Below are 42,629 nucleotides of genomic sequence, written 5' to 3'. Positions count from 1 at the left end.
GGGGGAGGGTACCGGCCTCGTCAGGGGGCCACAACCCGCGCGGGCGGCCCTGCGGCCGGTCGCAAGCGCAAGCCCTTGCGAAGGGCGGTGCGCCATGCGACGTCGCACGCATGCGATTCACCCTGCACCGCGGCGTCAGCCTGGCCGTCCTCGCCTCCGCCCGCACGGAGGCCGACCACCACGAGGACCTGGGGTGCAGCATCCAGGGGCCCACCGCGCGCCCGGTGCGCCGCGCGCAGGTGCCGCTGAAGCGCCACATCGCCGCGCTGGGCCGCGAGGGCGCGCTGCGCGAGGCGGACGCGCTCATCCGCTGGCTGGAGGACACGCCTCGCTACGCCGCGCTCTGCCAGGGCACGAAGCGGCGCATGGGCCGGCGCGTGCTGCGCGACGACGTGCTCTTCCCGGATCCGCTGCGCCACCGCCCGCGCGTGCTGCACCTGCGCCAGGACTCGCTGGGGCTGGACGTGCCGGTGCGCGCGAAGGACTGGCCGGTGGTGGCGGACCTGTTCGCGTCGCTCGCCCGGGGCGCGACGCGCGAGGAGCTGCGCGCGCTGGCCACCACGCCCATCGTGGGCGAGCTGCTGGGCGACCTGTCGCAGGCCGGCTGGCTCGTGCGCCACGCGGGGCCGGTGGACGTGCCCGGCCCGGGCGCCCTCTTCGTGGGGCACAACACGGTGCTGGTGTCGGGCAGGGAAGGGCGCGTGCTGGTGGACCCGTACTTCCGCCCCACGGGCGAGGTGGACCTGCCCGGCTATCCATCCTTGCAGGCAGGGGACCTGGGGCGGGTGGACGCGGTGGTCATCACCCATTCCCACGGCGACCACTTCCACCTGGGCTCGCTGCTGCCCCTTCCGCGCGACACGCGCATCTTCGTGCCCACGGTGGCGCGCGAGAGCCTCTTCTCCACGGACTGCGCGCTGCGGCTGAAGCAGCTGGGCTTCACGCGCGTGGAGCCCCTGCGCTGGGGGGAGACGCGGCAGGTGGGCGACGTGACGGTGCACGCGCTGCCCTTCCACGGCGAGCAGCCCACCGACGGAGCCGGGCCGCACCCGGACCTCTACAACGAGGGCAACACGTGGCTGGTGCGCTCGCCGGACTTCTCCGCCGCCTTCTTCGCGGACGCGGGCCATGACGTGCGCGGGGACATGGACGCGGTGTGCCGCCGCGTGCGCAAGCAGGGGGGCCCGGTGGACGTGCTCTTCTGCGGCGTGCGCGGCTTCCGGCTGCCGCCCATCTTCTTCGGCTTCACCACGCTGGATGCGTTCCTGGTCAACGTGCCGCGCGACGCGCTCACCACGCCACAACGCCTGATGGCCGGACCGGAAGAGGCGCTGCGCTACGGCGCGCTCCTGGGCGCGCGCTACGTGGTGCCCTGCGCGGACGGCGGCGCCCCCTGGTACTGGCGGGAGGGCATGGGGCCTCGCTACGCCGGCTATCCGGGGGAGCCCGTCGCGGGCGCGAGCAACATGGACGAGAACCCGGACGCGGATCCGTATCCGGAGCGGCTGGCGCAGGTGCGCAAGGAGCAGGGCGAAGGACCGCAAGCGCTGCTGCTGCGGCCCGGCGAGGCCCTGCGCTGGCGGGGCGCGCGGAAGCCGGAGGTGCTGAGTACGCCGGGCTTCGAGTGGCCGTTCGGCAACTGGCGCGAGGCCGCGCCTCAGCCGCGCAGCACGTCGCGGGCACGCCAGAGGGAGAAGAGGTAGAGCGCGGCCAGGACGGCGAGGCACGCGAGGCCCACGTTCACGTTCCAGCGGATGACGCGGCTGACGTTCCAGCCGTACACGTCCACCAGGGCGCTGGGGTCGCTGAGGCCCGCGCCCTCGATGCGGCCGAAGGGGATGCGGTCCACGTGGGTGCGGGCCGACCACCACATCTCGAAGCTGTCCATGAGCGCCGCCGCGCCGATGACGACGAAGCCCCAGCGCAGTTGATGCCGGTGGAGGTAGTGGCCCGGCGGCACGAAGAACGTGGCCATCAGCAGGGTGCCCAGCACCATCCGGCCCGCGTCGCCGCCGAAGTAGATGAGGGCGCGGGCCTGGGCATGGGTGAGGCCGAACCTGCCCGCCCCGAGCGCCGCGAGCAGCACCACGCCCACGCCCAGCCACGCCCACCGGCGGCGCTTCCAGCCCTGCCACACGAGCGCGCCCAGCAGGCCCGATAGCAGGAGGACCATGGACGTCGAGCGTTCCTGCGACACGTGGGTCACCCAGAACGTGGGCGTGGCGTTGTAGCCGCAGAACCAGGCGGTGACGGCGTGCCCCAGCTCATGCACCGGCATGGTGAGGAAGGTGCGAATCAGGAGGTGGAAGAGGGGCGACTGGACCGCGAACCAGGCGCCCACGAGCAGCAGGGGCAGCACCGCCAGCCGCAGCCGCGCCTCCAGGGCGCCCTCGCCGCCCGTCTCCTCGCCGTGAAAGGTGAGGCCCTCCATGGCGGGATCCGGCTCGGGCCGTGATGCGACTCCGGGCGGCGCGAACGTGGGCACGGCGTGGGCCTGCAGGGCCTCACGCATCGCCAGCCGCTGGTCCTCGGTCTCGCGCTGGGCGGCTTCTCGGGCCTCGCGGTCGCGGGTCTCGGCCTGCCGGGTGGCGGCTCGCACCTCCGCGCGCAGGTAGATGACGCCGCAGGCCGGGCACTCGGGCCCGTCCACACGGGGGGCGCCACAGCGGGGACAGGAGGCGGATGCAGGGCTCACGGGCCCCCGACTCTAGGGGCGCCGTGGGCGGGACGAAAATCGCACCGCCGGGGCCCCGGGGCTTCCGGCGGCGGAACGCGGGACTAGAAGCCGTAGTAGCTGCTGTAGTCCGTGCCGAACAGGTCGATGACCGTGACGCCCCACGAGTGGACGATGATGACGATGATGGTCTTGCGGAAGCGCGTGAGGTTCCAGTCGTTGACGGTGTGCTGCTGGATGCCCACGCTCATCGGCGAGCCGTAGCGCGCCGCCTTCACCGCCGAGGGGAAGGTCTCGATGACCGTCGCGCGCTGCGCGACCTCCTTGCCGTCCTTGTCGATGAGGCTGGCGATGGCCTTGTACTTGCCCACCTTGATGTCTTCCGGGTTGGCGCGGACGTTCACGCGGTAGTGGCCCGCCGGGATGCCCGACTCCGGGGAGTCGATGTAGACGAAGGCCGCGTCCACGCCCTTCTCGTACTCCGAGGCGGGGACCTTCTCGTAGCCCGCGATGTTCGTCGCCACGACGGCGCCCTGGTCCGACGTGAGGGTGCCGATCTGCTCCTCGTTGATCGCGAGGCCCTGCTCCTTCGCGCCCTGCACCAGCTCCGTCTTGAGCTCGGAGCAGGCGGCCGCGGCGGCGGCCGCGTACCGGGACTCACCCGCGAGGGCGGGGGCGGACAGGAGGAGGGCGGCAACGAGGGAGGAACGCATGAAGCTGGAAGTGATCATGGGGACGGGGAACCAATCTCAAAGAGGGGACTTCGATCACTGACACCGCGGAACTTCGACACCGGCGGGCCCCCCGTGCAGTGAAGATGCCAACCCCTCCCACGGCCCTGCTCCCCTCGGACGTTTCAAGGCGTGCGGCACCCGCTGTGACACGCCTGGTTACGGCCCACGCCTCGAAATGACATCCCGCGCTACAACGGGCCGGTCCTCCCGGACGGAGCGCTTGACGCCCCGGGGCCCGAGCGCCGATGTCGGGGGCATGACTGGTGAGCTGGATACCCGCACCCGGGGGCGGACCGCGCGGGGGCGCCTGCGCGCACTGGACGCGTACCTGGGCCAGTTCGAGTCCGCGCTCCTCACGCGGGAGGACGGCCCCTGGGCCCGCGCCGTCTTCGTGGACGTGGGCTTCGGTGAACACCCGTGGACCACGCTGGAGAGCGCCGCCGCGTTCCGCACGCTGAACCCGGGGCTTTCCATCGTGGGCGTGGAACTGGAGGCTGAACGCGCCCTGGCCGCCGCGCGGGACCACGCGGACGCGCGCACGCACTTCCGCGAGGGCGGCTTCGCGCTGCCGCTGTCAGCGGAGGAGCCCGCCCGCCTGGTGCGCGCCATGAACCTGCTGCGCCAGGGGCCGCTGGAGCGCATCCCGGAGGCCCACCGCGCGATGTCGCGGCACCTGCTGCCTGGCGGGCTGCTCGTCGAGGGGTCGACCGACTTGGACGGCGCGGTGGGGGTGGCCCACCTGCTGCGCCGGAGGCCGGACACCGAAACCCCCGCGCGCGAGGGCCTCCTCTTCCACACCGACTTCTCCCGGGGCTTCGCGCCGCTGATGCTGCGCGACTGGCTGCCCCGCGACCTGCGCCGCCGCGTCCGCCCCGGTGAACCCATGCACACCTTCTTCGGGGCGTGGGAGGCGGCATGGAAGGCCGCGCGCGAGGCGGGCCACACCGCGCCCCCGGAGGCCTTCGCTGAGTCCGCCCTGCGCCTCGCGCGGATGACCCCCGGCGTCGCCACGGACGCGTGGCTGCTGACCCGAGGCTTCTTGCGCTGGAGCCCACCCGGTGGCACTCCGGCCTGAGGCCCGCGCTGAACCCGGCCACTCCTTGGGGGTGCAATCGTGTGGGGGCCCGTCCCAAGCGGCGCCGGAAAAGGTATTCTGTCGCGAATTGGGCTTCCGGCGACCCCCCGAACCGCCGGAGGCAGACGGCTCGACATGAACAGGCACCTTCTGACGCTTCTCGCCGCGGGGCTGATGTCCAGCACCGCTGTCGCCGGCCCGTCAACCCCTGACCTCGGGGGCGCTCGCCCCGCGACGCGTCCTCAACGCCAAGCCCGTCGTTCCTCCGCGCGCCAGCGCCGCGAGGCCGACGCCGTGAACCTGGAGCATGAGATGCAAGAGGCCGCCTACTCCGGTGAGGCCCCCGCGGCCGTCATCGCGGCCCGCCCCCCCGCGTTGCTGTTCTCCGCCAACTTCTACGGCACCCTGGCCGCCGCCCGCTGTCTGGGCCGCCACGGCGTGGACGTGACGGTGGCGGACACCGGCCGGTTGGGGCCGGCCAGCTACTCGCGCTTCGTCAGCCGCCGCGTGCAATGTCCGCCGGAGTCGCAGCCGGAGGCCTTCCTCCAGTGGCTGGTGGACTTCGGCCTGCGCGAGCCCGTCAAGCACGTGCTCTACCCGACGAGCGACGAGCTGGCGTGGCTCATCTCCGCGCACCGCTCCAAGCTGGAGGATCTGTTCCACCTCTACGACCCGGGCGTGGACGCGGTGTACGGGCTGCTCAACAAGCGCCGCCTCTACGAGCTGGGCACGGAGGCGGGCCTGCACCTGCCGCGCACCTGGTTCCCCCAGTCCGAAGAGGACCTGGAGCAGGTGCGCCGCGAGGCGAAGTTCCCGGTGCTGCTCAAGCCCACCACGCAGATCCTCCACGCCACGCACCGCAAGGGGCAGCCGGTGTCGTCGCCGGACGACCTGGCGCGCGAGTACCGCGAGTTCGCGCGCGACACGTACGCGCCCATGCTCGTGAAGTTCGACCCGGCCGTGGTGAACCCCATGGTGCAGGAGTTCCACCCGGAGGCCGCCGAGGGCATCTACAGCCTCTCTGGCTTCGTGGATGAATCCGGTGAGCTCTTCGAGGCTCGCGCCGCGATGAAGGTCCTCCAGCGTCCGCGCCGCCTGGGCGTGGGCGTCTGCTTCGAGTCCGCGCCGCTGCGCCCGGACCTCGTCGCGGGGCTCACCCGGCTGTGCAAGAAGCTGGGCTACCACGGCGTCTTCGAGGTGGAGTTCATCCAGACGAAGGACTCGTACCTCCTCATCGACTTCAACCCGCGCTTCTACGGGCAGATGGGCTTCGACATCGCGCGGGGGCTGCCCCTGCCGCTGCTCGCGTACCACGCGGCCATCGGGGACCAGGACGCGCTCTCGCGCGCGGTGGAGGATGCGCGCGACGCCGCGGCGGCGCACGAGGACGCGGTGTTCTGCAACCGCATCGCGCTGGAGATGCTGCTCAACCTCCAGCGGCTGTCCGGCGCGCTGCCGGCCGACGAGGCCCGGCAGTGGCGGCAGTGGTTCAACACCCACAAGGAGACGGCGGTGGATCCGCTCATCGACCGGGACGACATGATGCCCGCGGCGGTGGAGCTGGCCACCATCTCCTACGGTGCCGCGCGCCATCCCCGCGCCTTCCTCCGGATGATGGTCTTCAACCGCTAGCAGGCAGGTTCCATGAAACGACGCACGGGGGGCGCGCGCACAGGCGCGCTGGCGGGGCTTTGCGCCCTGGGGCTGGTGGCGTTTTCACTCGAGGCGCCCGCGCAGGGCGTGGCGAAGGTGAAGGACTTCTCCACCAGGACCGTGAAGACGGACACGGCCCCGTCCGGGTTCGCGAAGGTGAACGGCTCCGTCCTCTTCTTCTCCAAGCAAGGCAAGGGGCTCTTTCGCACGGATGGAACGCAAGCCGGGACCCGGCTCGTGCGGGACATCGCTCCGGCGCTGGCCAGCTGGGAGACCCCGCCTCACCTGGTCACGTTGCGCGGACGGGCCTACTGGCTCCAGGCGCACGACCTCTGGACGTCGGACGGGACGCCCGAGGGCACGCGGCCCGTGCTGGACACGCCCTTCGTGGAAAGCCCCACGCCGCCGGTCGTCTTCAAGGGCGCGCTCTACTTCAGCGTGGGCACGTCGCTCTACCGCTCGGACGGCACGGCGCGGGGCACGCAGCCGTTCGTCACGGCGCGGATGCACGTGACGGAGGAGCAGTTCGCCTCCTCCTGGCGGGTGATGGGAGGCCGGCTGTACTTCTCCTGCCTCCTGGGCTCGGGGAGCGCGGGCATCGAGCTGTGCTCCACGGACGGCACGGCGAAGGGCACGGTCCAGGTCGCGGACCTGGGGCCGGGCAGCGAGCACGGCCGGCCCCAGCTGTTGGGGGAGCTCGGCGGCAAGCTGCTCTTCGTGGCTGCGTCCGCGCCCACCGGCAGCGCCCTCTACGCGACGGACGGCACCGCGAAGGGCACCACCGCGCTGCTCACCGTCGCCAACGGCTGGGTCGTGGACACGAGCGTGAACGGCTTCGCGACCCTCAAGGGGCGCGCGTACCTGCCATGCCGTACGGCGGACACCGGCGTGGAGCTCTGCCGGACGGATGGCACCGTGACGGGCACCCAGGTCCTCGACCTGGTGAAGGGCAGCGCCTCCTCCGACCCCCGTGACGTGACGGTCCTGGGCCACCGCCTCTACTTCTTCGCATCCACCGCCCAGACAGGGTTCGAGCTCTGGTCCTCGGACGGAACTTCCGCCGGCAGTGGGATGCTCACGGACCTCTACCCAGGCAGCGGGAGCAGCGGCCTCCGTCGGGGGCTCGTCCCCGTCGACGGCGGGCTGCTCTTCGGCGCGGTGACCCCCAATGGGGATGGGCTGCTCTGGAAGACGGACGGCACCGCGAAGGGCACCGTCCTGGTGAAGAACCTCGCCTCGCCTGAAGCGCCGGGGTTCCGGCACGAGCTGGACCTGAGCGGCGCCATGGGCTTCGGCGGCGGGGTCCTCTTTCCCGCGGATGACGGAGCCCACGGCCTGGAGCTGTGGCGGAGCGACGGCACCGGGGCCGGGACCCGGATGGTGAAGGACGTCACCCCCGCCCAACGCCAGGCGGATGCCATCGGGATGTGGACCGTCAACGACAGGCTCCTGCTCGGCGTCTACGACGAGACGGGAAAGTCGGAGGTCTGGCGCTCGGACGGCACCGCCGAGGGCACCCAGGTGCTCTCGCCCGCGATGGGCGCCTCCCCCGGGTACCCCACCCTGCTCCCTTTCGGCGAGCGCCTGCTCATCGCGCACGGGACGCGGTTGTGGATGACCGATGGGACCGCCGAGGGCACGGTGCCCTTCAAGAACCTGCCGGAATCCGGAGTCCGTGGGGACGTCATCCCGCTGAGTGCCACGGTCGCCGTGTTCATGGCGCCCACCCCGGACAAGACCGTGGCGCTGTGGCGCACGGACGGCACCGGCGCGGGCACGCGGATGATCAGCCCCACGGAGGTGAAGGGTCGCGACCTGGGCGTCTCCAACGGCAGGGTCTTCTTCGAGGGAGCCTCCAAGACCCTGGGCGAGGAGCTCTACACGAGCGACGGCACGCCGGAGGGCACGCGACTCTTGAAGGACATCCAGGTGGGCCCGAAGGGCTCCCAACCCGCGGGCTTCACGCCCCTGGGGACAAAAATCCTCTTCGCCGCCGATGACGGCGTCGTGGGCCGGGAGCTGTGGACGACGGATGGGACCCCCGCTGGGACGGTCCTCCTGGCCGACCTGAATCCCGGTGAGCGCGGCTCGGGGCTCTCGAACCTCCAGGTCGTGGGCCGCCGGGGGGTCTTCTGGGCCGAGACCCCCACGTCACGCCTGTGGACAACGGACGGAACGGTCCAGGGCACGCGGCCCGTGGGCTCGGACGTCGCCTCCGGCCACGTCGGCGGCTTCATCACGTGGGGCGACTTCGCGTACTTCGCTGGAAGGGAGACGGGGACAGGGACGGAGCTGTGGCGCACGGATGGCACGCCGGAGGGCACCGTGCGGGTGGCGGACCTCCATCCGGGACGCGGCTCGTCGCTGCCGGATCAGCTCACGCTCGTCTCGCCGTCAGGCCCGCTGCTCTTCGCGGCGGAGGAGCCCACGAAGGGGCGCGAGCTGTGGCGGCTGGACTCTCCCACCGGTGTCCCCAGGCTCGCTATGGACGTCGCAGCGGGTCCGGCGTCCTCGCGGCCCGAGCACCTCACCGTGAACGGCCCGGACCTCTACTTCTCCGCGAGCGACGGGGTGGGACGGGCGCTGTTCCGGCTGCCGGGACCCGGCGCCGCCACCCGCCCGCCCGGCGCGGAAGTCCCGCGCCCCTAGCTCGCGGCGCGCGAAGGGGAGGGGACCGGGTCGTCGAACGTCACCAGGTCCTCGTGCGTCTCCGCGCGGCGCAGCAGCCGCACCTTCCCGCCCTCCACGCCCACGATGGCCGGCTGCGGGAAGGAGAAGGACGTGCCAAAGGGCACGAAGTACGCGCCCGCGTCCATGATGGCCAGCGTGTCGCCCACCTTCAGCTCCGGCAGCCGCACCGCGTGGTACAGCGTGTCGCCCGGGGTGCAGATGGGGCCCACCACCGTGTACGCCCGGTGCGCGGGCGCGGCCGGCTGCTCCACGTGGAAGAGCTGGTGGTACTCGTTGCGCACGCATTCCGCGTGGTTGATGCCCATGTCGAGCACCGCCCACGTCCGCTCGCCGCCGTCCTTGAGCGCGTGCACGCGGCCCAGCAGCAGCTGCGTGTTGCCCGTCATCGCGCGGCCCGGCTCCAGGAAGATGCGCGGGCGCTTGCGGCCCTGCTTCGCGTAGTGCGCCTCCACCTGGGCCACCACCTTCGCCACGTACCGCTCGATGGAGAGCGCCGCCGCGTGGTCCGGCGCGGGCAGGTCGCGCTGGAAGGTGAGGTTGAGCCGCCAGTCCTTCTGCTCGATGTGCTCCACCGTCGGCGTGCAGAGGCTGCCGCCCAGGTCCAGCACCTCCAGGTCCAGCCCCAGCTCGCGGTGCAGCTCGTCCGCGAAGTCCAGCACCGAGCCGACGAAGCCCTCCAGCTCCGCCTCCGTGCGGATCAGCTCGCCCCGGTGCGCGTGCAGTCCCACGACGTCCAGGTTGCCCGCCGCCAGCGCCTGCCGGTACGCCGCCAGCGCCTGGCCTCCCGCGATGGGCGTGCCGAACTGCGACGTCCAGCCCGACGTTGTCGTCACGCGCACGGCCACGCGCGGGCGCTTGCCCAGCTCCGCCGCGTGGCGTGAGAAGACGTCCAGCTCCTCGCGGTGGTTCGCGGCCAGCAGGCCGATGCCCCGGGTGATGGACTCGCGGATGGACGCGTCCGACTTCACCGGGCCGTTGTAGACGATGCGCTCCGGCGCCACGCCCAGCTTGAGCGCGAGCCACAGCTCGTAGGCGGAAATCACTTCCGCGCCGATGCCGCGCGCATGCAGCGCGGACAGCACGCCCGGCACGGGGTTGGTCTTGTACGAGTAGTACACCTCGCAGCCGCCCGCCGCGCCCGGAGGCACCGCCTGGAACGCGTCCGCGTTGCGGTGCAGCGCTGGCATGTGCACCACGTGCAGCGGCGAGCCGTACTCGCTGGCGAGCTTCGACAGCGACAGGCCCTCCAGGAAAAGGCCCTGGCCGGCGCGCGACTCCAGGCCCCACGTCTCCGGGGGGAGGAAGGCGCGCGCGGGGGCCATCGCGCGCTGCACGACGGGCCCCAGGGTCTGCTTCAACTGCCGCTTGGCGGTTCCAACGAGACGACGACGCAGGCTCACGGTGTGGGGCCCTTTCAGGAAACGCCAGGCAGCTTGAGGGGGAGGAAGCGCGTCAGGCCGAAGCGGCTCTTCAGCGCGCGCGTGGCCAGTTGCAGCAGCCGGTACTCCAGCTCGCCGTGCTCGCGCCGGTACTTGTTGTGGATGATGGCGTTGGACTCCGCCACGGACTTCTCCACCTTCGCACCCGTCTTGCCCAGGTCGTTCATCAGCGACGGCTTGCCCACCCGGTAGTTGAGGATGGGCCGGTTCACGTAGACGTGGCCGTAGCGGCGGATGCCGCGCATGTAGAAGTCCACGTCCTCGTAGACGGGGATGTTCGGATCAAACCCGCCCAGGGGCTGGAAGTATTCGCGGCGCACCATGCACGCGGAGTTCACGTACAGCGTGCCCAGGAACAGGATGTGCGCCACCGTCCAGGCGCTGTTGGGCGTGGTGGCGCCCACCTTCGCGACCCGCTCGAAGTAGCTGCTCTTGTCCTCCAGCCACTCGGGGTCCTCGCTGAAGGGCACCACCCAGCCCACCGCGACGCCCGCGTCCGGCCGTGCGTCCAGCGCCGTCACCATGGACTTCAGGGCCCCTTCGGCGAGCGTGTCGTCGTCGTCCAGGAAGTGCAGGTAGCGGCCCCGGGCCAGCGTGGCGCCATGGTTGCGCACCAGCGCGGGGCGCCCCTTGGAGGGCACCTCCTGCTTGAAGTAGCGCACGCGCGAATCGCCAATGCCCTGCACCGCGTCGCGGGCCGTGCCCTCCGGCGAGTCGTCCAGGACGAGCACCTCCACCTGGATGCCCTCTTGACGCAGCGCGGAGTGGATGGCCTCCACCACTTCCTTCTCGCGCTTGTACGTGGGCATCACGACCGAGACGTCGATTGATGACATAGGCCCCGGTTTATACCGGTGGCGCCCCACGACTGAGAAGCGAGCCGGGCCCTCCGGACACGGGGCATTCCGCGACTCCGGGGCAGCGTGCCCCTGGAGGCCTGTGTCCGGGGCTACCCGCCCGCTGTCCGGGGAAGCGAACGCGGCACCCGTGTTCGCGGTTTCTTGGAAGTTTCTACGGCCCCTTCCGGGGGCGGACCGGAAAAATTCACGGTCGGATCGCGACAGGATTGCCACACCGTGGCCGCCTGCCCACGGGTTTCAGAAGCTGGCGATGGCGAAGTCGAACGCGTCCAGGTCGTCCACGTCGTCGGCCCCGGCGGCATGGGGCAGGGCGTCATCCTCCTCGACGAACGCGTCGCCTGAGAGGAAGCCCTCGGCCTCCTCCGGGTCCAGCGACAACCATCCGGGATGCAGTTCCTCGCGGGCCATGTGCGTTCGTCCTCTTCCGCAAGCGGTACGGCTTCAACCGGTGACTTGCAGTCGTTGTGCCACTTACTGATACGGAACGACCCTCGCGGACGGGTCGTTTCCGACGGAGGGTGGGTCGCCGGGCGGGCAGGCATGGCTTGACGCGGGAGCCCGGGGCCGACAGGAAGGGAACACCGATGGCCGTCCTGCTGGCACACGAAATCGAAACTCCGCGCCCGTGCAGCTACCTGCCGGACCGGGAGGCGTCCCTGGAGACGCTGCTGATGCGCAACGTCACGGCGCAGGAGTACGAGCACCTGCTCGTGCGCGGCTGGCGCCGGTTCGGCCCGCAGTACTTCCGGCCCGTGTGCGCGTCCTGCCAGGAGTGCGTGTCCCTGCGCGTGCCGGTGGCGGGCTTCACGCCCAACCGCAGCCAGCGCCGGGCCCGCGCCGCGTGCGCGCACCTGCGCGTGGAGGTGGGGCCGCCGCGCGTGGACGAGGAGCGCCTGGCGCTGTACCGCGCGTGGCACGCGGAGCGGGAGACGTCGCGCGAATGGGAGGCGTCCGAACTGGGGGTGCGGGAGTACTCGCTCCAGTTCGCCTTCCCGCACCCGTCCGCGCGCGAGGTGGCCTGGTACGATGACAGCGACCCGGCGGGCCCGAAACTGGTGGGCCTGGGCCTGTGTGACGAGACGCCGCACGCGTGGAGCGCGGTGTACTTCTTCTATGACCCGGCCTACGCGCGGCTGTCCCTGGGCAAGGCCAGCGTGCTGTTCCAGGTGGAGCTGGCGCGCGAGCGGGGCATCCCCTACGTGTATCTGGGCTACCGCGTGCTCGCGTGCGATTCGCTGCGCTACAAGGCCGGCTTCCGTCCGCACGAGCTGCTGGAGGGCCGCCCCGAACTGGATGCGCCGGCCGTGTGGAGCGTCGCGACTGACGCGCCAGCGCCCGAGGCTGACGCGCCAGCGCCAGCGCCCGCCGATCCGCGGGCCGTCAGGAGCCGCTGAGCAGCGCCGCGTCGAAGAAGTCGCGCAGGTGGTGCGCGTACTCCTCCGGGGCCTTCTTCGCGTACTCGCCGTGGTGCGCGCCGGGCACCACCCAGTACGACTTGGGTTCGCACGCGGCCTGGAACAGTGCGTCCTGGAGGAACGCGGGTGCGTACTCGTCGACGTCGCCGTTGATCAACAGGAGCGGCCGGCCCTTCAAGTCACACAGGCGCTTCATGGGGTCCACCGCGTCCACGTCCACGCCGGACAGGCGCATCGTCCAGAGCACCGGCTGGACGCTCAGCGGTCCCCACTTGCCGTAGCTGTAGCGCGTGTCCGCCTCCAGCGACGGGTACGCGCCCGCGGCGGCCACGGCCTTCAGGCGTTCATCCTCCAGCGCCTCCAGCATCGCGGTGGTGCCGCCCATGGAGAAGCCCAGCACGCCCAGCCGTGAGGGGTCCACGTCGTCGCGGTGCGAGACGAAGTCCACCGCCGCGCGCAGGTCCTCGCGCTCGCGGTCGCCCCACGTCACCAGGTCGCCCTCGCTCTCTCCATGCCCGCGCGAGTCGAAGAGCAGCACGCCGTAGCCCGCGCGGAAGAGCACCTCCGCCTCGAAGAGCATCTGCGTGCGGTTCTCCGCGAAGCCGTGCATCACCACCACCGCCGCGTGGTTGTGCGAAGGCAGGTACCAGCCGCGCAGCGTCAGCCCGTCGCGCGTGCGCAGCACCACGTCCGTGCGCTCCGCGAGCGCTCCCGGCGCCACCGGCTGCAACGGCTGGCGCGCGGGGTGCAAGACAGCCCGCGCGGTGCGGACGTTGCGGTACGCGATGACGGCCAGCACCGCGAGCACGCCCACGAGGGCGAGCGCGATGAGACGGAGGGGACGGAGATGGATGGGCTTCTTCACGAGGATGGATTGTGAGTCTATACCCGGAATCCAGTGACCCGCACGAAGCGCCCCCTGCCGTGCTGGAGCTCGCGCCCACGTGGGCGGCGTTCCATGCGGGCCCGGCGCTTCTTCGCGGACCCGCGCCAGGAACTCGCCTGTCAGGACACCCTCCGGGTGTTTCAACGGTGTATCGCGGGGCGGTGGCCGCCACCCGCGTGGGCTTCGTGGGCCTCCGGGGGATCCACCGGCATGACGCCGTTCAACTGTCTCCTGAGTGGCGGGGCCGCGTGTCCTTCGCTACCTATCGCATGGTGCGTGAGCTATTGATCAACGAGCAAACCCAGGGGTGGGCCCGTCGGACGCTCGCGCGCCGGGCAGTAGATTGAAAACCGTTTCTTACCGGGAATCCCAGACATTGGAACTGCAGGCGCACCGAGAGATGGCGGTCCCGGCCCCCGGGCGGCGGCGCGTCCTGTTCACGCTCGTCTTCATGGGGACGGGCGGCATCGAGCGCTCCGTGTGCAACGTGCTGGCGGGGCTGGACCGGGAGCGGTTTGATCCCTCGTTGTTCTTCCACCACGGGCCGCCGCCGCCGGACACGCGCGGGCGCATCCCCGCGGACGTGCCCATTTCCTGGGGCGTGGGCGTGGAGGCCTACCGGCGCTGGGAGCTGCCGCGGATGCTCTGGCGGCTGTTCCACGAGGCGCGCAAGGCGGACATCATCGTCTCCGGGCAGGAGGGGAGGGCGGCCCTGCTGGCGCGGATGGCGGGGGCCCTTCTGGGCAAGCCGGTGTTGGGGATGGTGCACTTCGACTGGGGGGCCTTCCACCACGAGCAGCCGAAGCGTCAGCTGTGGGGCCTGAAGGTGCTCTACCCGGGCATGGACCGCATCGTGGCGTGCGGCTACGACTCCGCGAAGGCGTTCGCGGAGCTGGTGAACGTGGACCGGGAGCGCCTGGAGGTCATCCCCAACTTCGTGGACGCGGACCGGATCCGCGCCGCGGCGGACGCCCCCCTGCCGGCGTGGGCGGAGCCGGTGTTCCAGAAGCCCGTGGTCATCGCGGTGGGCCGGCTGGAGCCGCAGAAGTCCTTCGACATGCTCATCCGCGCGCACGCCCGGATGCGAGCGGCGGGGACGGACACCCACCTGCTCATCCTGGGAGTGGGCTCGCTGGAGGCGGAGCTGAAGGCGCTGGTGACGGAACTGGGCGTGGAGGGTTCCGTGTTCATGCCGGGCTACGCGGACAATCCGCACGCGCTGATGCGGCGGGCCGCCGCGTTCGCGCTGTCCTCTCGCTTCGAGGGGCTGCCCATGGTGCTGCTGGAGGCGCTCGCGCTGGGCTGCCCCATTGTCAGCACGAACTGCCCCTCCGGCCCCGCGGAGGCCCTGGACGGTGGGCGGGCAGGCGTGCTGGTCCCCATGGGGGACGACGCGGCCATGGCCCGGGCCCTGGAGCGGGTGGTCACGGACGTGGAATGGCGCGACGGGCTGCGCCAGCGGGCCCTGGAGCGGGCGGACGAGTTGTCCGCTGAACGGGCGCTCAAGGCCTGGGAGTCACTGCTGGCGGAGGTCTGAGCCAGGCGGGCAGGGCAGGGACGGGTCAGGAAAACCTTGCTCCCCTGGTCCTGCTTCAAGAGGATTCGCACCCATCATGACGACGACGAACGAGACGCAGGGCCTCAACTTCCTCCAGGAAGTCGTTGAGGAAGACCGGCGGACGGGAAAGCACGGCGGACGCGTGCACACCCGCTTCCCGCCCGAGCCCAACGGCTACCTCCACATCGGCCACGCCAAAGCCATCGTGCTGAACTTCGGGCTGGCGCAGCAGTATGGCGGCAAGTGCAACCTGCGGCTCGACGACACCAACCCGCTCACCGAGGACACGGACTACGTGGAGTCCATCCAGCGCGACGTGCGCTGGCTCGGGTTCGACTGGGACGACCGGCGCTTCTTCGCGTCCGACTACTTCGACCGGCTCTACGCCTTCGCGGAGCAGCTGATCTCGCAGGGCCAGGCCTACGTGTGCAGCCTGTCGCCGGAGGAGATCTCCCAGTACCGCGGCAACTTCACCACGCCGGGCAAGGACAGCCCGTACCGTACGCGCACGGTGGAGGAGAACCTGGACCTGTTCCGCCGCATGAAGGCGGGCGAGTTCCCGGACGGCAAGCACACGCTGCGCGCCAAGATCGACATGACGTCGTCGAACCCCGTGCTGCGCGACCCGCCCATCTACCGCATCCGGCACGCGCACCACCACCGCACGGGCGACACGTGGTGCATCTACCCGCTCTACGACTTCGCGCACTGTCTGTCGGACGCCATCGAGGGCATCACGCACTCCGTCTGTACGCTGGAGTTCGAGAACCGCCGCGTGCTGTATGACTGGATCGTCGACGCGCTCATCAAGGGCGACCGGCCCTACCAGTACGAGTTCGCGCGGCTGAACCTCACCTACGCGGTGATGAGCAAGCGCAAGCTGCTCCAGCTGGTGCAGGAGAAGCGCGTCTCCGGCTGGGATGATCCGCGCATGCTGACCATCAGCGGCCTGCGCCGCCGGGGCTACACGCCCGCGTCGCTGCGCGACTTCGCGAAGCGCATTGGCGTGAGCAAGTCCGACAGCCTCATCGACATGGGCGTGCTGGAGCTGTCCATCCGGGACGACCTCAACGAGACGGCGCCGCGCGCCATGGCCGTCCTGCGCCCGCTCAAGGTGGTGCTGGAGAACTACCCGGAGGGCCAGACGGAGGAGCTGGAGACGGCGAACCACCCGAAGCGCGAGGACATGGGCACGCGCAAGGTGCCGTTCATGCGCGAGCTCTACATCGAGGCGGACGACTTCCAGGAGGTGCCGGAGAAGGGCTTCTTCCGCCTGGCGCCGGGCAAGGAGGTGCGCCTGCGCTCCGCGTACTTCATCAAGTGCGAGAAGGTCATCAAGGACGCGGCGGGCAACATCACGGAGCTGCGCTGCACCTACGACCCGGCCACGCGCGGTGGTGATTCGCCGGATGGCCGCAAGGTGAAGGGCACGCTGCACTGGGTGCCGGGCAATGCGCCCGTGGCGCAGGTGCGGCTGTTCGACCGGCTCTTCTCGGTGGAGCAGCCGGACAAGGACGAGACGAGGGACTTCAAGGAGTTCCTCAACCCGAACAGCCTGGAGACCCTCACCGGCGCGCGCGTGGAGCCGGGCCTGGCGGACGCGAAGCCGGGCGACCGCTTCCAGTTCGAGCGCCTGGGCTACTTCTGCGCGGACGCGGTGGACTCCAAGCCGGGCGCCCCCGTCTTCAACCGCACGGTGACGCTGAAGGACTCGTGGGTGAAGGAGCAGAAGAAGTAGGGCGCCCCCTTCGCTGAAGCTTCACGGAGCCCCGGGTGGAAGCACCCGGGGCTTCGCCGTTTGTCGTCCTTGCTCAAGGGGGCAGCAGGCCCAGGGACTCCAGCGCGGCGCAGCGTCCTCCGCGCCAGTTCACTTCCGTGGTGGACGGTGTGTTCCAGGTGAGGAACGGCCCGCCTGGGGTGTAGGGCAGCCAGGTGGGGATGGGCGCCCCGGTGCGGGCCAGCGTTCCCCATGCGGCCTGCACGTACTGGGACAGTGTCGCGTCGTCCGGCGTCGGAGTGGTGGCCACGGCCTCGAAGTGGCCGAAGAGGTAGAGGATGTCCGTGCCATGGGCGACGCCCAGCGCCGCGAACGGCCCGTTGGGGGCGGCGCGCGCGAAGCGGTAGAGGTACGCCTTCGCCGTGCCGGTGGTGGCGCTCGCGGCGGCCAGGCGCTGAGCGGGACAGGCGAACGACAGGTCCGTGCCCAGGGCGATGGCCGCCTGGCGCTCGCCCGTGGTGGCGGGCTGGTAGAGCGCGGTGAGCTCCGCCTTCCTCGCGCTCGCGCCGACGGCGTCCACGTAGCGGCTGAAGTCGCCCGGGTTGCCCACGACGCCCATGGCGTCCATCACGAAGCTCGCCTCGTCGTCGTTGGCGCCCACCAGCACGGGGACGTCGCCCCGGCCCGCCAGCACCCGCGCGAGCGGCCGTCCCTTCAACACGACCCCGTCCACCACCGGCAGCGTGGGCGAGAGCGGAATGCCGAGCTCCGTCACCGCCGGGAGCCGAGCCTGGGCCGCGAGCACCTCCGTGGACGTCTTCGCGCGCAGGCACGCGGCGATGTCGCCCTGCGTGCAGCCCAGGAGGATGGCGGCCTGAACGCCCACCGCGTATGCCGATGGAAAGGCGCCCGTGGGCTGTTCCTTCTCCAGCACGGGCCGGTAGGTGCCGGACTGGATGGCTGCGCGGTGGAAGAGGCCCTGGGCGGGTTCGGCGGCCAGCAGCGTCGTCACGCTGACGGCGCCCGCGGACTCCCCGGCGATCATCACGCGCGACGGGTCGCCACCGAAGGCCGCGATGTTGCGGCGCACCCAGTCCAGCGCGGCGACCTGGTCCCGCAGGCCCCAGTTGCCGGTGCCATGGTCGGGCGCTTCGAGCTGGGGCAGGGCGAGGAAGCCCAGCAGCCCCAGCCGGTAGTTGAGGGACACCACGACCAGGTCCTCGCGCCACGCGAGCTGGGCGGCGTCGTACCACCCCTCGCCCGCGTGGCCCTCCACGTAGCCTCCGCCGTGGATCCACACGAGCACCGCGTGGGCGCCGGCCGTGGTGGGGGACCAGACATTGAGACGCAGGCAGTCCTCGGACGGGGGAGGGACTCCGGCCTTCGTCTGGGGGCACGGCGGACCGAAGGCCGTGGTGGTGAGGGGCTGGGTCCAGCGTGTGGGGCGCGCGGGCGGGGCCCAGCGCCGTGCGCCCGTCGGAGGCGCCGCGTACGGGATGCCCTTGAAGACCTTGAGTCCGTTGATGAGGGTTCCCACCACGGGGCCATCGTCGGTCGTCACCGCGACCGGCGGGTCGATGGCGCTCTTCGTCTCGGTGACGTCATCCACCGCGTCCGGCGGATCGCTGGGGGCCGTGCACCCCCCGAGCAGGAGGACGGTCAGGAACCACGAGAGGTGGGCGATGGGCTGGGACATGGTGCTGGGGGAGGGTAGCCGAGCCCCGTCCCATGCTCTGAGCCAAGGCTATGAACGGGGCGGCGTCTCGCGGGTCATCTCCACCATGGTGGGACGCCAGCCCAGCCGCTCGAAGAGGCGCCGCGCGGCTTCGTTCTTCGCGGCGGTGCTGAGTACGACGCGCGGCGCGCCCATCTCCGTGAGCCGCTGCACCATGGCCTCCGCGAGCAGCCGGCCGGTGCCGGTGCCGCGTGCCTTCGCCTCCACCCAGATGTCGTGCAGGGCGCCGTGCTTGTCGAGGAGCATGTTCCAGTCCACGCCCTCCAGCCGGCCGTAGCAGTAGCCCACGACCTCGCCGTCCAACTCGGCCACCAGGACCACGGCCTCCTGCGGGCGGCGCGCCTCCTTGCCCAGCCACCAGCGGTAGCCGGACTCCACGTCGTCCGGGACCATGAAGCGCTGGGCGTCGAAGCCATGGTGCTGACGCGCGAGCGCCGCGCCCATGCGGCCCAGCGCGGGCGCGTCCAGGTCCTTCGCGGGGCGGATGGTGACGGGCATGCGTTCTCCAGGAAGCGGGTGTCCGCCCCAGGATGGGCACTCAAGGACGCGCCTGTCGAAGCCTTCCGGCCGGAAGTGCGGCGCGGCGTCCGCTACCGGGCCTTCGCGCGCATCTGCGGGGCGGCCTCCTTGCCGTCTCGCAGCGTCGAGCGGGCCAGCTCCACCAGGCCCCAGGCGGCCACCAGGGCGAACACCGCGCCGCCGAGCGTCACCAGGTAGTTCACGAGGCTCGTGTCGCCGCACTGGAGGCACGCCACGGACGGGTCCTCCGGTTCGTAGTGCAGCGTCACGGGAGCTCCCGCCGCGTAGTGGTGCGACACCGCCTGCGCCTCCGCCAGTCCGCCGGAGCCATGGCCGTCGAAGGCCACCGTGTCGGAGATGTACGGGACGCCGTTCACCTCGTAGCGGTAGCTCACGTCCGGGCGGAAGCTCACCGCGCGCTTGCTGCGCAGCGTCTCCACGCGCGAGCTCACCACGGTGCCCTGCACGGTGGGCCAGTCCCTGCTCGCCTTCGAGCGGTACACCATCCGGCCGCCCGCGAACGCCAGCGCCACGCCGATGCCCAGCAGGGCCAGCCCCATCAGCCACTTCATCATCGTTCGAGTCCTTGCTTGCCACCCGCCGCGTTTCTCCGGCGAGGCAGACGCATCCGCTTTGGAGTTGCAGCCACCGGGCCAGGGCCTCCACCTCGGAGGTCCAGGGCCGCGAGGCGGGGCAGATTTCCCCACGGGGGCAATTCGCCCCGGTAGACTCGGGGGCCTCCATGCCCGCACTTGCTCAAGAACTCGAAGTGGCCCGGCGCATCGCGCGCCAGGCTGGTGAAATCCTCCTGCAGGTCTACGCCACGGACTTCTCCGTCACGGACAAGGCTGGCGGCGCCGGGCCCGTCACGCTGGCGGACGAGCGCGCCAACGCCTTCATCGTGGGCGAGCTGCGCAAGGCCTTCCCGGATGACGGCGTGGTGGCGGAGGAGAAGGAGGATGTCTCCGACGCGAAGCGCTTCAGCCGCTGCTGGTTCGTGGATCCGCTCGACGGCACGCAGGAGTTCGTGAACCGCAATGGCGAGTTCGCCATCCACATCGGCCTCGCGGTGGAGGGCCGTGCGGCGCTGGGCGTCGTCTACCGCGCGGTGGGGGACGTCCTGTACTCCGGCGTCGTGGGCGAGCAGGGCTACGTGGAGGACCCCCAGGGCCGCCGCGCGCTGCGCGTGTCGGACGTGGCGGATCCGGCGCAGCTGCGGCTCGTGGTGTCGCGCTCGCACCGCTCCAAGACGACGGACGCGGTGGTGCAGCGGCTGGGCATCACGAAGGAGACGGAGTCCGGTTCGGTGGGGCTCAAGTGCGGCCTGCTGGCGGAAGCCCGCTGCGACCTCTACGTGCACGTGAGCGACAAGAGCTACCGCTGGGACAACTGCGCGCCGGAGGCCGTCATCCGCTCCGCGGGCGGCGTGCTCACGGACCTGGCGGGCAACGCGTACCTGTACGACGGCTCCGAGCTCCAGAACCGCCGGGGCCTGCTCGCGTGCAACGCCGCCGCCTTCGACAAGGTGCTGCCCGTTGCCTCGCAGGTGGCCCGCGAGTCCGGCCTGCTGAAGTAGTCAGCGTGTCCCGGCCGCGCGGCGCAGCTCGCCATACAGCCGCGCCAGGTCCGGGAGCTGGTAGCTGGCGTTGAGCCCGCTGGGATTGGGCAGCACCCACAGCCGGGTGTCGCCCAGCGTCTCCTCCTGCGGCCCGAACCTCGCCTTCGGCCGCGCGAAGGCGGTGCGGTACGCGCCCAGCCCCAGCACCGCGAGGTACGCCGGGCGGTAGCGCTTCACCTTGCGAGAGAGCGACTTCGCCCCTTCCGCGTACTCCTCCGCGTCCAGCATGTCCGCGCTCGCCGTGGCCCGGTCCACCACGTTGGTGATGCCCAGGCCCAGCGCCAGCAGCTCCTCCTGTTCGGCCGGTTGCAGGCGGCGCGGGGTGAAGCCGGATGCGTGCAGTGCCGGCCAGAAGCGGTTGCCCGGCCGCGCGAAGTGCACGCCCACCACCGCGGAGTAGAGGCTGGGGTTGATGCCGCAGAAGAGCACCCGCAGGCCCGGGGCCAGCAGGTCCTTCATGGTGCGGCCGGTGGCGGCGAACAGCTCGTCCTTCGTGGGGCGGTGGAGCTTCATGGAGTGGGATGCCAATGCCGCAACCTAGCGGGTCGGATGCCGCTGCGCATGAGGCCCGGCTGCCTGCCCGGCAAGGGCCCCCGGCGCGATGCGAAGCCGGGCGCTCGTGGTTAAAGGGAAGCCATGGCCCAACCGGTGAACGTCAACGCCCTGTTGCCCATCGAAGCGGAGTTCCAGCGCGAGCGCGCCTCCGGGTTGCGCCGCTCCGGCGACAAGCTGGAGGACGCCCTCATCCTGCTGGCCCAGGCGGAGAAGGAGCTGCGCGCCCTGAGCGGCCCCGCGCGGGTGGCGCGCTACCCGGCGTACCGCGCGCTGTGGAAGGAAGCGGAGCGGCTGCGCTGGAACCTCACCGTGCAGCGCGAGGCCTGTGGCTTGCGCAACCACCGCGACCTGGACTTCATCTACCCGCTGCCGCCCCTGCTCAAGGAGTGACGGCCGGCTGTTCACCGTTTCACGGTGTGGCGCGCCACGCGGCCACGGCGAGGAGGGCCCACCCGGCGAGGAAGGCCAGGCCGCCCAGCGGGGTGATGGCGCCCAGCACGCGCACGCCGGACAGGGCCAGCGCGTAGAGGCTGCCGGAGAACAGGACGATGCCCACGAGCATCGCCCAGCCCGCGGACTCCAGGAGCGCCGAGGGGCGCACCGTGCCCAGCAGGCCCACCGCCACCAGCGCGAGCGCGTGGTACATGTGGTAGCGCGCCCCGGTTTCGAAGATGACCTGCAGGTCCTGCGCGAGCCGGGCCTTCAGCGCGTGGGCCCCGAAGGCGCCCGCCGCCACGGACAGGAAAGCGTTCACCGCGCCGACCACGATCCACCACCGCATCATCGAGTGCCTTTCTTCGCGCGCTTGACTGCGGCACGCTACACCGCGCTTCACGGCAGCGTCCTGGTTGAACACGCACCCGCCCCAGCCGCGCCCCTATCCGCGATGACGACTTCCCCTTCCTTCCAGCAGACCCCGTCGATTCCCTTCGAGCTGCGCCAGTCCGCCATCCAGGGCACGGGCGCGTTCGCCACCCGCCGCATCCGCAAGGGCGCGCGCATCATCGAGTACATCGGTGAGCGCATCACCCAGGCCCAGGCGGACGTCCGCTACGACGACGAGTCGATGGAGCGCCACCACACGTTCCTCTTCAACCTGGACGACAACACGGTGCTGGACGCGGGCACGCTCCACAACGAGTCGCGCTACATCAACCACTCGTGCGAGCCCAACTGCCAGTCGCTCATCGACAAGGGCCGCATCCACATCTACGCGCTGCGCGCCATCGAACCGGGGGAGGAGCTGACGTACGACTACGCGTACGAGCGCACCCCGGAGATGGACGCCGACGCCGAGTCGCTCTACGTCTGCCGCTGCGGCACGCCCTCCTGCCGGGGCACCATCCTCGCCCCGGAGAAGAAGGCCCCCGCGCGGCGCAAGAAGGCGACGGGCAAGGCCAAGGCGCCGTCCAAGTCCAAGGCCGCGTCGAAGTCCAAGTCGACCTCCAAGGCGAAGTCCGCCAAGAAGTCGAAGCCGGCGCCGCCGGCCGCCGCGAAGAAGAAGCGGGGCACCCAGCGCACGAAGTCTCCGGGCCGCGGCCGCCGCGCCGCCAGCTGAAGCGCCCAACGCAAAGCGCGCATGCGCCGGGGCCGGGCATTAGACTGGAAGCGTGAAAGACGTCCTGCGCTTCCTGCTCACCGAGGCCCCTGACTTTCCTTCGCTCGACTCCGTGGAGGCCTGGTGGCGCCGGCACCTCGCGGTGCAGCCGCGCTTCCCGGCGTCCGCGGACCTGGCGCTCGCCAGCGGCTTCCGGATGGACCGGATGGGGTTCGCTTTCGCCTCCGGCTATCAGGCCGCGCTGCGCTCCCTCTTCCCCCAGCTGCCGCGGGACAAGCGCGCCGCGCTCTGCGCCACGGAGACTGGCGGCGGGCACCCGAGCGCCATGGAGACGAAGCTCACGCCGCACGGCACCGGCTGGAGGCTCGATGGCGTGAAGACGTACGTCACGCTGGGCACGCACGCGGAGGTGCTGCTGGTGGTCGCCTCCGAGGGCCGCGATGCCCAGGAGCGCAACCGCCTGCGCATGGTGCGGCTGGACGCGGGGACGCCCGGGGTGACCGTGGAGCCGCTGCCGCCCCTGGGCTTCGTGCCGGAGGTGCCGCACGCGGCGCTGCGGCTGGACGGCGTGGAGGTGACGGCGGAGGACGTGCTGCCCGGGGATGGCTACACCCGCTACCTCAAGCCGTTCCGCACGGTGGAGGACTGCCACGTCAACCTGGCGGTGCTGGGCTGGCTGGTGAAGGTGGCCCGCCGGTGCGGCTGGCCGGTGGCGCTGCGCGAGGAGCTGGTGGCCATCGCGGTGATGATCCACGCACTGGCGCTGGAGGACCCCAGCGACGCGGCCGTGCACGTGGCCCTGGGCGGCGCGCTCGCGCAGATGCACCGCGCGCTGGAGCGCTGCGAGGTGGCCTGGGAGGGCGTGGACGTGGAGATGCGCGAGCGGTGGCAGCGCGACCGGCGCCTGCTCGACCTGGCCTCCAAGGTGCGCGCGAAGCGGCTGGAGGTCGCGCGCCAGCGGCTGGCCGGCGGCGCGGGCGACGACTGACCGCTTCAAAAGCGAAAGCCCGCGAGGGGAGGGGCGTGAGGCCTCCTCCACCGCGCGGGCCCAGGCTTCTTCGGTGCCGCGGAAAGCCTCAGTACCGGCCGCCGCCCAGCGCGGAGACGAGGGCGGACAGGACGCGGTTCTCCACGCCCCAGACGGCCTTGTTCATGCCCTTCACGCCCGCGCCGCGCATGTAGTCCGTGAAGTCGTGCAGGGCGGTGGAGCGCTGCATCTTCTCGGAGCTGGCGGCGTAGAGCAGCGGCGTGTTGGGCGCGCCCGTGAGGCCCAGGTCCGGACAGGCCTCCGACAGCGCCGCGCGGTCGATGCCCGTCACCGCGGACAGCATCGCCACGGTGAAGTGGTGCACCGGCAGCTCCCGCGCGTTGGGCACGCGCTCCAGCACCTTCGCGCGCGTCTTCGGGTCGGTGGCCAGCTGGTCCAACTTCACCCGGGACATCTCCAGGATCTGCTCGTTGGTGACGTGCTTGTTGTCCAGGATGGCCCGGTCGAACAGGCTCTGCGGCGTGTCACCCTTGATGGTGATGTTCACGTCGGACAGGCGCTGGCGCATGGTCTGGATGGCGCGCCCCACCTCCGTGTTGGCACCGCCGCGCCACGAACCCGGCGTCGCCTGCACCGGCGCCGTCGTCGCGCGGGCGCGCGCCAGCTCCGCGCGGTTGAGCACGTCCGCGCGTGACGCCTCCGTGACCTGGTTGGCCCGGGCGGGCTGCGCGGCCGGCGCCTGCGTGCGGGCTGGAGCGACGGAGGGGGCGGCGGAACGGTTGCGGATCTCGGTCATGGACGTGCCTTCTACCCTGGACTTCGGGGGTACCGGATTATCGCCGGGAGGGCAGGGGAGTTGCCTTGCCGGCCCCCGGCCACGCGTGCGTTCCGCCCCCGTCCCGGTATGGTGCGCGCCATGTCTCCGCGCCTCCCCACCCAGTTCGCCGACCTCCTCACCCCGAAGGGCCGCCGCATTCTCGAAGGCCGAGACTCCGAGACGTGCGGCGCGCTCCTGGACCCCACGCGGCCCTTCATCGCGCTGCAGGGCGTCATCGACGTGAAGAAGGCGGCCGAGGCCCGCGACCTCCTGGACGCGGCGCTGCGGGACACGCTCGTCACCATGGAGGACCCCATCCCGGAGGACTCCATCTCCGGCATGGTGGAGAACTACACGGAGGCGCTGCCCAAGACGGTGCGCGTGCGCACCGCGCTGCTGGAGAGCCGGCGTTCGCGCTCGTGGCGCGCGGCGGAAGGGGTGGGGCTGGTGGAGCTCTTGCGCTCGGACACGTTCGCGGCCTTCGCGGCGGCGGTGAGCGGCCGGCCGCTCAAGCGGGGGTGGGGCATCCAGGTGCTCTGCTACAGCCCGGGTGACTACACGGGCCCGCACAACGACCATCACCCGGAGGAGGCGGACGCGCGCGACGGCTACGTGGACATGCACGTGAGCCTCACCATGCCCGCCGTGGATCACCAGTACCTGGTGTACGCGAAGGACGGGCACTTCTCCGAGCTGACGAAGGTCAGCACCGTGGGCGGCGTCACCGTGTACCGGCTGCCCTTCTGGCACTACACGACCCCGCTCGCCGCGAAGCCGGCCCGCGAGGACGCCGCTCGCCGCTGGGTGCTCCTGGGCACCTTCCTGGACGCGCCGCCGGGGGCGCGCCCTTCCTCCACCGTCCTGCCGGCGGGCGCCCCGCCGCCTGTCCGGGCCGTGACAGTCGGACGTGGCACCGGGGCCGGACGGCGTTAGCGTGCCGGGCCCATGAGCCCGACCGACATCGACACGCAGGCCAACGACCTCCTCCAGTACATCGACGCGTCGCCCACGCCGTACCACGCCGTACGCGAGACGGCCCGCCGCCTCGCCGCCCAGGGCTTCCGTGAGCTGGACGAGCGCGAGTCCTGGTCGCTGAAGCCCGGCGACAAGGTCTTCGTCATCCGCGGCGACACGAGCATCGCCGCCTTCCAGCTGGGCACGAAGCCCGTGGACACCACCGGCTTCCGGCTGGTGGGCTCGCACACGGACTCGCCCAACCTGCGCCTCAAGCCCAACGCGCCCGTCAACCGCCACGGCTACCAGCAGCTCGGTGTCGAAATCTATGGCGGGGTGCTCTTGCACACGTGGACGGACCGCGACCTGTCGCTCGCGGGCCGCGTGGTGGCGCTGCACAACGGCCGCCCCCAGCACCACCTGGTGGACTTCCGCCGGCCGCTGTTGCGCGTGCCCAACCTGGCCATCCACCTGAACCGCGGCGTCAACACGGACGGCCTGAAGCTCAACCCGCAGGAGCACATGGTGCCGGTGCTGGGCCTGGAGAGCGCGGGGCCCGCGGAGCTGCGCGCGCTGCTGGTGGAGGAGCTGGGCCGCGCGGGCGTGAAGGCTGCCGCGGACGACCTGCTGGGCTACGACCTGTGCCTCTATGACTTGCAGCCGTCCACGCGCTCCGGCCTGCACGGCGAGTTCCTCCACGCGCCCCGCCTGGACAACCTGGCCAGCTGCCACACCGGGCTCACCGCGCTCCTGTCCGGCACGGACAAGCGCGAGGCCACGGTGGGCGTGGTGCTCTACGACCACGAGGAGTGCGGCAGCCGCAGCGCGCAGGGCGCCGCATCGCCGTTCTTGAAGGACCTGCTGGAGCGCATCGTCCATGCGCACTCGGATGGGCGAGCGGACGCGTTCCACCGCGCCATCCGCCACTCGTTCATGGTGAGCGCGGACATGGCTCACGCGGTGCACCCCAACTACTCCTCCATGCACGAGCCCAAGCACCAGCCGCAGCTGGGCGCGGGCCCCGTCATCAAGACCAACGTCAACCAGTCCTACGCGACGGACGGCGAGTCGTGGGCGCACTTCGCGGCGCTGTGCAAGGAGGCGGGCGTCACGCCCCAGCACTTCGTCACGCGCACGGACCTGGGCTGCGGCAGCACCATTGGCCCCATCACCGCGGGGCAGCTGGGCATCCGCACGGTGGACGTGGGCAACCCCATGCTGTCCATGCACTCCATCCGCGAGCTGGCCGCCGCGTCCGACGTGGCCCGCATGGTGGCGGTGCTGACGCGCTTCTTCGCCTGAGCCGCGAAAAGGAAGAGGCGGGCCCGGTGGTGACACCAGACCCGCCTCGGGTGTTTCAAGAAGCTTTCAGCGTTGGGACTAGTTCACGCCCACCGCGGTCCAGGCGTCCTTCACCTTCTGCACCTGGACGGAGTCCGCGCCATGCAGGTCCGTGGCGGCCTTGATGGTGGCCTCGCGGGCCTGGGCGAACGTCGTCTTCGGCGTCATGTACGTGGTGAGGGCGCGGCCGAAGATCTTCAGGCCGTCCTCCATGCCCACGCCGCCCTTCACTTCCAGGCCGGAGGTGCGGTTCTTGCCACCCTCCACGAGCAGGTAGAAGGCGTTGTTGGCGATACCGCTGGAGCCGTGCACCTCCGTCTGCTTCGGGTAGTTCTTGTAGTTGTCGACCGAGTAGCCGTCCTTGGTCGGGTCGTTCATGTAGCGCAGGCCGTCCTCATTGGTGCCGTTGTTCGGCGTCCAGGCGGCCTCGCCCACGGTCCAGTTCCACTTGGCCTCGGGGTTGTTCTTCGCGGCGTACCACTCCACGCCCGTGCCCATGATGTCGGAGAAGGCCTCGTTCAGGCCGCCGGACTCGCCGCTGTAGATGAGACCCGCGGTGCGCTCGGTGAGGCCGTGGGTGATTTCGTGGCCCGCGATGTCCAGCGTGGTGAGCGGGCCGGACTGCTTCCCGTCGCCGTCGCCGTAGCTCATCTTCTCGCCGTCCCAGAACGCGTTCACGTAGTTGTTGCGCACGTGCACGTAGCTGGTGAGCTTCTCACCCGCGCCGTCGATGGAGTCGCGGCCCAGGACGTTCTTGTAGAAGTCGTAGGTGGTGGCCGCGCCGTAGTGCGCGTCCACGGCGGCCTTGGCGCGCGCCGGGTCGGTGGCCTCGCCCCACTTGTCGTTGTCGTCGGTGATCTTCGTCTGGCCGGACGCGGTGGTCTTGTTGTTCGCGTCGTAGGTCACCACGCCCTTGCCGCGCGTCGAGTCCTCCAGCGAGTACGTGCCGTCCGCGTTCTTCGTGGTCTTCAGGTCCACGTGGCCGCTGTACATGGACACGTCGTCCGCGGTGCCCGTGGGCGGGTTCTGCGGATCCGTCGGAGGCGTGGTCTCCTTCGCGGTGATGTTCAGGCTCCAGTTGTTCAGGGTGCCCGTGTCACGCGCGGCCTTGTCCTCGACGGTGACGGTCCACTCGCCCTTGGCGCTCTCGCCCTTGAAGGTCTCGGAGAGGTCGAACGAGCCCGCGATGTCGTCCTTGGAGCCGCCCTTGCGGTCCTGCAGCACGGCGGACTTGCCGGAGGGGCTGGTGACCGTGACCTTCAGGTCGCCGCTCCAGGTGTGCTTGATGTTCAGGTCGACGGACAGCTTGTCCACCGTCACGCCGTCCGGGATGTTGATCTTCGACTGGACCTGGCCCTTGTCCGGGATGGCGACGTTCGGGCTGGCGGTGCCGTTGACCTGCATCGGCGCGGCGGCCTTCTTGCTCCAGCCGCCAATCTTGTTGAAGCTCTCCAGCACCTTCCCCGTGTTGGCGTCGATGACGTAGTTCTGCTTCTTGGGGCGCTCCTGGCCCGCGATCTGCGTCACTTCCACCTGGTAGGCGGCGTGGTACTTGCCTTCCGCGTCCTGGTAGACGACGCGCTCGGAAGAGGGCTGCTTGTCGGCCTTGCCGCCCAGCTCCTTCTTCGCGATGTCGATGGCCTGCTGCGGCGCCAGCTTCACCTTCTGGTTCCCCAGGCCCGCGGGGATGGGGTTCTGCTCACCGGTGACGCTGGACACCTTGCCGTCCGCGCCCAGGTGGCTGATGAGCTGCTCGCCGAAGACCTTCACGCCCTCGTGCATGCGGTCCAGGCGCACGTGGGTCATGCCCAGCTCGTCGCGCTCCACGCTCCGGGGCGCCAGCGTCGGGCCGGCCTTGTTCGCGGCCAGCAGGTTCGAGGCGGTCATCGGCGGGGTGAGGTGCTTCAGGGACGTCTGGATGGCCTGCTGCGCATCCTTGCTGTCCAGCGCGAGGCGGCCGGTCTGCGCGGAGGTGGCCCCCGTGGAGGATGCCTGGGTCGTCGCGGACGCGGCGGCCGTGGGCTGCGCGCCGGCGGCGGCGCCCGTGCGGGAGACGGACTCAAAGCCGTCCTTCACGCGCAGGACGTTCTTGGCCTTCGCCGTCGTCGAGGTGTCGGTGGTGGGGCGGAGAGAAACGGGCGTCGAACCGTCGGTGCGGCGAATGGTCATGAATCACTCACGCTGCAAGGGGGATGAACAATTCTCGCACGGGAACTCCGAGAGTTTCCGATGGCTCGAAGAAGTTAACGCGGCAGCCCAGGAATCAGCGGATACCGCCAGTGGACTTCCTGTGAATTCAGCGGTTGACACAGAAAATCTACTTTCAGTGGGGGTCCGCCACGACCCGAATTCCAGGAATCCCTGATGCGAGAAGTCGCGGATCAACGCGCGGCAGGCGGGGAAAATGCGGGGAAATACTTGGAAAAATACACTCGGGTGGCAACCAGGCAGGCAGGCCGGGTTCGGGAAGGCTGATACACTGCGACACGGTTTCCCGGCCGGGATGGTGCGGGGGCTGGACCCTGGGGGGGTTACAAGACATGGAGCCGTGGATTCATCCGGAGCCGCGAGAGGCCCTTGGCCTTCCGCACCTGGCGGTGCGGGTCCCTCGCCGGAACTTCGAAGGTTTGTTTCAACACGCGCTGAGGCCGTCGGGCCTGTTCGCGCAGGCGCTGCGGGACGTGGGCTACGACCCGGACGCGGTGGAAGAGGTCTTCCCTCTAGAGGTGTGGCGCGCGGCGCTGGCGGTGGCGCGGCGGCATGCGTGCCCGGGCCTGGCGAGCGAGGACGCCAACCGCGTGCTGGGCACGCACTACGTGGAGGGTTTCGCGCAGACGCTGGTGGGGCGCATCTTCGCGGCGGCGGCGCCGCTGTTGGGCGCGGAGCGGTGCCTGGCGCGGCTGCCCACGTACCTGCGCGCGGGCCGCGACGACATGAAGCTCCTGCTGGAGCCCGTGCGTGCGCGCGAATGGCGGGCGCGCGTGGTGGACGCGGATCCGCTGCCGGACTTCGTGGCGGGCGCGGTGGAGCAGGTGCTGCGCCGCACGCGGGTGCTGCCGCGCGTGGACGTGCTGGAGCGCGCCGAGCACGCCTATTCGCTGCGGATCCGCTGGGACGAGGCCTGACGGCCGGCGCGTCTCCCCGCCGCTAGTTGAGGTACGTCTTCGGCGGGGGGCGCTTGCTGGCGGGAGCAGGAGGCGCCGGCCGCGACTGGCGCCACCGGCCGATGACGTCCATCAACCCGTCGAACGTGTCGCGCAGGGCCCAGGCCCGGTCCTCCGCGTCCTTCAGGTTCTCACAGCGCAAGAGGCCGTCGCGCAGCGCGCGCTGGACGCCGGGGCAGTCGTCGCGCTCGTCGATGAGCTGCTCGGCGGTGTGCGCGTAGAGCCGGTAACACCCCTCCACGTCGCCCCGGTTGTAGGCGGGCGCGCCCACGTTGATGGCCTGGCCCAGCAGCGCGGCCACGGACTCCACGGCCGGCGTCGCGCAGCCCTCCAGCAGGCCCACGGGGTGCTGGGGCACGTGGCGCACGCGGGCGGCGCGTTGGCGGGGGGCATCCAGGGCGGACAGCGGGCCGGGCGGGCCGGACGTCTTGAGGAGCGGCGTGATGTAGCGCACCGGGATGACGAGCCCCAGCGCGCGGCCGTTGGCGAGCGCCGCGGTGGCCAGCCCCACCACCTGTCCGTGCGCGTCCAGCACCGGCGAGCCCGACGCATTCTCCGGCAGCGTGCGTGACAGCTCCAGCAGGGTGAGCCAGTCGCCCAGGACCTGCACCGCGCGGACCTCCAGTTCGCGCGCCTGGGGGGAGCGGCCCGCGTGGGCCTGGACCACGTGCAGCGCTTCGCCCTCCCTGGGCAGCGTGGCCGGGCCCAGCGGGAGGGCGGGCACCAGGTCCGGGACGGACAGGCACAGGACGGCCAGGTCGCGCCGCTCGTCCACGGTCGCCACCTGGACGACCGGGGAGCGCAGGCCGTCCGGCAGCACGGCGGTGATGGCGCGCGCGCTGGCCACCGCGTGGAGGCTGGTGACGACGTGGCCCTCGGAGGAGATGACGAAGCCCGTGGCGGTGTGGCCGCCCAGCTCCAGCAACACCAGGGAGGCACTCGTGCGCCGCAAGGCCTCTTCGGCCCGCGCACAGCGTGCCTCGTCGTCGTCGGACATGGCCACCCCCGTTCGTGATGCTCCCGCTGGCATTCCCATCCCTGCGTTTTCAATGGGGCCAGCCGCATTGCGTTGTATCAGCCCGCCCGCTCACCACCCAACCCACCCGGGTGGGGCGATGTTGGCCGTCATGTTGTGATTGGCGCGCGAGTGTCCGGTCGTTAAACCTCCGGCCGGCATGCACAAGACCCACCTCGTCGGCGCCCGCACCCACAACCTCAAGGATTTGTCCGTCGATCTCTCCGAAGGGGAGTTCGTCTGCGTCACCGGCGTGTCCGGAGGCGGCAAATCAAGCCTCGCGCTGGACACGCTCTACGCGGAGGGCCAGCGCCGCTTCGTGGAGAGCTTCAGTCCGTACGCCCGGCAGTTCCTCGAGCGGCTGGAGCGGCCGCCCATGGACGCGCTGGAGCCGGTGGCCGCGGGCGTCGCGGTGGACCGGCGCGCGCCGGTGAAGAGCTCGCGCTCCACGGTGGCGACGCTGGCGGACGTGGAGCCGTACCTGTCCGCGCTCTTCACCCGCGAGGCGATGCCGGTGTGTCCGGACTGTGGCCTGGAGGCGGTGCGCACCGACGCGCGCGTGGCCGCGAAGGCCGCCCTCCGCGAGCACCCGGACGCGCAGGGCGTCATCACGTACCCCGTGCGCATCCCCGACACGTCGGCGTTCCTCGACGCGCGGGCCCGCCTGCTGAAGGACGGCTTCCACCGGCTGATGGTGCAGGGCGAGGTGAAGGAGCTGGAGACGCTCAAGCCGGGCGAGGCCACCGACCCCGCTGGCGTGGCGCAGGTGGTGGTGGACCGGGTGAAGCTGACGGACGCGAACCTGTCCCGCGTCACCCAGGCGTTGGAGGACGCGTGGGCGCGCGCGGATGGGGAGGCGCTGCTCTTCCTGCCGGAGACCGCGCCGAAGCGGCTGCGCCGGGGCCTCGTGTGTCCGAAGTGCGCGCGTGAGTTCGAGCCCGCGCGGCCGGGCCTCTTCAGCTACCAGAGCCCGGTGGGCGCGTGCGCGCAGTGCCGTGGCTTCGGGCGCACCATCGGCATTGACTGGGGGAAGGTGATCCCCAACCCGGCGCTGAGCCTGGCACAGGGGGCCATCCGCCCGTGGTCCGGCCAGTCCACCAGCTGGGAGCGGGAGATGCTCCAGCGGTACTGCAAGCAGAAGGGCATCCCCTTCGACAAGCCGTGGGAGAAGCTCACCGAGGCGCAGCGCGAGTCGGTGCTCCAGGGCGAGGGCGAATACGACGGCGGCCGCGTCTACCCGGGCGTGCGCGCGTGGTTCCGGTGGATGGAGGGCCGCACGTACAAGATGCACGTGCGCGTGCTGCTGGCGCGCTACCGCGCGTACACGCTCTGTCACGCCTGCGGCGGCGCGCGGCTCAACGAGCAGGCCCGCGCGTGGCGCGTGGGCAACCTGGACCTGCCGGGTTGGCACGGGCTGGAGCTGACGGACGCGCTGGCGCGGCTGGACGGGCTGAAGACGCTCACGGGGCAGGGGGACCTGGCGCGGCGCGAGCTGGCCGCGCGCCTGCGGTACCTCCAGCGCGTGGGCCTGGGCTACCTCACGCTGGACCGGCCCGCGCGCACGCTGTCGGGCGGTGAGGCGCAGCGCGTGTCGCTGACCGCGGCGCTGGGCACGTCGCTGACGGGCGCGCTCTTCGTGCTGGACGAGCCCACCGTGGGCCTGCACCCGGGGGACGTGCCGCCGCTCACGGAGGCCATCGCGGAGCTGGCGGACCGGGGCAACATCGCGCTGGTCATCGAGCATGATCCGTTGATCATCCGCTCCGCCCACCGCGTGCTGGAGCTGGGCCCGGGCGCTGGACGTCAGGGCGGCAAGCTCTGCTTCGACGGCACCCCGGAGGCGCTGGCGAAGCGGCAGGACCTGCCCACCGGCCGCATGCTCTCCGGTGGCGCGGAGGCGCCGCGCACGCCGCGCACCCGGACGGGGGAGATCGTCATCCGCGAGGCGCGCGAGCACAACCTGAAGGACGTGTCCGTGCGCGTGCCGCTGGGCGTGCTGTGCGCCATCACCGGCCCCAGCGGCTCCGGCAAGAGCACGCTGATGGACGAGGTGCTCTACCGGCACCTGGCGCGCGGGCTGGGCGTGAAGGACGTGGAGGCCCCGGGCAACGTGGCGGCGGTGGAGGGTGGGGCGCAGGTGGAGGACATCACCTTCGTGGACCAGTCCCCCCTGGGCCGCACGTCGCGCGGCAACGCGGCCACGTACACCAAGGCGTGGGACCGGCTGCGCGAGCGCTTCGCATCCGAGCCCGACGCGGAGGTGCGGGGCCTGACGTCCGCGCACTTCTCCTTCAACGTGGACAAGGGCCGCTGCGAGGCCTGCGCGGGTGAGGGCTACGAGACGGTGGAGATGCAGTTCCTCGCGGACGTGGCCCTCCTGTGCGCGGTGTGCCGGGGCCGGCGCTTCAAGGAGGAGGTGCTCGCCGTCCAGCACCAGGGCTTTAGCGTCGCGCAGGTGCTGGAGATGACGGTGGACGAGGTGCTCCAGCACTTCGGCGACGACTCAGCGTTGAAGCGCACGCTGGGGCCCGCGCAGCGGCTGGGCCTGGGCTACCTGCCCCTGGGCCAGCCTCTGTCCACGCTGTCTGGCGGCGAAGCGCAGCGGCTGAAGCTGGCGCGCGCGCTGGCGAGCGACGCGAAGGGCACGCTGTTCCTCATCGACGAGCCGAGCGCCGGCCTCCACGCGGAGGACGTGCGCCACGTGATGGCGTCGCTGCACGCGCTGGTGGACCGGGGCGCGAGCGTGCTCGTGGTGGACCACGACGTGTCGGTGATGAAGGGCTCGGACTGGATCATCGACCTGGGGCCCAAGGGCGGCCGGGACGGTGGCCGGCTGGTGGCGGAGGGCACGCCCTCGGACGTGGCGAAGATGCAGGGCAGCGCCACCGCCGCCGCGCTCCGGGGCGAGGGCAAGCCGCTGGCGAAGGCGGTGAAGCTGCGCCGTCCCGGGAAGGAAGCGCCGCCCGCCATCGAGGTGGAGCACGCGCGCGAGCACAACCTCAAGGACGTGTCCTGCCGCATTCCCCTGGGGAAGATGACGGTGGTGACGGGGCCCAGCGGCTCCGGCAAGAGTTCGCTGGTGTTCGACGTCGTATTCGCGGAAGGCCAGCGCCGCTTCCTGGAGACGCTGACGCCGTACGCCCGGCAGTTCCTGCCCACGCTGCCGCGCCCGGACGTGGAGCGCATCAGCAGCATCCCGCCCACCGTGGCGCTGGAGCAGCGCACGTCACGCGCGGGGGCCACCAGCACCGTGGCCACCGTCACCGAGGTGGCCCACTACCTGCGGCTCATGTACGCGAAGATTGGCGTGCCGCACTGCCCGAATGACGACACGCCCATCGGCGCCACCTCACCCGCGGCGCTCTACGCGCAGGTGCTGGCGACGAAGGGAGACGGACAGGTGCTGGCGCCCGCGGTGCGCGCACGCAAGGGCACCTACCTGGACGTCTTCAGCGCGGCGGCGCGCGCGGGCATCACCCAGGCCATCGTCGACGGGGAGCTGGCGTCCACGGACGACCCGCCGCGCCTGGCGAAGACGAAGGAGCACGACATCGACCTCGTGATGTACGAGGGCAAGCTCGCGAAGCTTCCCCGTGAGCTGTTCGACGCGTCGCTCAACTGGGGCAAGGGTGCGGTGAAGCTGCGCACGGCCAAGGGGGAGACGCTCCTGTCCAGCGAGCGCACCTGCCCGAAGTGCGGCACCGCCGTGCCGGAGCTGGACCCGCGCTGGTTCTCCTTCAACACGAAGCAGGGCCGCTGCGAGTCGTGCGAGGGCACCGGCGTGCAGGGCGGCGCCACCGCGATGGCCGAGGGCGAGACGGCCCCGTGCCGCACGTGCGGTGGCACCCGCCTGTCCCCGGTGCCGCGCGCGGTGCGGCTGGAGGGCGCTCGCTACCACGAGGTGGTGCAGGCGTCGGTGACGTCCACGCTCGCGCGCGTGCGCACCTGGAAGCTCAAGGGCGACCGGGCCCTGTTGGGCGAGACGGCGCGGCAGGAGATGGTGCGGCGCCTGGAGTTCCTGGACCGCGTGGGCCTGGGCTACCTGTCCCTGGACCGCAACGCCGCCACGCTGTCCGGCGGTGAGATGCAGCGCTTGCGGTTGTCCGCGCAGCTGGGCGCGGGCCTCACCGGCGCGATGTACGTGCTGGACGAGCCCACCATCGGCCTGCACCCGCGCGACACACACCGGCTGCTCGACAACCTGCGCGCGCTGGTGGAGACGGGCTCCACGGTGCTGGTGGTGGAGCATGACTCGGACACCATCCGCGCCGCGGACCACCTGCTGGACCTGGGGCCCACGGGCGGCCGGGGCGGTGGCCACATCCTGGCGGAGGGCACGCCGGACGTTGTGCTGGAGTCGGACTCGCCCACCGCGCTGGCGCTGCGGGCCGCGCAGGTGCGGCCTCCGTCCGGACGCGGCGAGCCCAAGGCGTGGGTGGAACTGATAGGCGCGCGCGCGAACAACCTCCAGCGCGTGGACCTGCGCCTGCCGGTGGGACGGCTCAACGTCGTCTCCGGCGTGTCGGGCTCCGGCAAGAGCACGCTCATCCGGCAGGTGCTGTACCCGGCGCTGCGCGACAAGCTGGGGCTCGTCACGTCGAAGGCCGGCGCGTTCGACGCGCTCAAGGGCACGGAGTCCATCAAGCGCGTGCTGTCGGTGGACCAGTCGCCCATCGGGCGCACGCCGCGTTCGGTGCCGGCGACGTTCCTGGGCATCTGGGACGAGCTGCGCCGGGTGTTCGCGGCCACGCCGGAGGCGAAGATCCGCGGCTTCGGGCCCGCGCGCTTCTCCTTCAACACGGCGGCCGGTGGCCGCTGCAAGGTGTGCGAAGGGCAGGGCGCCATCTCCCACGAGATGTCCTTCCTGCCGGACGTTGTCACGCCGTGCGAGGCCTGCAACGGGGCGCGCTTCGACGCCGCCACGCTGGAGGTGCGCTACCACGGGCTCACCGTGGGCGACGTGCTGCGCCTGTCCGCGGACGAGGCGAAGGACGTGTTCCGCTCGCTGCCCAAGGTCGCCGCGCCGCTGGAGTGCCTGGCGGACCTGGGCGTGGGCTACCTGCAACTGGGGCAGGGCTCCAACACGCTGTCTGGCGGCGAGGCGCAGCGGCTGAAGCTGGCCGCGGAGCTGACGGCCACCTCCCGTCACGAGCCCACGCTGTACGTGCTGGATGAGCCCACCACGGGCCTGCACCTGGGCGACGTGGAGAAGCTCATCACCTTCATGGGCCGGCTGGTGGACCGGGGCGACACGCTGGTGGTCATCGAGCACCACCCGTCGGTCATCGCCGCGGGGGACCACGTGGTGGAGCTGGGGCCGGAGGGCGGCGAGGGCGGAGGCCGCATCGTGGGCGAAGGCACGCCGCGCGAGGTGGCGAAGCTCAAGACGCCCACGGGGCGCGTGCTCAAGTCGGTTTTTTCCACTGAAGAACCCAAGACGCGCGTCGCCGCGCGGGGACGGTGAAACGATGAACGCCTTGCGGCATCCTGCGCGCGCCATGCGAACTCCACTGCTGTTCACCGTCGCGACGGTGCTCTCCCTCTCCACGGCGGCCTCCGCCGCGGACAAGACCGAGAAGAAGGCCATGTCCCTCCACCAGCTCTCCGCCAACCGGCTCGACGGCAAGTCCGAGAAGCTGTCGGACTTCCAGGGCAAGGTCGCCCTCGTCGTGAACACCGCGTCCGAGTGCGGCTACACGCCGCAGTACAAGGGCCTGGAGGCGCTCTACCAGGGCTACAAGGACAAGGGCGTGGTCGTCCTGGGCTTCCCGTCCAACGACTTCGGCGGCCAGGAGCCGGGCACCTCCGAGCAGATCGCCAAGTTCTGCGAGCTGCGCTTCAAGGTCTCCTTCCCCATGTTCGAGAAGGTGAAGACGAAGGGCGAGGGCCAGTCCCCCGTCTACGCGTTCCTCGCCAGGGACCACGGCGAGCCCAAGTGGAACTTCCACAAGTACGTGGTGGGCAAGGACGGTCAGGTGAAGGCCGCGTTCCCCAGCAGCGTCACGCCGGACAGCCCGGAGCTGAAGGCCGCCATCGACAAGGCGCTCGCGGAGAAGTGACGGGCGTTCCCCGGCGGCGGATCCGGTCCTCGTGACGTGGATCCGCGCCGGGCGTTGGACGTCCGACGTTGGCTCCGCGCCTGGGGGCCGCTCGGCGGTGGGGTAGGGCGTGCGCAGCTTGGGTCCCGGTCCATGGCTCCGGTCCTCCCTCCCACCCGCGTCGTGACCCTGGTGCTGCTCGCGGCGCTGTGCGGTGGATGCGCGTCGCTGGCGCCGCAGCGCTCGGAGCTGGCCTCGCGCGTGGGGCACTCCGACCTGTCCGTGGCGGCGCTTCGCATCCGGGTGCGGGACCTGGCGCGGCGGTTCTCCGGCCTGCTGGAGGCCATGGCGGACGACCTGGCCGCGCGCTCGGACTCGCCCCAGGTGGCCGGGGCCATGCTGCGGTTCAAGGCCAACGCGGTGCCCGCCGTGCAGAGCTCGCTCTTCCAGCCGGACCCCGTGGCCGCCCTCATCGACACCTGGGCGCTGCTGGCCCAGATGCAGGACGCGCTGCCGCGCTTCGCCGAGGGCATTCCGCCGGAGCTGCTGTCGCACGCCAACGCCACGCTGGTGGACCTGGAGTCCCAGGTGGAGGTCCTGTGGCGCGAGGTGACCGGCGGCGAGGACGTGTCGTCGTCGCGCGCCCGGGTGCACGCGTGGGCCGCGGAGCACCCGCTGACCGGGCCGCTCGTCACGCGCGAGTCCACCGCGTCCCTGCTGGCCTCCCTCACCGAGACCTCCGGAGGAGGTCTGCGGTCCGCGGCCGCCGGTCTGGTCGAGGACACCCGCGACCTCACCGCGCGCGTGGACCTCTATGCGACGAGCCTGCCCCGGCAGGCGCGCTGGCAGGCGGAGTTGGTCGCGACCGACGCGATGCGCGCCCCCACCGTCCAGGCCGCGCTCGCGGAGCTGGGGCGCACGGTGGACCTGCTGGACCGCGTGGGCGCCGTGGCCGCGAACACGCCCGCGCTCATTGAACGCGAACGCCGCGCGGTGCTGGACGCGGTGCACGGCGAACGCCTGGGCCTCCAGGAGTTCGTCACCGGCGAACGGCAGGCGGTGCTCGCGGACGTGGGGCGCGAGCGGCAGGCGGTGGTGGCCGCGCTGCACGCCGAGCGCGTGGCCACGCTCCAGCAACTCGATGGCCTCGCGCGCGGCTGGGTGGACCACGCGTTCGACCGGCTGGGGCCGCTGGTGGACCGCGTGTTCCTCTGGCTCGCGCTGCTGTCGTTGCTCGTGGGCGTGGGCGGCGTGCTGGGCGGCCTGCTGCTGACGCGGGCATGGCGGCGCGCGCGTTGAAGACAGCGCCTACTTCTTCTCCTCCGGCTTGGGCGGGAACTTCTCCAGCATCTTCTCCACGCCCTTTTCAATCCTGCCGCCGTCGGTCTGGGCGCTCGGGCTGTCGCCCAGGTTCGCCTGGGCCGTGCCGCGCCAGACGAGCGTCTTCTCCCTCGCGTCCACCATGTCGAGGATGAGCGTGCCCACGTCGTACTGGCGCACGTACGTCTCCGAGGGCCCGTAGTACGAACCCCAGAACGGATCCCACGGGTAGCCCCAGTAGTTGTCCACCGTCTCCGAGGACAACCGCGTGTCGATGGCGCCCTGCCAGCCGATGAGGAAGTCCGGGTTCTCGTTCGCGGCCACCTTCTGGTAGCCGCGGGACTGGAGGTCTTTGTCCACCGCGCCTGTCACCTGGGCCTCGGTGATGGCGTTGTTGATGCGCGTGTCCTTCGTCTGCTGGGGATGCGACAGCCACGCGTAGCTGCGGAACTCGTTGATGCGCTGGGCCGCGGCGGGGTCGTAGTTGGTGCCGACATCGACGCCCGCGCAGGACGCGAGCCCCAGACCTACGAGCAAGGGAACGACACGGGACAGCAGACGCATGGCGGCCTCCAGGAGGATGGGCGCATCCCCGGGGGGCGGGACACGGTCCGTGCCATGACGTTGGGGATGGCCCCTGGGGATGCCCCGCCCCCGCCCGCCTGACCGCCTCCGACTTCCGGCGGGGGCGTCCTCAGTCGCCGCGCGGTTCCTTGGGTCCCTTGGCCTTCATCCCCTTCGCGCCCTCGGAGCGGGCCATGACCATGGCCAGCTTCGCGCGCTTCTGCGGGGACAGGTCCTTGGCGAGCGCCTGGTACAGCTCCCGGTCCAGCGCGGCGATCTGCGCGCGGGCGTCGAAGGCCTTCTGCGCCGCCGCGTCCACCTGCGACAGGGCCGCGCTGTCACCGCGCGACGCCTGGTGGAGGATGCGCGCCGAGTCCCGCACCTGCTCGCGCAGCGGGCGGCGCCGGTCCTCGAAGCGGCGCAGCGTCTCATCCATCTTCAGGGCCTGTGCGCTGTCCAGCTCCAGCGTGTCCGCCAGCTCCAGCACCTGCCGCAGCCGCTGCCGTTGTTCGGCCCGGGCCATGCGCTCGGTGTCACGCGCTCCCGGCTCCTTCGCCATGGGCTGCGCCAGCGCCACCACCGGTAGCGCGAACGCGAGCGCCCAGGTCATCCGCTTCATCGTCTTCACAGTGTCTCTCCCAGGTCGAAGTCGCCATCCAGGCCGGCGTCATCGCCCTCCCACGTCAGGTCCTCGTCCACGCCGTACCCCGAGCCGTCGTCCTCCAGCGGATCCAACCCGGCCCACGCCTCGAAGGCGGCCAGCGTCTCCGCGTCCACGTCGTCGCGAGCGCTCGCGGACTGCACCGCGGACGGCGTCGCCGCCGGATGGGGCGCCTTGAGCCGCTCCAGCGCGGACGGGCCCAGCATCAGCGCCACCACCGCCGCCACGGCCGCGAGCGAACCCAGCGCCCGGCGGCCCATGCCCTGGCGCGTCTGTTCGCGGCGCCACGCCGCCAGGGTCCTCGCGCCCAGGCCGTCCTGCGCGCGCACCTCCACGGGCGTCTGGGGCGGCAGCGCCACCAGCCCCAGCACCTGCCGCGCGGAGGCCACCTCCGCCTGACAGGCCGCGCAGGACTCCAGGTGGGCCTGGAAGCGCGTGGCCTCCTCGCCCTCCAGCGCCTCCGCGGCGTGGAGGCTCGCCTGCTCCTCGTATTCCACGCACGCACCCATCACTGCGTCTCCCCGGCCACGTCGGCCTTCAAGCGTTTCACCGCGTGGTGGAACTGCACCTTCGCGTTGTTCTCCGTGATGCCCAGCGTCTCGGCGATGTCCTTGAACGGCAGTCCGCCGTCCACCCGCAGCGTCAGCACCTCGCGCTGACGGCGGGGCAGGGCCAGCACGGCCTGGCGCACCCGCTGCCCCTGCTGCGTTCGCTCCAGCGACGCCTCCGCGCCCTCGCCTGGAGCCTCCGCCACGTCATCCGTCACCGGCCCCACCAGCACCGGCCGCCACCGCAGCCCCTGCCGCGCGTGGTTCTTCGCCAGGTTGAGCGCCACCCGCACCAGCCACGAACGGAAGGGCGTGGGCGTGGTGGGTGTGAAGCGCGAGAACACCCGCCGCGACGCTTCCAGGGCCCGGAGGAACGCCTGCTGCGTCAGGTCCGCCGCGTCCTCCGCGCTCACGGTGTAGCGGCGCATCAGTGAGAAGACGAGGCCCCGGTGCCGTTCGAAGAGCTGGCCGAACGCCTTCGCGTCCCCCGCGAGGAAGGCCCCGCACAGGGCCTCATCCGAGAGAGCGCTCACGGCCTCACCGGGCCGCACCAGTCCTAGGACCCGTCCGCTCACAGGGGCTCCAACCCTCCAGGGGCCGGAAGGTTATTTTCCGGCCCGCATTTCGCCTCCAGGGACGTGCGGGGGACGTCCGGTACCGGGCAGGCGGACGGGCGGCGGGCCCTCAAGCGGAGGCGGAGTCGCTGCCCGGGATGGGGTGGGCCTGGAGGTACTTCAGCACGTCGTCCAGGTGGCGGTAGACGCGCACCTCGTGGTGGATGACGTGTTCGACGGTGCCGTCCGCGCCAATGATGAAGGTGACGCGCCGGTCGATGTTGAGGACGGGCCACAGGACGCCCCAGGCGCGGCTGATCCGCCGCTCGTCGTCTCCCAGGAGGGCGAAGTGGATGCCCTCCTGCTGGGCGAAGTCGCACTGGGTGGTGAGCGTGTCCACGGAGACGCCGACCAGCTCCGCGCCCAGCGTGCGGATCCGCTCGTGGTTGTCCCGGAACGCCCGGTTCTCGATGGTGCAGCCCACGGTGAAGGCGCGGGGGAAGAAGAAGAGCACGACGCGCCGGCCTCGCAGCTCCGACAATCGCACGGTCTGCCCATGGCAGTCGGTCGCGGCGAAGTCAGGTGCGAGGTCTCCGACGGCAATCATTCGATGCGCGCTCCATCCCGACGGCGGGGGCTGTCCTTCCCCTACCACGTTTTCCCCGCCATCCCATGCCGCGCCGCGCCGGGTGTCCGCTCCCGGGGAATCTGGCTAAGGTGCCCCGCCGTGTCGCCCCCCTCGACGGACCCTGTCTCCCCCGCCTTCCTCGATGCCCTGGCCCGTGGCCTGGGCGTCACCCGGGTCGCCCGGGTCACCGGCCTGGACCGCACTGGCGTGGAGGTCGCCTGCGCGGTGCGTCCGGGTGGACACGTGCTCCAGGTGTGTAATGGCAAGGGGCTCACCTACGAGGCCGCGGCCCGGGGCGCGCTCTTCGAGACGGCGGAGCTGTGGGCGGCGGAGACGGTGCGGCCGGAGCGGCTGCGCTGGGGGGCCAGGGCGGAACTCGAGCGGACAGGCGACACGGTCTGGGGCGTGGAGGCGCTGGGGTCGGCGGGCACGGTGGTGGTGCCCAGGCTCGCGGGGCCGGAGGTGCGGCTGGCGTGGTGCGAGGCGCGGACGCTGGATGGCGGCGAACCGGTCTGGGTGCCGGCGCAGGGCGTGTACTGCCCTCCTTCCGGGACGGTGGAGCTGGGGCCGGTGTCGGTGGCGTGGACGACGAATGGCTCCGGGGCGCATCCGGAGCCGGAGCCGGCGCTGCTGCACGCGCTGCTGGAGGCCACGGAGCGTGATCAGCTGTCACGGGCGTTGCCGGAGGGCTGGTCGGAGGAGGGCGTGGTGGGGCGGATGTTGCGGCCGGAGAGCCTGGAGGACGGGGCGCCACGCACGGCCGCGCTGCGGGACGCGCTGCGGGCCCGAGGCTTTCGCGTCTACCTCTTCGACGTGACGCCCGCGCCCCGGACGCGAGGGCGGGTGGGGTTGCCGGTGGCTGCGGCGGTGCTGGTGGACGCGGACGAGGGGCCGGTGCCGCTCACGGCGGGCTATGCCTGCGCGATGGACCGGGACGAGGCGTTGCAGAAGGCCTTGCTGGAGGCCGCGCAGTCGCGGCTGACGGACATCCACGGAGCGCGTGAGGACGTGGCGGCGGCGGACCGCGAGGCGGCGCTGGGCTTCGCGCAGGCCCTGTCGGAAGTGCGGCCCCGTCGAGCTGTGGACGCGATGCCGGACGCGGCGGACCGGCGGGCGAAGACCGCGACGGCGAAGGTGCGCACGGTGTTGTCGCTGCTGGACGGCGCGGGGTTCACACAGGTGGCGGGCATCGCGCTGGACGCGCCGGTGCCCGGGCTGCACGTGTGGAAGGTGGTGGTGCCAGGCATGCGCGTCTCGGAGCTCCTGTGAAGCGGCGGTCAGGTGCGGTCAACGGTGCCGGGTCCACGGCGCATGGCGCCCCGGAGGCTGGGAGTGGGCAGGGGCAGGGGC

Annotated in this window: 37 protein-coding genes; 18 read left to right on the top strand and 19 right to left on the bottom strand. The window is 71.5% G+C overall.

What is annotated here, in order from left to right; all coding sequences use genetic code 11:
- Positions 1-110: 110 nt before the first annotated feature.
- The gene (locus tag D7W81_RS11305) at positions 111-1,703 is read left to right on the top strand and encodes an MBL fold metallo-hydrolase (protein WP_120555361.1); all 1,593 of its coding nucleotides are present in this window, start codon (positions 111-113) and stop codon (positions 1,701-1,703) included.
- Here the strand turns inward: D7W81_RS11305 and D7W81_RS11300 are convergent.
- Together D7W81_RS11300 and D7W81_RS11295 are read right to left on the bottom strand one after the other, a co-directional pair.
- Positions 1,658-2,695 (bottom strand): hypothetical protein, encoded by a 1,038-nt coding sequence (locus D7W81_RS11300; RefSeq protein WP_120555360.1) that lies wholly within the window; start codon positions 2,693-2,695, stop codon positions 1,658-1,660. The two genes, D7W81_RS11305 and D7W81_RS11300, sit on opposite strands and share 46 nt — an antisense overlap.
- Before the next feature lie 83 nt (positions 2,696-2,778).
- Positions 2,779-3,387: a hypothetical protein gene (locus D7W81_RS11295; protein WP_147445434.1), complete on the bottom strand. Its 609-nt coding sequence runs from the start codon at positions 3,385-3,387 to the stop codon at positions 2,779-2,781.
- Between the two features lie 277 nt (positions 3,388-3,664).
- On the opposite strand from D7W81_RS11295, the gene D7W81_RS11290 reads away from it, so the two are divergent.
- The 3 genes from D7W81_RS11290 (at position 3,665) to D7W81_RS11280 (ending at position 8,785) form a co-directional block, all read left to right on the top strand.
- Entirely contained in the window at positions 3,665-4,483 is an 819-nt protein-coding gene (locus tag D7W81_RS11290) for a methylase (RefSeq protein ID WP_120555358.1), read from the top strand.
- Between the two features lie 312 nt (positions 4,484-4,795).
- A complete protein-coding gene (locus D7W81_RS11285; protein ID WP_208721264.1) occupies positions 4,796-6,115 on the top strand; it encodes a carboxylate--amine ligase in 1,320 nt (439 codons plus the stop codon).
- Positions 6,116-6,127: 12 nt separating this feature from the next.
- Positions 6,128-8,785: an ELWxxDGT repeat protein gene (locus D7W81_RS11280; RefSeq protein ID WP_120555357.1), complete on the top strand. Its 2,658-nt coding sequence runs from the start codon at positions 6,128-6,130 to the stop codon at positions 8,783-8,785.
- On the opposite strand, the gene D7W81_RS11275 is transcribed toward D7W81_RS11280, so the two are convergent.
- The 3 genes from D7W81_RS11275 to D7W81_RS42320 form a co-directional block, all read right to left on the bottom strand.
- A complete protein-coding gene (locus D7W81_RS11275) occupies positions 8,782-10,227 on the bottom strand; it encodes a type III PLP-dependent enzyme domain-containing protein (protein WP_120555356.1) in 1,446 nt (481 codons plus the stop codon). The two genes, D7W81_RS11280 and D7W81_RS11275, sit on opposite strands and share 4 nt — an antisense overlap.
- A gap of 14 nt (positions 10,228-10,241) precedes the next feature.
- The gene (locus tag D7W81_RS11270) at positions 10,242-11,102 is read right to left on the bottom strand and encodes a glycosyltransferase family 2 protein (RefSeq protein ID WP_120555355.1); all 861 of its coding nucleotides are present in this window, start codon (positions 11,100-11,102) and stop codon (positions 10,242-10,244) included.
- A gap of 261 nt (positions 11,103-11,363) precedes the next feature.
- Entirely contained in the window at positions 11,364-11,534 is a 171-nt protein-coding gene (locus tag D7W81_RS42320) for a hypothetical protein (protein ID WP_158621550.1), read from the bottom strand.
- Positions 11,535-11,710: 176 nt separating this feature from the next.
- Here D7W81_RS42320 and D7W81_RS11265 point away from each other — a divergent pair, with 176 nt between their 5' ends.
- Entirely contained in the window at positions 11,711-12,520 is an 810-nt protein-coding gene (locus D7W81_RS11265) for an arginyltransferase (protein WP_120555354.1), read from the top strand.
- Here the strand turns inward: D7W81_RS11265 and D7W81_RS11260 are convergent.
- Positions 12,507-13,406, bottom strand: coding sequence for an alpha/beta hydrolase (locus D7W81_RS11260; protein ID WP_120555353.1), 900 nt, complete (start codon positions 13,404-13,406; stop codon positions 12,507-12,509). The genes D7W81_RS11265 and D7W81_RS11260 overlap by 14 nt on opposite strands.
- Positions 13,407-13,827: 421 nt before the next feature.
- On the opposite strand from D7W81_RS11260, the gene D7W81_RS11255 reads away from it, so the two are divergent.
- On the top strand, positions 13,828-14,964 hold the full coding sequence (locus tag D7W81_RS11255; protein ID WP_120555352.1) for a glycosyltransferase: 1,137 nt from the start codon (positions 13,828-13,830) through the stop codon (positions 14,962-14,964).
- A gap of 76 nt (positions 14,965-15,040) precedes the next feature.
- Positions 15,041-16,723 (top strand): glutamine--tRNA ligase/YqeY domain fusion protein, encoded by a 1,683-nt coding sequence (locus tag D7W81_RS11250; RefSeq protein ID WP_120555351.1) that lies wholly within the window; start codon positions 15,041-15,043, stop codon positions 16,721-16,723.
- Positions 16,724-16,796: 73 nt separating this feature from the next.
- On the opposite strand, the gene D7W81_RS11245 is transcribed toward D7W81_RS11250, so the two are convergent.
- From D7W81_RS11245 to D7W81_RS11235, 3 genes are all read right to left on the bottom strand, one after another.
- On the bottom strand, positions 16,797-18,398 hold the full coding sequence (locus D7W81_RS11245) for a carboxylesterase/lipase family protein (RefSeq protein ID WP_120555350.1): 1,602 nt from the start codon (positions 18,396-18,398) through the stop codon (positions 16,797-16,799).
- Between the two features lie 48 nt (positions 18,399-18,446).
- Positions 18,447-18,935: a GNAT family N-acetyltransferase gene (locus tag D7W81_RS11240; protein ID WP_120555349.1), complete on the bottom strand. Its 489-nt coding sequence runs from the start codon at positions 18,933-18,935 to the stop codon at positions 18,447-18,449.
- Between the two features lie 92 nt (positions 18,936-19,027).
- The gene (locus D7W81_RS11235; protein WP_120555348.1) at positions 19,028-19,531 is read right to left on the bottom strand and encodes a DUF3592 domain-containing protein; all 504 of its coding nucleotides are present in this window, start codon (positions 19,529-19,531) and stop codon (positions 19,028-19,030) included.
- 167 nt (positions 19,532-19,698) lie between these two features.
- Between D7W81_RS11235 and D7W81_RS11230 the strand changes: the two genes are divergently transcribed.
- The gene (locus tag D7W81_RS11230; protein ID WP_120555347.1) at positions 19,699-20,532 is read left to right on the top strand and encodes a 3'(2'),5'-bisphosphate nucleotidase CysQ family protein; all 834 of its coding nucleotides are present in this window, start codon (positions 19,699-19,701) and stop codon (positions 20,530-20,532) included.
- Here the strand turns inward: D7W81_RS11230 and mug are convergent, their stop codons facing one another.
- On the bottom strand, positions 20,533-21,033 hold the full coding sequence (mug, locus tag D7W81_RS11225; protein ID WP_120555365.1) for a G/U mismatch-specific DNA glycosylase: 501 nt from the start codon (positions 21,031-21,033) through the stop codon (positions 20,533-20,535). It lies immediately after the preceding gene.
- A 177-nt stretch (positions 21,034-21,210) separates the two neighbouring features.
- Here mug and D7W81_RS11220 point away from each other — a divergent pair, with 177 nt between their 5' ends.
- Positions 21,211-21,519: a hypothetical protein gene (locus D7W81_RS11220; protein ID WP_120555346.1), complete on the top strand. Its 309-nt coding sequence runs from the start codon at positions 21,211-21,213 to the stop codon at positions 21,517-21,519.
- Between the two features lie 19 nt (positions 21,520-21,538).
- Here D7W81_RS11220 and D7W81_RS11215 read toward each other — a convergent pair whose 3' ends face one another.
- Positions 21,539-21,913 carry a DUF423 domain-containing protein gene (locus tag D7W81_RS11215; protein WP_120555345.1) on the bottom strand — a complete coding sequence of 125 codons (375 nt, stop codon included), beginning with the start codon at positions 21,911-21,913 and terminating at the stop codon, positions 21,539-21,541.
- Between the two features lie 102 nt (positions 21,914-22,015).
- On the opposite strand from D7W81_RS11215, the gene D7W81_RS11210 reads away from it, so the two are divergent.
- Both D7W81_RS11210 and D7W81_RS11205 read left to right on the top strand, forming a co-directional pair.
- On the top strand, positions 22,016-22,687 hold the full coding sequence (locus tag D7W81_RS11210; protein ID WP_120555344.1) for an SET domain-containing protein: 672 nt from the start codon (positions 22,016-22,018) through the stop codon (positions 22,685-22,687).
- 52 nt (positions 22,688-22,739) lie between these two features.
- Positions 22,740-23,675, top strand: a complete 936-nt coding sequence (locus D7W81_RS11205; RefSeq protein ID WP_120555343.1) for an acyl-CoA dehydrogenase family protein — start codon at positions 22,740-22,742, stop codon at positions 23,673-23,675.
- A gap of 88 nt (positions 23,676-23,763) precedes the next feature.
- Here D7W81_RS11205 and D7W81_RS11200 read toward each other — a convergent pair whose 3' ends face one another.
- The gene (locus D7W81_RS11200) at positions 23,764-24,471 is read right to left on the bottom strand and encodes a hypothetical protein (RefSeq protein ID WP_120555342.1); all 708 of its coding nucleotides are present in this window, start codon (positions 24,469-24,471) and stop codon (positions 23,764-23,766) included.
- A gap of 120 nt (positions 24,472-24,591) precedes the next feature.
- Between D7W81_RS11200 and D7W81_RS11195 the strand changes: the two genes are divergently transcribed.
- Both D7W81_RS11195 and D7W81_RS11190 read left to right on the top strand, forming a co-directional pair.
- Complete coding sequence (locus D7W81_RS11195) at positions 24,592-25,425, top strand: hypothetical protein (RefSeq protein ID WP_167508047.1); 834 nt, start codon at positions 24,592-24,594, stop codon at positions 25,423-25,425.
- Positions 25,426-25,437: 12 nt separating this feature from the next.
- Positions 25,438-26,748 (top strand): M18 family aminopeptidase, encoded by a 1,311-nt coding sequence (locus tag D7W81_RS11190; RefSeq protein ID WP_120555340.1) that lies wholly within the window; start codon positions 25,438-25,440, stop codon positions 26,746-26,748.
- A 78-nt stretch (positions 26,749-26,826) separates the two neighbouring features.
- Here D7W81_RS11190 and D7W81_RS11185 read toward each other — a convergent pair whose 3' ends face one another.
- Positions 26,827-28,956, bottom strand: a complete 2,130-nt coding sequence (locus D7W81_RS11185) for a M4 family metallopeptidase (protein ID WP_120555339.1) — start codon at positions 28,954-28,956, stop codon at positions 26,827-26,829.
- 371 nt (positions 28,957-29,327) lie between these two features.
- Between D7W81_RS11185 and D7W81_RS11180 the strand changes: the two genes are divergently transcribed.
- Entirely contained in the window at positions 29,328-29,912 is a 585-nt protein-coding gene (locus D7W81_RS11180) for a DUF2378 family protein (RefSeq protein WP_120555338.1), read from the top strand.
- A 22-nt stretch (positions 29,913-29,934) separates the two neighbouring features.
- Here the strand turns inward: D7W81_RS11180 and D7W81_RS11175 are convergent, their stop codons facing one another.
- Positions 29,935-30,948, bottom strand: coding sequence for a S1 family peptidase (locus tag D7W81_RS11175; protein ID WP_120555337.1), 1,014 nt, complete (start codon positions 30,946-30,948; stop codon positions 29,935-29,937).
- Positions 30,949-31,126: 178 nt separating this feature from the next.
- Between D7W81_RS11175 and uvrA the strand changes: the two genes are divergently transcribed.
- The 3 genes from uvrA (at position 31,127) to D7W81_RS11160 (ending at position 38,303) form a co-directional block, all read left to right on the top strand.
- Entirely contained in the window at positions 31,127-36,430 is a 5,304-nt protein-coding gene (gene uvrA, locus D7W81_RS11170) for an excinuclease ABC subunit UvrA (RefSeq protein WP_120555336.1), read from the top strand.
- A gap of 34 nt (positions 36,431-36,464) precedes the next feature.
- Entirely contained in the window at positions 36,465-37,025 is a 561-nt protein-coding gene (locus D7W81_RS11165) for a glutathione peroxidase (protein ID WP_208721260.1), read from the top strand.
- Positions 37,026-37,157: 132 nt separating this feature from the next.
- Positions 37,158-38,303: a chemotaxis protein gene (locus tag D7W81_RS11160; RefSeq protein WP_120555335.1), complete on the top strand. Its 1,146-nt coding sequence runs from the start codon at positions 37,158-37,160 to the stop codon at positions 38,301-38,303.
- 9 nt (positions 38,304-38,312) lie between these two features.
- Here D7W81_RS11160 and D7W81_RS11155 read toward each other — a convergent pair whose 3' ends face one another.
- The 5 genes from D7W81_RS11155 to D7W81_RS11135 form a co-directional block, all read right to left on the bottom strand.
- Positions 38,313-38,888, bottom strand: a complete 576-nt coding sequence (locus tag D7W81_RS11155; RefSeq protein WP_120555334.1) for a DUF4136 domain-containing protein — start codon at positions 38,886-38,888, stop codon at positions 38,313-38,315.
- A gap of 130 nt (positions 38,889-39,018) precedes the next feature.
- Positions 39,019-39,507, bottom strand: a complete 489-nt coding sequence (locus D7W81_RS11150) for a hypothetical protein (protein WP_120555363.1) — start codon at positions 39,505-39,507, stop codon at positions 39,019-39,021.
- Between the two features lie 5 nt (positions 39,508-39,512).
- Positions 39,513-40,058, bottom strand: coding sequence for a zf-HC2 domain-containing protein (locus D7W81_RS11145; protein WP_120555333.1), 546 nt, complete (start codon positions 40,056-40,058; stop codon positions 39,513-39,515).
- A complete protein-coding gene (locus D7W81_RS11140) occupies positions 40,058-40,630 on the bottom strand; it encodes an RNA polymerase sigma factor (RefSeq protein WP_120555362.1) in 573 nt (190 codons plus the stop codon). The genes D7W81_RS11145 and D7W81_RS11140 overlap by 1 nt, the downstream gene beginning before the upstream one ends.
- A 151-nt stretch (positions 40,631-40,781) precedes the next feature.
- Positions 40,782-41,258, bottom strand: a complete 477-nt coding sequence (locus D7W81_RS11135) for a peroxiredoxin (protein WP_120555332.1) — start codon at positions 41,256-41,258, stop codon at positions 40,782-40,784.
- A gap of 120 nt (positions 41,259-41,378) precedes the next feature.
- Between D7W81_RS11135 and D7W81_RS11130 the strand changes: the two genes are divergently transcribed.
- Entirely contained in the window at positions 41,379-42,548 is a 1,170-nt protein-coding gene (locus D7W81_RS11130) for a YcaO-like family protein (RefSeq protein ID WP_120555331.1), read from the top strand.
- The last annotated feature ends 81 nt before the right edge of the window (positions 42,549-42,629 follow it).

Origin of the sequence: Corallococcus aberystwythensis, assembly GCF_003612165.1 — a bacterium.
GTDB lineage: Bacteria > Myxococcota > Myxococcia > Myxococcales > Myxococcaceae > Corallococcus > Corallococcus aberystwythensis.
This window is presented reverse-complemented; position numbering and strand designations above follow the sequence as displayed.

Coding starts and splice junctions, on each gene's coding strand:
- D7W81_RS11305 (WP_120555361.1), top strand. CDS start 111: ATGCGATTCACCCTGCACCGCGGCGTCAGCCTGGCCGTCCTCGCCTCC.
- D7W81_RS11295 (WP_147445434.1), bottom strand. CDS start 3,387: ATGCGTTCCTCCCTCGTTGCCGCCCTCCTCCTGTCCGCCCCCGCCCTC.
- D7W81_RS11290 (WP_120555358.1), top strand. CDS start 3,665: ATGACTGGTGAGCTGGATACCCGCACCCGGGGGCGGACCGCGCGGGGG.
- D7W81_RS11285 (WP_208721264.1), top strand. CDS start 4,796: ATGCAAGAGGCCGCCTACTCCGGTGAGGCCCCCGCGGCCGTCATCGCG.
- D7W81_RS11280 (WP_120555357.1), top strand. CDS start 6,128: ATGAAACGACGCACGGGGGGCGCGCGCACAGGCGCGCTGGCGGGGCTT.
- D7W81_RS11270 (WP_120555355.1), bottom strand. CDS start 11,102: ATGTCATCAATCGACGTCTCGGTCGTGATGCCCACGTACAAGCGCGAG.
- D7W81_RS42320 (WP_158621550.1), bottom strand. CDS start 11,534: ATGGCCCGCGAGGAACTGCATCCCGGATGGTTGTCGCTGGACCCGGAG.
- D7W81_RS11265 (WP_120555354.1), top strand. CDS start 11,711: ATGGCCGTCCTGCTGGCACACGAAATCGAAACTCCGCGCCCGTGCAGC.
- D7W81_RS11255 (WP_120555352.1), top strand. CDS start 13,828: ATGGCGGTCCCGGCCCCCGGGCGGCGGCGCGTCCTGTTCACGCTCGTC.
- D7W81_RS11250 (WP_120555351.1), top strand. CDS start 15,041: ATGACGACGACGAACGAGACGCAGGGCCTCAACTTCCTCCAGGAAGTC.
- D7W81_RS11245 (WP_120555350.1), bottom strand. CDS start 18,398: ATGTCCCAGCCCATCGCCCACCTCTCGTGGTTCCTGACCGTCCTCCTG.
- D7W81_RS11240 (WP_120555349.1), bottom strand. CDS start 18,935: ATGCCCGTCACCATCCGCCCCGCGAAGGACCTGGACGCGCCCGCGCTG.
- D7W81_RS11235 (WP_120555348.1), bottom strand. CDS start 19,531: ATGATGAAGTGGCTGATGGGGCTGGCCCTGCTGGGCATCGGCGTGGCG.
- D7W81_RS11230 (WP_120555347.1), top strand. CDS start 19,699: ATGCCCGCACTTGCTCAAGAACTCGAAGTGGCCCGGCGCATCGCGCGC.
- mug (WP_120555365.1), bottom strand. CDS start 21,033: ATGAAGGACCTGCTGGCCCCGGGCCTGCGGGTGCTCTTCTGCGGCATC.
- D7W81_RS11220 (WP_120555346.1), top strand. CDS start 21,211: ATGGCCCAACCGGTGAACGTCAACGCCCTGTTGCCCATCGAAGCGGAG.
- D7W81_RS11215 (WP_120555345.1), bottom strand. CDS start 21,913: ATGATGCGGTGGTGGATCGTGGTCGGCGCGGTGAACGCTTTCCTGTCC.
- D7W81_RS11210 (WP_120555344.1), top strand. CDS start 22,016: ATGACGACTTCCCCTTCCTTCCAGCAGACCCCGTCGATTCCCTTCGAG.
- D7W81_RS11200 (WP_120555342.1), bottom strand. CDS start 24,471: ATGACCGAGATCCGCAACCGTTCCGCCGCCCCCTCCGTCGCTCCAGCC.
- D7W81_RS11195 (WP_167508047.1), top strand. CDS start 24,592: ATGTCTCCGCGCCTCCCCACCCAGTTCGCCGACCTCCTCACCCCGAAG.
- D7W81_RS11190 (WP_120555340.1), top strand. CDS start 25,438: ATGAGCCCGACCGACATCGACACGCAGGCCAACGACCTCCTCCAGTAC.
- D7W81_RS11185 (WP_120555339.1), bottom strand. CDS start 28,956: ATGACCATTCGCCGCACCGACGGTTCGACGCCCGTTTCTCTCCGCCCC.
- D7W81_RS11180 (WP_120555338.1), top strand. CDS start 29,328: ATGGAGCCGTGGATTCATCCGGAGCCGCGAGAGGCCCTTGGCCTTCCG.
- D7W81_RS11175 (WP_120555337.1), bottom strand. CDS start 30,948: ATGTCCGACGACGACGAGGCACGCTGTGCGCGGGCCGAAGAGGCCTTG.
- uvrA (WP_120555336.1), top strand. CDS start 31,127: ATGCACAAGACCCACCTCGTCGGCGCCCGCACCCACAACCTCAAGGAT.
- D7W81_RS11165 (WP_208721260.1), top strand. CDS start 36,465: ATGCGAACTCCACTGCTGTTCACCGTCGCGACGGTGCTCTCCCTCTCC.
- D7W81_RS11160 (WP_120555335.1), top strand. CDS start 37,158: ATGGCTCCGGTCCTCCCTCCCACCCGCGTCGTGACCCTGGTGCTGCTC.
- D7W81_RS11155 (WP_120555334.1), bottom strand. CDS start 38,888: ATGCGTCTGCTGTCCCGTGTCGTTCCCTTGCTCGTAGGTCTGGGGCTC.
- D7W81_RS11150 (WP_120555363.1), bottom strand. CDS start 39,507: ATGAAGCGGATGACCTGGGCGCTCGCGTTCGCGCTACCGGTGGTGGCG.
- D7W81_RS11145 (WP_120555333.1), bottom strand. CDS start 40,058: ATGGGTGCGTGCGTGGAATACGAGGAGCAGGCGAGCCTCCACGCCGCG.
- D7W81_RS11135 (WP_120555332.1), bottom strand. CDS start 41,258: ATGATTGCCGTCGGAGACCTCGCACCTGACTTCGCCGCGACCGACTGC.